Source organism: Microvirga sp. 2MCAF35 (assembly GCF_052115545.1).
Lineage (GTDB): Bacteria > Pseudomonadota > Alphaproteobacteria > Rhizobiales > Beijerinckiaceae > Microvirga.
Genome location: NZ_JBFRGW010000013.1, coordinates 57250 through 101227, shown reverse-complemented (window position 1 = coordinate 101227; position 43978 = coordinate 57250). Strand labels below are relative to the sequence as shown.

The window sequence follows — 43978 nt, the reverse complement described above, 5'->3', positions numbered from 1 at the left end:
TGGGGAAGAACAAACAGGGCCGCGCTTGACCTCGGCTTCCAACAGCCTGCCCGAAAAAGCGGCCTCCTGTCCGTCCGGAGGAGCCTCACAGCCCCTCCGGACAAGCACTCTAAGCCAAATCCATCAATACAAGCCCGGCCATGACGTGGCAGAGGATAGAAACGGAGCGCTCAATTCCCGCGCCCCAAGCTCTCATCCTGAGGGGATTGCCTCAGCAATCCGTCTCGAGATCCCGGACGATGTCTGGGCACGATGTCCGGGCACGAGGGCGCCTCCCGTGCGCTCTGGACGATCCTTCGAGACGCAGCTGCGCTGCTCCTCAGGATGAGGGTGGAGATCGGCAAGAAAGACGTGGGGGCGAGACAAGCCCGGCCATGACGGTGCGGGTGTTCATCCCCTCTCCCAACCGGGAGAGGGAGAGACGCCGTGCGTTTACCGTATCGAGATGGCTGTCACGGGCCCACCATGACGGGAAATACTCACGGGAGAGACATGTGCGAGAGACCATCCCGCGATCCGGCATCGCCTTCTTTTGCACCGGCGATGACGCGCCATTGACAGCCCTTCCGCTCTCCCGCATCCAAACACCATGTCCTCACCATCGACCGTTCGAACCTCCGGCGACTATCACGCCGACCGCCGTTACGAATATGCTCGCGCGGCCTTCGAAGAGCGCGACTTCGAGGCCGCGGCCGATCTCGCCCGGCAGGTGCTCGAACTCGCACCGAACTTTGTGGCCGCCCATGCCATGCTGGGGCGCTCGCTCGCCGAACTCGGAGGGCGGGAGGAAGCGGTGGCAGCCCTGCGTCAGGCTCTCTCCTTGGAGCCCAAGGACGCGCTGGGCGTGCGGCTTGATCTCGCCAGGCTCGGGGCGCTTGCGCCCGACGAGGCGATCACCGACGGCTATGTGCGGGCGCTGTTCGACGATTACGCACCGAAGTTCGACCAGCACCTGACCAAAAGCCTCGCTTATCGCGGCCCGGAACTGATCGCCGACGCGCTGCGCCGGGCCTGTTCCAAGCAAATCCGGGAGCACCGGTTCGGGCAAATCCTCGATCTCGGCTGCGGCACCGGCCTGATGGCGCAGGAACTCGCCGGGTTCTGCGCCGCCATCGAGGGCGTCGATCTCTCGCCGCGCATGCTGGAGAAGGCCGAGAGGACGGAGCTCTACGATGCCTTGCACGAAGGCGAACTCGTTGCTTTCCTGAGCGGGCGCGGGACGGGCGAAGCCGATCTCGTCGTGGCGGCCGACGTGCTCGTCTACATGGCGGCGCTCGATGCGGTTTTCCGGGAGGCGCATCGGGTGTTGAACCCCAAGGGCCTCTTCGCCTTCACCGTTCAGGCCCATGAAGGCGATGGCTATATTCTCGGCGACGATGCCCGATACGCTCACGGCGAGCCTTACCTTCACCGGCTCGCGGACAGCCTAGGGTTCACACCCGTCGTCTTCGAGCCCGTCTCGACCCGGGAGGATCGCGGCGTGCCGGTGCCCGGGTTTCTGGTGGTGCTGCAGCGCTGAAGATTAACCATGCCATACCCTCTGTCCTCATCCTGAGGAGCCGCTGAAAGCGGCATCTCGAAGGATGATCCAGCGTTCTCTGGAACCTCCTTCGAGACGGTCGCTGCGCGACCTCCTCAGGATGAGGTGTGAGTTGTTCGGGCAGGCCTCTCGGAATGACGTCGTGCGTGAAAGAGGTCTACTGCGCCGGCGTCGAGGGATGCGGCGCGCTCTCGTAGCAGCCCATCACCGACTGGTCGAAATCGATCACCGAGCCGGTCATCATGCCGGATTCCGAACTGCACAGGAACGCCACGGCGCGCGCTACTTCCTTCGGTTCCAGCAGGCGCCCGAAGGGCTGCTCCTTCATGGCTTTCTCCAGCCATCCGTCCTGGGCGCCGTGATAAAGCCGAATGATCCGGTCCTCGCCCGGCGTGTTCATCCAGCCGATGTTCAAGGCGTTCACGCGGATGCGCCAGGGCATGAGGCTGAAGGCGGCGTTCTTGGTGAGGGTGGCGAGCGCGCCCTTCGAGCCGCTATAGGCGGTGATGAAGGGCTGGCCGCCATGGGCCGACATGGACAGGATGTTGACCATCGCGCCTTCGATCTTCTCGCGCCGCATAATCTTGGCGGCCTCCTGCATCAGGAAGAAAGGTGCGCGCACATTGACCGCGAACATGCGGTCGAACAGCTCGGGGCTGGTGTCGAAGATCGTGCCGCGGTCGGTGATGCCGGCCGCGTTCACCAGCGCGTCGACGCGCCCGAAGACGCTGTCCGCCCGTGCCGTGACCTGACGCGCCTCGTCGACGCTCTCGAGATCGGCCTGCACGAATTCCGTATGGCACCCTTGCCCTGAAATTTCGCGCGCAACGGCGTGCCCGCGCTCGGCGTTGCGGCCGCAGATCACGAGCCCCTTGGCGCCACGTTCGGCGAAGGTGCGGGCGATGGCCTCACCGAGCCCCTGCGTACCTCCCGTGACGACGGCGACGGCGTTCTGAAATTGGAAGTCGTCCGACATGGCGTTTTGCCTTTTCATTCTCGTTGTTGGCGTCGTCCAAGCTGAAATGATCCGACGGGAGTTGGCAAGCTGTCATTGAGAGGCGTTCACACCAAGGTCTGGCTCGCCAATCAATGTAAGTTTATTTCTTAAACTCGGGAAGTCTCTGGCGAAAGGCCCGGCGCACCTTATGTTCAGGATCCATGTCGCAAGCCTCCCTTCTCCCGAAAATCTTCCGTAACTGGTTCAAGAGCCGAGGCTGGGCGCCGCGCGAGCACCAGCTCGACCTTCTCGCCAAGGCCCGGCAGGGGCGTTCCGTTCTGCTCGTAGCGCCCACCGGGGCGGGCAAGACGCTCGCGGGGTTCCTGCCGAGCCTGGTGGAACTGGCCGAGAGGGGACCGGGCCGGGGCACGGCCAAGGACAGGCGGGGGCTGCACACCCTCTACATCTCGCCGCTCAAGGCCCTCGCCACCGACATCGCCCGCAATCTCGAAAACCCCGTGGAGGAGATGGGGCTGCCCATCCGCATCGAGACGCGGACGGGCGATACGCCCTCCCACAAGCGGGCGCGGCAGATCGAGCGACCGCCGGACATCCTGCTGACCACGCCGGAGCAACTGGCGCTCCTGCTCGCCCATGCGGAGGCGCGGGAGTTCTTCAAGGGCCTGCGTCGCGTGGTGCTGGACGAGCTGCATTCCCTCGTCACCTCGAAGCGCGGCGACCTGCTGTCGCTGGGCTTGGCAAGGCTCATGGCCATCGCCCCGGAGGCGACCACCGTGGGCCTGTCGGCGACGGTGCGCGAGCCGGACGATCTGAGAAGGTATCTGGTGGCGCAGCGCTCCACCTCCCCCTTGAGGGGGGAGGTCGCACCGCAGGTGTGGGAGGGGGTGGGAGGCGCGACCTCATTGGCGTTGGAGCTGCCACCCCACCCCGGAGCGCTCACGCGCTCCGACCCTCCCCCACCAAAGTCGGATGTTTCCGACTTTGGAAAACAAGGGCGGATCTCGGGAATACCCGAGATCCGAGGGGAGGGTGAAGAAGCGCTCGCCGACCTCGTCGTGGTCCAGGGCGGCGCGCAGCCTGATATCCGCATGCTCGAACTCGACGAGCGCCTGCCGCTTGCCGGCCACACGGCCTCGCTGTCGATGCCGGCCATCTACGACCTGATCCGCGCGCACAAGACCACGCTCGTCTTCGTCAACACGCGCCTGCAGGCGGAATACACGTTCCAGGAACTCTGGAAGCTCAACGACGACAACCTCGCCATCGCACTCCACCATGGCTCGCTCGACGTGTCGCAGCGCCGCCGCGTGGAAGAGGCGATGGCGGCGGGGAAATTGAAAGCCGTCGTGTGCACCGCGACTCTCGATCTCGGCATCGACTGGGGCGATGTGGACCTGGTGGTGAATGTGGGCGCGCCGAAGGGGGCGTCGCGCATCATGCAGCGCATCGGCCGCTCGAACCATCGCATGGACGAGCCGTCGGAAGCCTATCTGGTGCCGGCGAACCGCTTCGAGATTCTCGAATGCCGCGCGGCGCTCGATGCCGTGCACGAAGCGGCGCAGGATACGCCGGATGCGCGCATCGGCGCGCTCGACGTGCTCTGCCAGCACATCCTCGGCATGGCCTGCGCCGAGCCGTTCAAGCTTGATGAACTCTACGAGGAGGTGCGGTCCGCCGCGCCGTATGCGGGTTTGACCTGGGAGGATTTCGAGGCCTGCGTGGCCTTCGTCGCGACAGGAGGTTACGCCCTTCGTGCATACGAACGCTTCGCCAAGATCGTGAAGGGCAAGGATGATCTGTGGCGCGTGCGCGATGCGAAGGTCGCGCAGCAATACCGGCTGAATGTCGGCACCATCGTCGAATCCAGCATGATCAAGGTGCGGCTCGGCAAGAGCACGCGCTCGCGTCCGGGGACGGTGCTGCCGCGCGGGCGAATTCTCGGCGAGATCGAGGAGTACTTCGCCGAGACGCTCACACCGGGCGATACGTTCCTGTTCGCCGGCGAGGTGCTGCGCTTCGAGGGCATATCCGAGGACGAGGTGCTCGTGACGCGGGCCGGCTCCGGCACCGATCCGATGATCCCGTCCTACGAGGGCGGCAAGTTTCCACTCTCGACCTTTCTCGCCGCGCGCGTGCGGGCGATCCTGGCCGATCCGTTCGAATGGGACCGCCTGCCGCAACAGATGACGGAATGGCTCCTGCAGCAGCGCCGCCGTTCCATCGTGCCCGGGCCGCGCGACCTGCTGGTCGAGACCTTTCCGCGCGGCAACCGCTTCTACATGACCTGCTTTCCCTTCGAGGGACGGCTCGCTCACCAGACCCTCGGCATGCTTCTGACCCGCCGCCTGGAACGGGCGAAGCTCAAGCCGCTCGGATTCGTGGCCAACGATTACGGCATCGCGATCTATGCCTCGGGCGACATCGCGGCCCGCGCCGGGCGCGACCCGACCTTCCTGGACGATCTCTTTTCGGAGGACATGCTCGGCGACGACCTGGAGGATTGGCTCGCCGAGTCGGCCCTCATGAAGCGCACCTTCCGCCAATGCGCCGTGATCGCCGGGCTCATCGAGCGCCGCTTTCCGGGCGAGAAGAAGACCGGCCGGCAGGTCACCATCTCGACCGATCTCGTCTACGACGTGCTGCGCAAGCACGAGCCCGATCACGTGCTGCTGCGCGCCGCGCGGGCGGATGCGGCAACGGGACTCCTCGACGTGAGACGCCTCGGCATGATGTTAGAGCGCATCCGGGGGCGAATCATCCACAAGCCGCTCGACCGGGTTTCTCCCTTGAGCGTGTCCGTCATGCTGGAGATCGGCCGCGAGCGCGTCTATAGCGACAATGCGGACGAAATTCTGGCCGAGGCGGAAGCGGCGCTTCTCGACGAGGCTTTGGCGTGACGGCATTGCTTAAGAACAAACAGACAACGCACGAGATCGAGCTTTCCGGGCAGCCGGCGCTCCTCGACCTGACGGGGGCGATGTATCTGCCGGACCAGGATACGCTGCTCGTGGCCGATCTCCATTTCGAGAAGGGTTCGTCGTTCGCCCGGCGCGGCATGATGCTGCCGCCCTACGACACCCGCGAGACGCTGGTCGCGCTCTCCGACGCGGTGTTCCGCTTCGACCCGAAGACCGTGATTGCGCTCGGCGACAGCTTCCACGACATCGGCGGGCCGGACCGGCTCGGGACTGAGGAACGCACGACGCTCGGCGACGTGCAGAAGGGGCGCGCGTGGATCTGGGTCACGGGCAATCACGACCGCATCCTGCCCGACAGCATCGGCGGGCAGGTGGTCGAGGAGATGGCGCTCGGATCCCTGACTCTCCGCCATGAGCCGGCCTCGGGAGAGCAGGCGGAAATCGCCGGCCACCTGCATCCGGTCGGCAAAGTGGTGATGCGCGGCCGCGCCACCCGTCGGCGCTGCTTTCTGACCGACGGCAAGCGCTGCGTCATGCCGGCGCTCGGCGCCTATGCGGGCGGGCTGAACGCCTGCGATACCGCCTTCAAGCCGCTCTTCCCACAGGGCTTCACCGCGCATCTCATCGGCACCGAGCGCATCTTCGCCATCGCCCGGGCGATGCTCTGCCGGGATTGAGCTGAGCAGTTGTCGTCTTTTGCTGTCATGGCCGGGCTTGTCCCGGCCATCTTGATGAGGGAAAGCGCCGCAGCACCCCACCTGTCATCCCCGGCGGCCGCAGGCCGGGAAGGGGATCCACTGACACGCCCGGAGCTATGGATTCCCTTCCCCTCCGCTGATGCTCTGGCCGGGAATGACACCGTAGAGCCTCAATTCATCACGATCACCGGCACAAGGCCGGTGATGACGTGAGGGAGCTGATACTTAACCCACAGACCTGCGCTATCCGTTGACGTCCTTCCTGAATGACAGGAGTTATTCCGCCGTCTTCACCACGGGCGCCTCGGAGAACCGCGCCTGCCGTGGTGCGAGCTCGTGGCCCTGTGCTTGAGTGAGAAGGCCGTAAAGCTCCGGCCGCCGACCTCTGATCCAGCGCCGGCCTGTGGCGAGCGGCAAGAGACCGAGGTCGAGATCGGCCACCACGAGGGCGTCCTGCGCCTTCCAGGTCTCGTCGATGATGCGGCCGTAGCAGTCGATGATCATGGCGTTGCCGGTGCGCACCTCGCCGTCATCCTCGCCGACCCCATTGGAAAAGAGCAGGAAATAGCCGTTGTCGTGGGCGCGGGCGGGCAGCCACCGCAGCAGCCATTCGCGCCCTTTCGGCCCGCGGAACTCGGCTTCGATCGCCTCAGGATCGCGATGGCGGTTGTCCCATAGGGCAGGGTCGATGAGGCCCATGGCCTGGGGGCTGCGCGAATGGCAGCCGCCGGTCTGATGCGGCGCCATGACGATGTCGGCGCCCAGAAGGGCGGTGGCGCGGGCGTTCTCCACGAGGTTGTTGTCCCAGCAGATGAGAACGCCGACCTTCACGCCGAAGGGAGTGTCGAAGACCGTGTAGCTGTCGCCGCTGGCGATGTCGTCGCTCTCGAAGGCATGGAGCTTGCGGTGGCGGTGAACCTGTCCGTCGGGCAGGCAGACCACGTAGGTGTTGAACAGGCGCCCGTCGTCTCCGCGCTCGATCAGTCCGACGCCGATGGCCATGTCGTGGTGCTTCGAGAGTTCGAGGATGGCTTGCGTGGAAGGACCCGACGGCACGGGCTCCGCAAGCTGCTCCAGCCTCTCGCGTCCCAGGTTGCGAACGTGCCAGTACCCGGTGAGGCACATCTCCGGAAAGGCCAGGATCTTGACCTGCGCCTCGGCGGCTTCCCAGGCGAAGCGCTCCACCACCGACATGTTGTAGCTCTTGTCGTCCGCCTTGTGATGGAACTGAACCGTTCCGCACCGGAGCATCATGGTGCACCCCCTCGTTCTTGCCGTCGGCAGGATTGCCTGCCTGTCCTGCGGCGTAAAGGGGGATGCGCGGCTTTCAATCCCGCCGGAAGATCGTGCTGGCGAGCCAGCCGAAGAAGAGCGCGATCACGGCCGTCGTCAGGCCGTAGGCCAGGGACCAGTCGCGGGCGATGACGCCGACCTGTTCCTCGAAGCCGGTCTTGACGAGCTCGAAATGAGTCTGCGTGCGGGCCAGGATCACGGTGTCGGCAAAGAGCGTCACGTCGACGTCGTAATTGCCCGGCGGGGCCGTTGCCGGCAGCGCAATGGCGGCGCGGAAGATCTCTGGCGTCAGGAACGTGACGCCGCGCCCGTCTTCCAGATAGAGGCCTTCCTCGGATTTAAGCCGGTACAGCGCATCCCGGAACGGCTGATCCGCGCCGCTGCGCGCGAGGGTGAAATCACCGGAATTGATGACGGCGCTCAGACCGATCTTCTGGCGCTGGCGCAGCTGATCGCTCGTGATCTCCGCGATGGGCTGGGAGCTGAGGACGTTCAGGTAGGACGGAGCGGTCGGAAACTTCTGCTGATCCTGATTGATCCAGACGGGTCCGAGCCGCTCCTTCTCGCGAACGGTGAGGAACTGGCGTGGGCCGCGAACGGTCACGACGATGTCGTAGCCCGTCGCCCTGGCAATCGTCTGCGCGTCCCGCTCGATGGCACCGAACACGGCGATCTGCGTGCCCGTATAGTTCGAGTTGATCAGGACCCGGTGGTTCGACAGCGAGGTGATCAGGGTTTCCGCGTGGGCGCAGACCATCGTGCCGAGAAGGATCAGGAGGGCGCCGGCGAGCCTCACGTGCGCACCTCCTGCACCGTGATGGAGAACGGCTCCTCCGGCTTCATCACGAGTTCCAGGCCGAAGCGCAGGCCGACCGCCAGCAGCAGGATGGCCAGCAGGAAGCGGAACAGCTCCGCCCGCAGGTGGCGGCCCATGCGCGCGCCGAACTGCGCGCCGAACACGCCGCCGACGATGAGCAGGATCGCCAGGACCATGTCGACGGCCTGGTTCGTGACCGCATGGAGGATGAGAGCCACGAGGGTGGTGCAGACGATCTGGAACTGGGACGTGCCCACGACCACGTTGGTCGGCACCCGGAAGATGTAGAGCAGGGCAGGCACCACGATGAAGCCGCCGCCGATGCCCAGCAGCGCACCGGCAAAGCCGATGAACAGCGACAGCCCGACGATCGGGATGATGCTCACATAGAGCTTGGACCGGTAGAAGCGCATGCGCAGGGGCCAGCCGAGATAGGGCGCATGCTCGCCGGCCCTACGCCGCGGGCGCACCGCGCCGCCCTTCCGGCGGCTCCAGAATTCCCTGATGCTCTCCTTGAGCATCAGGCTGCCCACGATGGTGAACAGCGTCACGTAGGAAACGACGATGACGAGATCGAGCTGGCCGGCCCGCCGCGCCGCCGCGAAGAACCACACGCCCAGGACCGAGCCGACGAATCCTCCCGCGACCAGGATGGCGCCGAGCTTGTGGTCGAGGGCATTGCGGCGCAGCGCGCCGAGCACGCTCGTGGTGGAGGAGGCGACGATCTGCGCCGATTGGGTCGCCACCGCGACCGCCGGGGGAATGCCGAGGAAGATCAGGAGCGGCGTCATCAGGAAGCCGCCGCCGATCCCGAAAAGACCTGAAATGAAGCCTACCGCCGCACCCATCCCCAGGATGAGAAGAACGCTCACAGGCATCTCGGCGATCGGCAAATAGATTTGCACCCCGGTTCCCCCACTGGCCGGTGCAGCCATGTCGTTGTTACAGCATCATGCAGGCGATGTAATGCTCTTGTTCTGAATGGAAGATGACAAAGCCCGCTTGCGTCAACTCCGGTTGCCCGCGGTTCGATCCAGAGCGGCGGCCTGGCCCGGGGCGACGACCGGCGGCTTGTTCGCGACAGGGTCGGCGGCCCTCGGGCGCCAGAGTTCGAGGGCCGCCTTGGCGGCCTTGATCTCGGCCTGGCTCAGGAGCACGGCGATCTCTTCGCGCTTCTGCGCGGCTTCCGGGTCGCCCTGGTCCGCCGCGATGGAGAACCATTGGTAGGCCTTCGAGCGATCCGGCTTTGCCCCGATGCCGCGGGCGAGCAGGATGCCCAGATTGTACTGGCTGTCCCGCAGGCCGTATTCCGCAGCCTCCGCGTACCAGCGAAGGGCGGCGGCGTAATCCGGCTTGCCGTTCTTGCCCGAGGCGAGAACGGTGGCGAGGTTGTGCATGGCGCGGATGTTGCCGCCCAGGGCCGCGCGCTCGTACCAGAAGGCCGCCTGCTTGAGATCGAGCGGAACGCCCTCTCCCTTCTCATGCATCATGGCGAGCCGCTCCTGGGCCGGAGGCAAGCCCGCCTGGGAAACACGCTCGAAGAGACGGGCGGCAGTTCTCATGTCCTGGACCATGCCGCGTCCTTCCGCGGCCCGGGACGCGATCTCGTAGAGCGCCGCCGCATCGCCGGACAGAGCCGCGTGCTGCAGCGATGCCGGCGTATCGACCGGAATGCCGTCGATGGTCGCGGGATCGACGAGAAATTGCCCGGCCGGCAGGGGACTCGCGGGAATGGATCCCGTGGCGAGGCTGGACGACTGGAAGAGATTCGCTTCGTCGGCCGGAGAGGTTTTGCCGGCCTCGTCGGCGCGCTTTTCCGGCACGGGTTGCGCCGTCTCCTGCACGCTCGCCGGCGTCAGCGAGATGTCCTGCAGATTCTGGGTGACAGACAGAATCTGGTAGGTGCCGGCGGCCAGGATCAGGAAGGCGAGTCCGAAGAGGAGCGGACGGCGGCGGCTGTCGAGGGTCCGGCGCAGACGCTCGAAGAAGGACGACGGAGGAGACAGGGGCTCGTCGGATTCCGGCTCTTCCGCATCGGCGAGTTCCGCCTCCCAGGACGAAGGGGCCGGGATGGACGGCGGCTGTTCCGGGGCCGTGTTCTGGACGGCGCGTCTCGCCGCGGCGATGAAGTTGGCGCGCACGTTCCCGAAATCGGGTTCATGGGCCACGTCCGGAGCCTGCGCCATGGACGATTCCCGAGGCGCGATGTCGAGGCTCGGTGGGGCGGTCTCTTCGATCTGGGTGAGAGTGGCGGCATGGAGCCTGCGCACGGCGGCTTCCAGGCGATCCGCCGGCGGCAAGGGTTCGGCAGCCGGGGCGGACGCCGTTTTGCCGGTGATGGAGACCGTGCTCTCGTTCGGCAGACGGGAGACGAGCGATTCCAGGGCGTCGTGAACGGCGCGCAGGGTTTCCTGGGTCTTCCTGTCGGAGCGGCTGTGCAGCGCCTTCAGCTCGACGAAGCCATGCTTGATCGCATCGAAATCGCCCGTCTCCGGCAGGGAGGGGCGAATGTCGTTCAGCACGGTTCGGGCGGCGCGTTCGGCAATGCCGACCGCCTCTTCCCGAAGATCTTTGAGATGGCCCGTGGCCTCTGTCAGGGCCGCGTGCAGAGCCTCGCCGGGCATCTGCTCGAAGCGCTCGGACAGGGTTCTGATCTGCCGCTCGAGGGAATCGAGACCCGCAGGGTGAGGCGGCGTCCGCTCGAGCTTTTCGCCGATGGTGCGAAGCATCTGCGCCATGTCGGCGGCGTCGGTCTGCCGGCCGAGTTCACGCAGTTCCTGCTCGATGCGGTCGAAGCGGCGCATCAGAGGCTCGTGGGAGGAGTTATCCCGTTCGGCAACGGCTTCGATCCGCGAGGACAGCCGCTCGATCGTCCCGGTCAGCGTATCTGCGGCGCCGACGCGGCCCTCCGATAGGTTCGCCATCCGCTCGGTCAGCAGCGCGAGCTGCTCGCTGATCGGCGCGAGATCGGTCGAGACGGGGTCCGGGCGGCGGACGAGGGCGTCGATACGCCGGCTCAAGGTCTCCAACTGCTCGGGAACCTTGCTCGTCTCCTGCGCGGTGGCGGTGACGTAGAGGGCCGAACAGACATCGTCCAGGGACGTCTTCAGCGCGGTAAAATCGCTCCTGTTCACCTGATGGAGGCGAAGCTCAGAAACCTGGCGGCTGATCGTCCCGATCTCGTCGGAGAGCCGGGCGATCAGCTGCGGTTCGGCCCGATGCGCCAGATCCTGGCGCATGTCGACGATCTGGCCGCTGAGGAAGTCGACGACGGAGCGGTCGATGCCCGTGGCGGCCAATGCATCGATCTTTCCCTTGATATGGTCGATCTCGCGGCCGATGCGCCGGAGCAGGCCTTCGCTCACCTCCTCCGACAGGGACTGGACCTGTTCGTAGAGAACGGTGATCGAGTTGGCGAGGGTGCGCAGATCCTTCGTCGTCGGTCCCTGTTCCAGCTCCTTGCTGATGGAGCCGAGGGCCGCATCGAGAGCCGCGATCTCGTCGTGGGTCGCTAAACTTTCAATGCCGGTGCGCAACCCGTCGATCTCGGTCCGGATGACTTCGACGGCTGAGTCCCAGATCGGCTGGGGCTGTTCGAGATGCGAGGCGAGGCGGGACATGTCCGCCCGCAGGCCGGTCAGCGTCTCCGAAACGGGAGCGAGCGCCTTGAGCGCGGCCTCCATGGGAAATTCGATACGTGGAGGAGCGGCCCGCTCCGAGGTCACCTGCCGTTCGACCGAGTCGATGCGGTTCTTCAGGGAGGATAGGGCGTCGGACAGCACGGCGGCGATACGGTCCTGCTGGTCGGCAGAGCTCCGGGTAGCCTCGTTCAAGCGGATTTCGGCCTGCTCGATCCAGTTGGCCATGGATTCGAGCGCAATCGCCGTCTGCGCGGCCTGGTCCTTGGCCTGGCGCTCCCTCTCCTGGGCCACGGCCGCCATCAGGGCTTCGTAATCCGGTCCGGGTTGGGAGCGAGGCGAAGGAGATACCCGGGGGATTACGCTGTCGAGGTCGCTCCCGGCCTTCCGTTGGGGGAATGCCGGCTTGCCCTGTGCCTGTTCGAGCACGGAGGCGGTCCATTCCTCGAGGCTCATGCCGGCCCGTCTGGCCGCAGCGACGATTAGCTCGCGGGCATTGAGGTCCAGGTCGTCAGGTCTCGAGAAGACGGATCGTCTCATGATGCGGCTCGCGGGGCTACGCGTGAACTGATCCGGCTGGCACGGCCCCGTACCGGTGCTCGCCTGACAGGCCCGGGCCGGAAAGAGGCGAATCACGCCACTCCCAAACCCTTTGCCTGACGTCGCAACTTTTGTCCGTCGTAGTAAAAAACTCGTTAAGGCGAGGGAGTTAGCGGCGACGGTATCAGGGCTTAGTCAAATAACGTTACGTCATCTGCGGCGAGGTCCGCTCTTTGCCTCTGCGGAACACGACCGACGCAATACTCTTGCAAGATAACAAATAAGTGTATTATTATTTCGTTACGAAGGGATAGGTGCGTCGCACGGATTCTCTGACAATATCAAGAATGGGGCATTCCATGAATCAGTTTATAGGCACTCCGACTGCCGGCGAGACCGGAGACGGTGCAAAATTCTATACGATCGGCGATCTCGCGCGTGAGTTCGGAGTGACGCTGCGGACCCTGCGCTTCTATGAAGATCGCGGCCTTCTGTCCCCGCGCCGGGACGGAACGGCCCGCATCTACGATGCCCGGGACCGCGAGCGTCTCTCCGTCATCCTCAAGGGCAAGCAGCTCGGCTTCACCCTCACCGAGATCCGCGCCATGGTAGCCGAAGAGCGGTCGGGCAGCGGGGCCGCCATGAACCTCCAGCTCTCTCTCGATCAGGTCGAGAGCCAGATTCAGCATCTCGAGCAGCAGAAGAAAGAGATCGAAGAAGCGCTCGCCGAACTCCAGGCGCGTCGCGCCGGTCTCGCAGCGGCCGCCTGAACAGCGGCGCCTTCCTCAGGTTTAGTCTTTCAGGGCGTCCATTCGAGAGCAGGTGACATACCTGCTGCCGGGTGGGCGTTGCTGGTTGTCCGGAGTGAGCTTGGCGGAAAGCCACCTTCGGCGCTTCCACCAAAGATTTCCCACCCTACCTCTTTCCAAAACGGCCGTATAGTTTATATGTGAACTATATCTTCGGCCGGTGCGGATCCTTTTGGATATTCTGCACCGGCGTCCGATCTGGGAGAGTCCGAATGCCGGTCTACAAGGCCCCCGTCGAAGACGTCATGTTCCTTTTGAACGACGTGTTCCCGATTGAGCGGTACAACAACCTGCCCGGTTTCGCCGATGCGACGCCCGACATGGTGGAGGCCATCCTCTCTGAGGGCGCCAAGCTGTGCGAGGAGGAGTTCGGGCCCCTGAACCAGTCCGGCGATCAGGAGGGTTGCACCCGCAACCCGGACGGATCGGTGACGACCCCGAAGGGTTTCAAGGCGGCCTATGAAGCCTATGCGTCCGGGGGCTGGATGGGGTTGTCGGTGCCGGAGGAATATGGCGGGCAGGGGCTCCCCTCCGTCCTCAACACCATCATGCAGGAATTCATCTCCTCGGCGAACCTGGCGCTCGGCATGTATCCGGGCCTGACGCAAGGAGCCATCGCGGCGCTCCTTGTGCATGGGACCGAGGAGCAGAAGAAGACCTATCTGCCGAAGATGGTGCAAGGGGCCTGGACCGGCACCATGAACCTCACCGAGCCCCATTGCGGCACGGATCTGGGCCTGCTCAAGACCAAGGCGGTTCCGAACGGCGACGGCTCGTATGCCATCTCCGGCACCAAGATCTTCATCTCCGCCGGCGAGCACGACATGGCGGAGAACATCGTCCATCTGGTGCTCGCCCGCATCGAAGGGGCACCGGCCGGCACCAAGGGAATCTCGCTGTTCGTGGTGCCGAAGTTCCTCGTCAACGAGGACGGCTCGCTCGGCGATCGCAACGGCGTTTCCTGCGGCTCCATCGAGCACAAGATGGGCATCCACGGCAACGCCACCTGCGTGATGAACTACGATGGCGCGAAAGGCTGGCTCGTCGGCGACGCGAATCGCGGCCTCAATGCGATGTTCGTGATGATGAACGAGGCGCGGCTCGCGGTCGGCGTCCAGGGTCTGTCGCAGTCGGAGGTCGCTTATCAGAACGCCGTAGCCTACGCCAAGGATCGTCTGCAGGGCCGCTCGCTCACGGGTGCGAAGTTCCCCGACAAACCGGCCGATCCGATCATCGTGCACCCGGACGTGCGCCGCACGCTTCTCTCGATCAAGGCCTTCAACGAGGCGGCGCGGGCGCTCGTCGTCTGGACGGGCCTCAACAGCGACATCGCGCATCGCTCGTCGGACGATGCGCAGCGCCAGACCGCCGAGGACTACATGGGCCTGATGACGCCCGTGGTGAAAGGCGTGCTCACCGATCTCGGCTTCGACAATGCGGTCAAGGCGCAGCAGATGTTCGGCGGCCACGGCTATATCGAGGAATGGGGTATGTCGCAGTTCGTGCGCGATGCCCGCATCGCCATGATCTACGAGGGCGCCAACGGCATCCAGGCCATGGATCTCGTCGGCCGCAAGCTCGGCAAGGATGGCGGACGGGCCGTCATGGCCTTCTTCAACGAGGTCGGAGCCTTCTGCCAGGAGAATGCCGGCGACGAGAGCCTGAAGACTTACATCGCCCCCCTGCAGCAGGGCCTCGGCCATCTGCAGCAGGCAACCATGTGGTTCATGCAGAACGCCATGGCGAAGCCCGATAATGCAGGTGCCGGCGCCACCGACTACATGCACCTCTTCGGCCTCGTGGCCCTGGGATACATGTGGGCCAGGATGGCCAAGGCCGCGCAGGCCAGGAAGGCGCAAGGCAATGGCGTCGCCGCCAAGATGGATGCGAAGCTGCTCACGGGCCGCTTCTTCATGGAACGCCTGATGCCCGAGACCGGGATGCGCCTCGCGCGCATTTCCGCCGGTTCGGACACGACCATGGCGCTGCCGATGGAAGCCTTCTGACCGAACAAGTGTCATCCCGGCCGGAGCGAAGCGAAGAGCCGGGATCGCATGATGAATGAAACGCTGAATTCTGAAGACGATCCCGGGTCGCGCTTCGCTTGCCCGGGATGACGCACAATAACTTTGGGAGGCCGCCATGGCTGATGCCTTTATCTACGACGCCGTTCGCACGCCACGCGGGCGCGGCAAGCCGGATGGCTCATTGCACGAGGTTCCGGCGGTCGATCTCGCCGTGACGACGCTCGACGCCATCCGCAAGCGCAACGATCTCGATCCGATGCTGGTGGAGGACGTGGTGCTCGGCTGCGTCGATCCTGTCGGCGAGGCAGGCGGCGACATCGCGCGCGCGGCCGCATTGAAGGCGGGCTTCGGCAAGGAAGTGCCAGGCGTCCAGATCAACCGCTTCTGTGCCTCGGGCCTCGACGCGGTGAATTTCGCCGCCGCGCAGGTCATGTCGGGCATGAAGGACATCGCCATCGGCGGCGGCGTCGAATCCATGAGCCGCATCGGCATGGGCGCGTCGGGCGGCGCATGGCCGGTCGATCCGGGCCTCGCCATTCCCACATATTTTCTTCCGCAGGGCATCTCGGCGGATCTGATCGCGACGAAGTATGGCTTCTCGCGCGACGACGTGGACGCCTATGCGGTCGAGTCGCAGAAGCGCGCCGCGAAAGCTTGGGACGAGGGACGCTTCGCCAAATCCGTCGTGCCGGTGAAGGACGTCAACGGCATCACGATCCTGGCCAAGGACGAGCACATGCGGCCGCAGACCGACATGCAGTCGCTCGGCCAGTTGAAAGCCGCCTTCGTGCAGATGGGCGAGATGGGCGGTTTCGACGCGGTCGCCATCGCGGCTCATCCGGACGTTGAAACCGTCAACCATGTGCATCACGCCGGCAATTCGTCGGGCATTGTGGATGGCGCCGCGGCCGTGCTCGTGGGCTCGCAGGAGGGCGGCGCGAAGATGGGCCTGAAGCCCCGCGCGCGCCTCAAGGGTTTCGCCTCCATCGGCTCCGACCTCGCGCTCATGCTCACCGGCCCCATCGACGTGTCGGAACTGGCTTTGCGCAAGGCCGGCATGACAAAGGACGACATCGATCTCTTCGAAATCAATGAAGCCTTCTCGTCCGTGGTGCTGCGCTACATGCAGGCCCTGGATCTCGACCCGGCGAAGGTCAACGTCAATGGTGGTGCCATCGCCATGGGCCATCCGCTTGGCGCCACCGGTGCCATGATCCTGGGCACGGTGCTCGATGAGCTCGAGCGCACGAACAAGCAGACGGCTCTGATCACGCTGTGCGTCGCCGCAGGTATGGGCACGGCTGCGATCATCGAGCGGGTTTAGCCCAAGGCGTTATCCCGGGGCCGCGAAGCGGAACCCGGGATCGTAGGACAAGAAATCGGATCACGATCCCGGATCTTCGCTACGCTTCGTCCGGGATGACGAGAACCCTCTGGGGAGGACGAGATGAACTTCACCAATTTCCGCTTCGAGGTCGATGCTGACGGTGTCGCGCTTGCGACCTGGGACATGCCCGGCCGCTCCATGAACGTGATCACGCCCGAGGTGATGGGCGAGCTGGAACGGATCATCGAGACGGTCGCCGGCGACGAGGCCATCAAGGGCTGCGTCATCACCTCCGGCAAGGAGGCCTTCTCCGGTGGAGCCGACCTCACCATGCTCCAGGGGCTCGGCGCCGAATATGGGCGTCTTGCGAAGGAGAAGGGCGAAGAGACCGCAATGCAGTTCTTCTTCGAGGAATCGCGCAAACTCTCGCTGCTCTACCGCCGCCTCGAAACGAGCGGCAAGCCGTTCGCCGCAGCCATTCATGGCGTGTGTCTCGGCGGGGCTTTCGAGCTGGCGCTCGCCTGCCATTTCCGGGTTCTCTCTGACGCGGACGCCACCCGCGTCGGTCTGCCCGAGGTGAAGGTCGGGCTCTTTCCGGGGGCCGGCGGCACGCAGCGCGTGGCGCGTCTCATGCAGACGGGCGATGCCCTGCAGATGCTGCTCAAGGGCGAGCAGCTCCGTCCGCTCATGGCACGCAACATGGGCCTCGTTCATGCGGTCGCGCCGCGCGATGAGATCGTGCGGGCGGCGAAGGATTGGATCAAGCAAGGCGGCTCCGCCGTCGCACCCTGGGACCAGAAGGGTTACAAGCTACCCTCCAACAAGGTCTATTCCGCCGCCGGCATGCAGATCTGGCCGCCGGCGAACGCCATCTACCGTCGGGAGACGCAGGACAATTACCCGGCGATCCGCGCGATCCTCGAATCCGTCTATCAGGGCCTTCAGCTGCCGATGGATCTGGCGCTCAAGGTGGAATCGCGCTGGTTCGCCAAGATCCTGCGCTCGAAGGAAGCAGCCGCGATGATCCGCACGCTCTTCATCTCCATGCAGGATCTCAACAAGGGTGCCCGCCGCCCCAAGGATGTGCCGCCGACCAGCTTAAAGAAGGTCGGAATCGTCGGCGCGGGCTTCATGGGCGCGAGCGTGGCCTATGTCACGGCCAATGCGGGCCTCGATGTTGTGCTCATCGATCGCGACACGGAAGCCGCCGAAAAGGGCAAGGCGCATTCGCACAAGCTCATGTCGGACCAGATCATGAAGGGCCGCGCCAAGACGGCCGATCGCGATGCGCTGCTGTCCCGCATCACGCCTTCCGCCGATTACAGCGCTCTTGCCGATTGCGATCTCGTCATCGAGGCGGTGTTCGAGGATCCCAAGGTCAAGGCCGAGGTGATCGAGAAGGTGGAGGCGGCGATCCGGCCGGATTGCATCTTCGCGTCCAACACGTCGACCCTGCCGATCTCGGGTCTCGCCAGGCAATCGAAAAGGCCCGGCCAGTTCATCGGCATCCATTTCTTCTCACCCGTCGAGAAGATGATGCTGGTCGAGATCATCATGGGCAAGGAGACGGGCGACAAGGCGCTCGCCACCGCGCTCGATTATGTACGCCTGATCAAGAAGACGCCGATCGTCGTCAACGATTCCCGCGGCTTCTTCGCCAATCGCTGCGTGCTCGCCTACATTCTCGAAGGCCACCTCATGTTCACCGAGGGGCTGCCGGCGGCCATGATCGAGCAGGCGGGCAAGCAGGCGGGCATGCCGGTCGGTCCGCTCTCGCTCAACGACGAGGTCGGCGTCGACCTTGGCCTCAAGATCCTGCGCGCCACGAAGGCGCAGCTGGGCGAGGGGTCGATCATTCCACAGCAGGAAGAGCTGCTCACCACGCTGGTGGAGAAGGAAGGTCGCCTCGGCCGCAAGAACCGTAAAGGCTTCTACGACTATCCGGAAGGCGGGCAGAAGCGCCTCTGGCCGGGCCTGAAAGACCTTCAGGCGAAGCACGTGGAGGCTGAACTGGTCGACATGCAGGAGCTGAAGCAGCGCCTGCTCGTCACGCAGGCCCTGGAGGCTGCGCGCACCTTCGAGGAGGGCGTGATCACCGATCCGCGCGAGGCGGATGTAGGCTCCATCCTGGGCTTCGGCTTCGCACCCTATACGGGAGGTGCGCTCTCCTACATCGACTTCATGGGCGCGAAGGCCTTCGTGGAACTGTGCCGGAGGCTGCAGGCCAAGCACGGCGACCGGTTCGCACCGCCGAAGACCCTGCTCGACATGGCAGCCTCCGGCGACACGTTCTACGGCCGCACCGGAGCGAAGAAGGCGGCTTGAAAGTCAATGCTCCTCGTCATCACCGGCCTTGTGCCGGTGATCCCGATTTGAGAGGCGCCGAGCATTTCCGATCGAGATGGCCGGCACAAGGCCGGCCATGACGTGAAAGAGAGAGAAGTGGAAGCTTGGCCAATGTTCTTTCACGCCACATGACGTAAGATCGGGCAGAACGTTAGGAGCCATTCCATGAAACCGCACTTTGCCATGATGGCGGGCTACAATGCATGGTGCAACGAGCGCATCTATGACGTCGCCGCGCAGCTCTCCGACGCGGATTACCGCGCGGATCGCGGGGCGTTCTTCAAATCGGTCCACGGCACGCTGAACCATCTCCTCGTCACGGACCGGATCTGGCTGAAGCGCTTCACCGGACAGGGCGAGGCGCCGAACCGGCTCGATGCGATCCTGTTCGAGAACTTCGATGACCTTCGGAACGCGCGGCGGAAGGAGGACGAACGGATCGTCGCCTACATCGGCAGCCTGTCCGAGGCCGATCTCGCAGATCGCATCCGCTACAAGACGATCACAAACCCGGCGGAGATCGAGCAGCCGCTCGCACCGGCCCTGGCTCATCTCTTCAATCATCAGACGCACCATCGCGGGCAGGTGCATGGCCTGCTGACGGGCTTCGGCCTCGATGCGCCTTCCCTCGACCTGATCCTGTTCCAGCGCCAGACCGGAATGGGCCTGGCATGAATCTGTGGCTGCGCGTCCTTCACCTGATCATCGCTTCGCTCTTTCGGCCGAGGCTCGATCCGGTGCGAGACGTGTCGCGCCTGACGTACCGAGTCTGGCCGCACGACCTCGACACCTCGCTTCACATGAACAACGGGCGCTACTGGACGCTCATGGATCTCGGCCGTTCCGACATCATGATTCGCTCCGGCCTGTGGCGGCCCATCCTCAGGCATGGCTGGGTGCCGGTGGTGGGGGCGGGGCAGATCCGGTTCCGGCGAGAGCTCAGGCCCTTCCGCCCCTTCACCCTCGAGACGCGCATCCTCACCTGGTCCGACAGCCATGTGGTGATGGAGCACCGGCTGGTCTCGACAGCCCGGGACGGCAGCCGCATCCTCAACGCTATCGCCCTTGTCCGGGCCGGGATCTATGACCGCCAGGAGAGGAGCTTCGTGTCGATGAGCCGCCTGCTCGAAGAGGTCGGCATCCAGGAGAAGGCGCCTGCCGCGTCGGCGGAGGTCCAAGCTTTCCTCATGGCCGAAGAGGCGTTGAAGAGCGCCGCCTGATGGTCCAAGGTGGGGCACCGTTTCAGCTACCGGCGAACCGAACCCATGCCCCGTACCATCGATTACTACTTCTCCCTCGTGAGTCCCTGGGCCTATATCGGCCACGCGCCCTTCATGGAGGTCGCGCAGAAGCACGGGGTCGAAGTCAATTTCAAACCCGTCTTTCTCGGCCGGGTCTTCTCGGAAACCGGGGGCCTGCCGCTCGCCCAGCGTCATCCGGCGCGACAACGCTACCGGATCGTGGAACTGCAGCGCTGGCGCGAGAAGCGCGGCTTGACCTTCAACATCAATCCGAAGCACTGGCCCTTCGACGTGAACCTCGCCGACCGCTTCGTCATCGCGATCACGGCCTCCGGCAGGAGCCCGGATGCCTTTCTGCGCCGGGCCTTCGCGGGCATTTGGGAGCAGGAGCGGGACCTGAGCGATCCGCTGGTCCTGTCCGAACTCGCGGAGCAGGCGGGGCTCGACTCGTCGGCTCTCATGGATGTGGTAACCGGCAGCACCACGGAGGCGATCTATGCCCTCAACCTCGAAAACGCCGTCGCGGGCGATGTTTTCGGTTCGCCGGCCTATGTGCTCGACGGCGAGGTGTTCTGGGGACAGGACCGGCTCGAACTGCTCGACGATGCGCTGAGCTCCGGACGCGCGCCCTATATGCCGAACCCCTGACAGTCCCATGAAAAATGCAACCATCGGCCTTATCGGCGGCATGAGCTGGGAAAGCTCCGCCGAGTATTATCGCATCATCAATCAGGAGATGAATCGGCGCCTCGGCGGCGTGCACTCGGCGCAATGCCTGATGTATTCCGTCGACTTCGAAGACATCAAGCGGCTGCAGCACGAGGGAGATTGGGACAGCCTCGCACAGGCGATGAAGGACGCCGCTCTGCGCCTGGAACGCGGTGGCGCGGACTTCATCGTCCTGTGCACCAACACCATGCACCGTCTCGCCGAAGCGATCCCGTCGGTCGTGAGCATTCCGCTGCTCCACATCGCGGATCCCACGGCCGACAGGATCAAGGCTGCGGGCTTGCAGCGCATCGGCCTCCTCGGCACGGCCTTCACCATGGAGCAGGATTTCTACAAGGGCCGCCTGATTGAGCGCCATGAGCTCGACGTGATCGTGCCGGACGAGGCGGACCGGCGGATCGGGCACGAGATCATCTACAAGGAGCTTGTGCTCGGAACCATCCGGCCGGAATCGCGGCAGGCCTATCGCGAAATCATCGCGCGGTTGATCGAGCGTGGTGCGCAAGGCATCATTCTCGGTTGCACTGAGATCATGCTGCTGGTTTCCGAAGAGGACAGCGCCGTCCCGCTGTTCGACACCACGACGCTCCACGCGGTGGCGGCGGTGGATGAAGCGCTGCGCTCCAGCCGGGAATGACGCCTTAACGTCCTTACACCCTTCGACGTCATGGCCAGGCTTGTGCCGGCCATCCAGATATTGTGAGACGCCGCGCTTTGAGCAATCGAGATCACCGGAACGAGGCCGGTGATGACATGCGGGGGGGTGACCTACTCCGCCGCGACCTTCGTAGCGCGCCACTGCGTCAGCAGGGCTCGCAACGCCGCAGGCTTCAGCGGCTTGTTGAGCACGTGGATGTTCATCGCGGCTGCCGCGTCGCGCACGGCGGGCGTGCGGTCGGCGGTCACGAGGACGGCCGGCGTATCGACCTGCGTCTTCCAGCGAAGGGCCTTGATCAGTTCGAGGCCGTCGGTGTCGTCCAGGTGATAATCGGCGATGATGACTTCGGGCAGGGCCCTGTGCGTTCTCAGGGCCTGGTGGGCGGTCTCCAGATCGGATGCCGTCCAGGTGTCACAGCCCCAGCCCGAGAGAAGCAGGCGCATGCCTTCGAGGATGGCGGGTTCGTTGTCGATCACGAGCACGCGCAGGCCCGACAGCACCGTCGCGGCTGGCTTCGGCGCTTCCGGCGCGGCGGCCGTGGCCGGAAGAGCCGCCACCACCGGCACCTCGACCCGGAACACGGAGCCGCGTCCCACGTCCGAGTTCAGCGTGATCGGATGCTTGAGCACGCGGCCGATGCGCTCGACGATGGAGAGGCCGAGGCCCAAGCCCCGCGCGGCCTTCATGCCCTGATCGAGGCGCTGGAACTCGCGGAACACGATGCGCTGCTTCGAGGCCGGAATGCCGAGGCCCGTGTCCCACACCTCCAGCACGAGATGGCCGCCACGCCGGCGCGCGCCGACGATCACCCGGCCCGACGGCGTGTACTTGATGGCGTTGGAAATCAGGTTCTGCAGCAGGCGCCGCATGAGACGCCGGTCGGAGCGAACGGTCAGCGAGGAGGGCACGAAGGCGAGCTTCAGGCCCTTGTTGCGGGCAACCGGTTCGAACTCGCGCTGGAGCTGGCGGAACAGCTCGTCGATACGGAAGCTCGACCATTGCGGCTTCATGGCGCCCGTATCGAGACGCGAGATGTCGAGGATGGCGGTCAGGATCTCCTCGACCGCATCGAGCGACGCGTCGATGTTCTCGGCCAGCGTCGCGTCGCCGGCTTCGCGATCCCGCTCCACGAGAGAGACCGCGTACAGACGCGCCGCGTTGAGCGGCTGGAGAATGTCGTGCGAGGCGGCGGCGAGAAAGCGGGTCTTCGAGATGTTCGCCTCGTCGGCCTCGGCCTTCGCGCCGCGCAAGGCTTCGTTGAGCCGCGTCAGTTCTTCGGTTCTCTCGCGGACCCGCTGCTCCAGGGTCTCGTTCGCGCGGCGGCTCGCCTCTTCCGCCAGAACGGTTTCGGTCACGTCGGTGTAGGTGGTCACGTGGCCGCCGTCGGGCAGCAGGTTCGAGCGGATCTCGATGACCTTGCCGGAGGGAAAGAGCTTGAGCCGCACCGGCTCCACATCGTGGCGGAAGGAGTGCAGGCGGGCTTCGACGAGCTCGTCGATCCTGCCCGGCCCATAGGATCCGCGCGAGGCATTATAGTGAACGATGCGCTCCATGCTGATGCCCACGTGAACGAAGTTGGGCGGCATGTCGTAGAGATCGATGAAAGCCTGGTTCCAGGCCAGCAGGCGCAGGTCGCTGTCGAGAACGGTGATGCCCTGCTTGGCGTAGTTGAGCGCATGCTGGAGAAGGTCGCGACTGTGCTGGATGGCCGCGGAGGCGTCGTCGAGCAGCTTGAGGGCCGCTTCCGTCGACACGGTGCGACGGCGCAACAGCAGCGACAGCGCGAGGCGGGACGATGCCGTGCCGATGGCGGAGGCCAACAGGTGTTCCGCATAGCGCAGAAGATGGACGTCGGCTTCGGCGCGGGGTTCCAGGTTCTGTCCGCGGCTGTGGGTGAAGCCTTCGAAGGAGCGGGTCGTGCGCTCCTCGCCGAGATAGCGCGCGACGGTGGCGCGCAGTTCGCCAACGGTCACGCTGGCGCGGAATAGACGGAAGCTCGGTGTCGCGGAGGCGGCGGCCTCGCCCAGGAAGACATTGGCCTGAATCTGTTCCATCGCGGTCACCGGCCGCCAGAGCGAGAAGCCGATATAGCAGAGGATGTTGAGCGTCAGGCTCCAGACGACTCCGTGGGTGAGCTGCGGCAGGTCGACACCGAACAGCGACGTGGGCTTCAGAGCCGCGATGCCGAATGGACCCGTGACGACAACGTCGGACCAGAACACGCCATCCCAGACGAGACTTGGAAGGAGAAGCGTATAGGCCCAGGTGAGAAAGCCGACGATCAACCCGATGCTGGCACCGAGAGCCGTGCCGCGGGACCAGATGAGACCGCCGAGAAAGGCCGGTGCGACCTGCGCGATGGCGGCGAAGGACAACAGCCCGATGGCGGCCAGCGCCGCCTCTCCGGAGGCCCGGTAATAGGCATAGCCGAGGAGGATGACGAGGACGATGGAGATGCGCCTCACGCCGATCACGAAATTGCCGGGATCGATGCCCGCGAAGGCGCGCCGCCGCAGGACGATCGGCATGACGAGGTGGTTCGAGATCATCACCGCCACGGCGACGGAGTCGACGATGACCATGGCGGTCGCCGCCGAGAAGCCGCCGAGGAAGGCGAGAACCGCGATGACTCCTGCCTTGTCCGAGAGCGGCAGGGCGAGAAGGATCATGTCGCGATCGACCGCGCCTTCGGGAAATGAGGCAAGGCCCGCAAGGGCGATGGGGATCACGAATAGGTTGATGAGAAGCAGGTAGAGCGGAAACAGCCAGGCGGCACGCTTCAGATCCGCGATGTCGTGGTTCTCGACCACGGTCACATGGAACTGGCGCGGCAGGAGAAGGGCCGCACAGCTGGAGAGCAGGATGAGCGTGATGTAGCTGCCGAACCCCGAGGTCCGGTTCATCAACTCCGCAGTGGTGCCCTGTGCATGGAGCTTCTGCACGATGGCGTCGTAGCCATCGAACATCACGAAGGTGATGTAGCCGCCGACCACCAGGAAGGCGACGAGCTTCACCACCGATTCCAGGGAGATCGCCAGAAGAAGGCCGTTCTGGTGCTCGGTCGCATCCGTGTGGCGGGTGCCGAAGGCGACGGCGAAACCCGCCAGCACGAGGGCGACCACGAGAGCGAGGTCTCCGATGAAGGGAGGCTTCATCAGGTAGGTCTCGTTGGCGGCCGTCAGGAAGACGTCGAGAGAAGACGAGACGGCTTTCAGCTGCAGGGCGATGTAGGGAATGGAGCCCACAAGCGCGATCAGGCTGACGAGGGCCGCGACCCGCTCGCTCTTGCCGTAGCGGGCGGCGACGAAATCGGCGATGGAGGAAATGTTCTGCGTCTTCGCCACCCGCACGACGCGGGCGACCAACGGATAGCCCAGGCCGATCACGAGGATCGGGCCGATATAGATCGCCAGGAAGTCGAACCCGGAATGGCTCGCAAGTCCCACCGATCCGAAGAAGGTCCAGGACGTGCAATAGACCGCGAGAGCAAGGGCCGCGATGGTGGAGCGGGCAGGGCCCTGAATGAAGCGCCGTCCGCCATTGTCGCCCCAATGGGCCACGGTGAACAGAAAGCAGAGATAAACCAGCGCGGACAGCACGACGGCCCAGGTGGCGACCATAGGCTCAACCCTCGAAAGCAAACACGGGATAGCTTTAGCGACTTACGGATATGAACGCCACCACGGGAGGTGTCACAGGCCCCGGTCCCATTCCGGCTCGGGGCCGAAGCGTCCGGCCAGGAACGCCACGAAGGCGCGGACCTTGGCCGGAGCCTGCCGACCCGAAGGCAGGACCGCATGGATGGCGGGTTCGTAGGTCGGATAGGCGGTCAGGACCGGAACGAGGCTGCCGTCGCGCAGGCTGTCGCCGACGATGAAGGTGGGCTGGTAGATCAATCCTTGTCCCGCAACGGCCGCAGCCAGGAGGGCATCGCCGTTATTGGCCCGCAGATTGCCCTGGATCGGCACCGATAACTCGCCGTCGAGCCCGAAGGTCCAGCGGCTCGCCCCGATGGCGCTCGGCAGGGTATAGCCGAGGCAATTGTGCCCGGCGAGATCCTCCAGGCTCCGTGGGGTACCATGGTCCTTCAGGTAGGCCGGCGAGGCGCAGACCATGGTCCGGCAGGCGGCGAGCCGCCGTGCCACGAGGCTCGAATCCTTCAGGCGTCCGATCCGGATCGCCAGATCCCATCCTTCCTCGATGAGGTCGACATAGCGGTCCGCGAGCCCCAGGTCGAAGGACACGGCGGGGTAAAGCCGGCTGAACTCCGCAAGCGCCGGGACGACCTGCCGGAAGCCGAAGGTGAGGGGAACGTTCAGCCGCAGCGTGCCACGAGGCTCGATACGGTCGAGGCTTGCGGAGGCCTCCGCCTCCTCGATCTCGGCGAGGATGCGCTCGCAGGCCGCGAGGTAGGCCCGGCCCTCCTCGGTCAGCACCAGCTTGCGGGTGGACCGGTGCAGCAGCTTGACGCCGAGCCGTTCCTCAATGGCCGCCACGTGCTTCGTCACCATGGTCTGCGAGAGATGGAGAGCCCTTGCCGCCGCCGAAAAGCTGCCGAGCGTGGCGACACGGACGAAGACCTGCATCCCGGTGACGCGATCGAGCATGTGATGACCTCACTCTAAAAGTGTGAAGTGATATTCCAATTACGGTCTTATCACATCAGAGGTTTGAGATCATATGAGAAGCTCATTTAGGAGATCTTCCATGATCGATACCCGTACTGCTCCCTATGCCGCCCTGATCCTGCGCATCACGCTCGGCCTCGTCTTTCTCGCCCATGCCGGCCTCAAGGTCTTCGTGTTCACGCCGGCCGGCGCGGCCCAGTTCTTCGGCAGCCTCGGCCTGCCTCCGGCCCTGGCCTACCTGACCATCGCGGCCGAGACGGCCGGTGGCATCGCCCTTCTCCTGGGCCTTTACACCCGCTGGGTCTCCCTGGCCCTGATCCCGATCCTGCTCGGCGCCATCGCGTTCGTCCACGGCCCGGCAGGCTTCTTCTTCAACAATCCGAATGGCGGCTGGGAATATCTCGCGTTCTGGATCGCGGCGCTCGTGGCGCAGGCTCTCCTGGGCGACGGCGCCCTTGCGGTGCGGACCGGGTCGGCCAAGACTGCCCCCGTGTTGTCCACGCGTTCAGCCTGAGGCACGTCCCATGGTCAAACCCATTCCCCATGATGCTGCCGGAGTTCCGGCGGCACGTCCCATCGATCCCGGCGTCAGGATCGGACATGTTCACCTGAAGGTGGCGGATCTCGATCGGGCGCTCGCCTTCTATTGCGGCGTGCTCGGTTTCGAGCTGATCCAGCGCTACGGCACCCAGGCGGCCTTCGTGTCGGCGGGCGGCTACCATCACCACATCGGCCTGAACACCTGGGAGAGCCGGGGTGGCTCCCCGCCGCCTCCCGGCACGACGGGGCTCTACCATGTGGCGATCCTCTACCCGACGCGGGCAGCTCTTGCCGATGCGCTCTACCGGCTGGCCCAGGCTGGCATTCCCCTGCAGGGTGCGAGCGATCACGGCGTGAGCGAGGCGCTTTACCTGAGCGATCCCGACGGCAACGGCATCGAACTCTATGTCGACCGGCCGGAGGACCAGTGGCCGAGAACCGCCAATGGCGAGCTTGCCATGGTCACGGAGCGCCTCGACCTGCAGGAACTGCTTTCCGCCCGCGAGGCTTGACGAAATTCTCAGGCCGGACAGCTTAAGCTTAGGGGTAAGCAAAGAGGTCCGGTCATGTGGAACGAGTTCAAGCAATTCGCCCTGCGCGGCAATGTAGTCGATCTCGCCATCGGCATCATCATCGGTGTCGCCTTCGGCAGGATCGTGGATTCCCTCGTCGGCGACATTTTCATGCCCATCATCGGGGCCGTGACAGGCGGCCTCGACTTCTCGAACTACTTCACGACCCTGTCGGGCAACGTCACGGCGACGGCGCTCGAGGAGGCCAAGAAGCAGGGCGCCGTGCTCGGTTGGGGCAACTTCATCACGGTCGTCATCAACTTCATTATCATCGCATGGGTCCTCTTCCTTCTGGTCAAGGGCATGAACCGCCTGCGCCGCACGGAGGACGCCAAGACAGGCACGGCCGAGAAGCCGGCTGAAATCCCGGCCGACGTGAAGCTGCTGACGGAAATCCGCGATCTCCTGAAGACGGGCCGGACGATCTGAGGTCGGCTCATAAAGCTACCACCTCCTTGGGATGAGGGCTTTGAGAATGATCACAGGTTTCGATCGGATCCTTCGTCTTTTGTCATGAGACCTATTCCGGACTTGCCTTGAGCGGGCGAACGGGTCATCCCTGTTCGCCGGTCTCCAAGGAAATCTCCCATGAATATGTCCGTGTCGATTCCGTCCGTTCTCAACCTGCGCCCGGAGGCGGAGCAGGCGCCGACGAGCGGGATCGTCGATGTGTTCAGCTATGGCCGGCTGAAGCCCGGCATCATCCCGCTCTGGGTGGGCGAGGGCGACCTGCCGACGCCGTCCTTCATCTGCGAAGCCGCGGCCCAGTCGCTCGCGAAGGGCGAGACCTTCTACACCTATCAGCGCGGCATCCCCGAACTCCGCCAGGCCATCGCCGGCTACCATGAGCGGGTTTATGGCAAGGCCTTCGATCCGGAGCGGTTCTTCGTGACCTCCGGCGGCATGCCGGCGATGCAGATCGCCTTCCGCATGCTGGCCGGCAACGGCGACGAGGTTCTGATCCCCACGCCCGCCTGGCCGAACTTCGCCGGTGCGATCACGATTGCCGGCGCACGTCCCGTCGCCGTGCCGATGACGATCGATGGCAAGGGCTGGCATCTCGACTTCGGACGGCTCGAGAAGGCGATCACGCCGCGCACCCGCGTGCTCGTCATCAACTCGCCGTCCAATCCCACCGGCTGGGTTGCGACCCATGCGGACCTGCGCGCCGCGCTCGACCTCGCCCGGCGGCATGGGCTCTGGATCGTGGCGGACGAGATCTATGGCCGCTTCGTCCACGATCCGGCGCTGACGGTCGACGGGCGCACGCCGTCCTTCCGCGATGTGATGGAGCCGGAGGACAAGGTCATTTTCGTCCAGACGTTCTCGAAGAATTGGGCGATGACCGGCTGGCGCCTCGGCTGGCTGGAGGCCTCGCCCTCCCTCGGGCAGGTGATCGAGAACCTCGTGCAGTACCAGACCTCCGGCACGCCGGTCTTCATCCAGCGCGCGGGCGTGGCGGCCATCGAGCAGGGCGAGGAATTCCTGGCCGACCAGATCGCCAAGGCCCGCTACGGCCGCGAAGTGGTCGGACGCCTTGCGGAAACCGGCCTCGTGGAGCTGCCGCCGCCGAGCGGCGCCTTCTACGCGTTCCTGAAGATCAAGGGCGCGACCAACGCGAAGGACATCGCCTTCCGGCTCATCGACGAGGCCAATGTCGGCCTCGCGCCGGGCTCCGCCTTCGGAGACGCGGGCGAGGGGTACCTGCGTCTCTGCTACCTGCGCAAGCAAGAGGACGTGGAGGAGGCGGTCCGCCGCATCAGCGAAGCGCTGCCGAGGTTGGTGGCCTGAAGAGAGCAGCCCGTCTATGGAGGCGGGATCACACCCTTCTTGAGGATGAAGCAGCCGTAGAAGCGGCGCTCGCCCGTCGCCACGATGGCGTAGGCCTGCTTGGCACGCTCATAGAACGCGAAACGTTCGACCGAGGCCATCGGCCAGCTGTCGCGCCCAGCATCGCGGGCCGCGACCGCATCGATCTCTCTTTGAGCCTCCTGCTGGATGGCCGGAAGGTCCTCGGGATTGCCGACCACCTCCATGCGCTCTGCGGGATGTTCGACGAAGCTGTCGAGGGGCATCAGGGAGAGGACAGCGCGGATGGCTCGCGGCGAGCCGATATTGTCCATGCGGATCACACGGCCGTAGGCGGTCTGGCGCGCGATGGAATCGGCGGGAAAATTGGCATCGCAGATCACGAGATCGTCCCCGTGCCCCATGGCCTGGAGCACATACAATAGATCCGCATTGAGGGCCGGGTCGATTCCGTGCAGCACCGTTTCCTCCATCCGTTGATTGATGCGCATGTGAGCAGGCTTTCGAACGCCATGCAATGTCCAGCTTGGATCGATATGTCTCGGCAGACCTTGGCCGCATGGCATCCGCGCATCCTGGGCATTTGACGTTGGCGCAAACGCCGTCCATTGAGCTGGACTGTGATGCGTCTCGTCCTTGCCCATCTCATCCAGATCCTGGTTGCCGCTCTCGGCGGGCTCGTCTTCTACTGGCTCGGCGTTCCGGCCGCATGGCTGTCCGGTTCCGCCATCGCGGCCACGCTCTGGGGCCTGACCGGCTGGGCCGTGCCCCTGCCGAAGGCGCTGGCCGATGCCGCCATGCTGACCTCCGGCGCCGCCATGGGCGCGGCGGTGACGCCCGCCGCCATCGAGGCCATGGGGCGCTACCCGGGCAGCCTCATCCTGCTGATCCTCGGCGTCGTGGCGATTTCCGCCACATCGAGCGCCTGGCTCGTGCGCATGTCGGGCTGGCGCAAGGCCGATGCGGTGCTGGCCTCCGTCCCTGGTGCGCTGTCCACCGTTCTGGCCGTCGCGGCCGACCGCAAGGCGGAGGTGGCCGCCATCGCCATCGTGCAGAACTTCCGGCTCTTCGTGCTGATCGCCCTGCTGCCGAGCCTTGTCGTGATGACCGGAGGAGGGGGCAACACGGGTGCGCTGGTCGGCGCAGGACTTCCCATCGAGAGCCCGGACGGCATGGCCTTCATCCTGCTCGGCGGACTTGTTCTGGGGACGGTGTTCAAGCGGCTGAAGGTCGCCGCGCCGATCCTGCTCGGCGCCACAATCGTCAGCTCCGTCAGCCACGGCACCGAGTTCGTGACCGGCGTCATCCCCCCGGTGATCGCCACGGGCGGCCTCGTGCTGATCGGGCTCTTCATCGCCGACCGGTTCCGCAATCTCCAGCGCTCGACCCTCCGGCGAGCGCTCGTGTCCGCGCTCGGCTCCTTCACGGTCGGCATGGTGGTGGCCGCCCTCTTCGCCAGCGTGGCCGCCTGGCTCGCCGGGGTCAGCTTCGCCAACGGTCTCGTGGCCTTCGCGCCGGGCGGTCTGGAGGCCATGACCGTGCTGGCCCTGATCCTCGGGCTCGACCCGCTCTATGTGGGCATCCACCACCTCGTCCGTTTCCTGGGGATCGGACTGATCCTGCCGTTCCTCATCGGCTGGCTGCAGCGGGGACAGCCGGAGGCTGCCGAGTAGAGGCAAGCGGATCGCTCGGACCCGAAGGGCCACGCCCCACGATCATCCCCGGCGAGCGACGCGAGAAAAGGAAGAGGTCCACCCATACGCGCTGCGCCTGATCGTGAATTCTCTTCGACTGGGCCGCGCAGCGGACCCCGGGAACCATAACCCCTGACGGTTCTTCATTCTGCCAAGACGGCGTTTATGGATCCTCGCCTGCGCGAGGATGACGGTGCAGCGGTTCCGCACCGCATCCTGCTTGCGACCCCGCTTCCTCAGACGACGAAGAAGTCGAGGTGGGTGAGCTTGAGGTTCTTCGACAGCGTGGCGAACTGGATCGCCTCCTTGACGCCGGTGCCGTCGGCATCGTAGAACAGCGCGCCGGTCTTCTTGTTGTAGATCACCTGATCGTCGCGGTCGTGCGCCTTGGCGCCGATGTAGAACTCGCCCTTCTTGAGCACGCCTGTCTTCTTGATCTTCGAGAACACGCTCTTCTTCAAATGGATCGTGTCGTCGGCCACCACGAAGTCGGTGATCTTGTCGAGGTTCTGCTTCTTGTTGAGCTTGTTTGTCTTCGCCAGCTTGGCGTCGAACATGAAGACGTCCTGACCGGCACCGCCCGTAAGTGTATCTTTCCCTATATAGCCCATGAGAATATTGGCCGTTTCATCGCCAACGAGAGTATCGTGGCCCTGCGCGCCGCTGAGCGTCGACGCGAGTGCGCTACGGCTCATCTGGCCATTGACCAAATCGATCACGTAGGGCGCAACGAGTGTTTGCGCTCCTTCCTGAATCGTTACCGTGGCGGATTTCTGGCCTCTGATGGCATAGATGTGCTGAAAGGACACGCTGCCACCGGCCGGTGTCGCGCTCTCAAATGTCCCATCACCCCACGCGATGCTGACAGCAGAGGCATTGCCGACGAAAAAGCTTGTCTCCAGGAAGCGCCCTTCGATCATTTTCAGGGCGATGTTCGTGAGATAGATGTCCTCGAGGTTGTTGCGGTCGTCGTCCGCAATACGAGCATTGCTTTCGAATATGATCGATCTCCCGTCCGGGCTGAACTGCGCACTACCACTATCGTCCGCGAACGACCCGTCCGATGAGATGCGAGTAAGCGCACCGCTGACGAGATCCTTCAGGTAAATGTCAGTCGCTTCATTCGTGTCGTCGCTGGTCAGGCGGGCATCGCTTTCGAACATCACCTGCTTGCCGTCTGGACTGAATTGCGCCCTTCCGCTGGCTCCTCGCGATATATCCCCTCCTGACAGAAGCATCTTCGCGCCGCTCGCCAAGTCGACGAGATAGATATCAGTGTCGTTGTCAGTATCGTCGCTGGTCAGGCGGGCATTGCTTTCGAAGACCACCTGTTTGCCATCCGGACTGAATTGCGCTCTTCCGCTGTCTCCTTCCGATAGGCCACCTCCTGACAGAAGCGTCTTCGCGCCGCTGGCGAGGTCTACAAGATAGAGGTCTGTGGACGCGGTATCAGTGTCGTCGGCGGTGAGCTTGGCTTTCGTCCTGACGAGAACCGATCTCCCGTCCGGGCTGAATCGAGCGGCATCGCTATCGCCTGTCTGCATGGCGCCGGCAGTCAGGCAAATGACATTGCCGCTACCGTCTCGCAGATAAACGTCATTATTGGAGTTCGTATCGCTTGCTGCGAATCGGCCATTGGTGACGAAGACGACAGACTGTCCGTCCGGGCTGAATTGAGCATCGATCATGTGAACGACCGATGGACCGGATTCAAGCTGATCCGGCGTCAGGCGGACCATGTCCCCTCCAATGACTTTGAGGTACAGGTCGTTGGTGGTGTTGTTATCGTCCTGCGTCAGTTTGGCAGAGCTGAAAACCAGGACGGATCTCCCGTCAGGGCTCAACCCCCAATCGACAGAGCCTTCCCCTGGCTGTCCGCTCGATAGCAATGCGAGATTGCCTTGAGAGTCACGCAGGTAGACATCCAGCGATTGGTTGACATCGTCAGTCGTCAACGGAATATCGCTTGTGAGAAGAATATACTCCCCATTCGGGCTGAACGCGCCCGGAGACGTGTACCCGGTTGTCGTTCCACGCGCTGAAAGGTTGGTCAACGTGCCGTGAACGAGATCCTTCATGTAAACATCCGGAGCATTGTCAAGGTCGTCCGATGTCAGGCGCGCTGTGCTCGTGAAGATCATGAATTTCCCATCCGGGCTCAGCACGGGGTTGTAGCTGGCTCCGCCCGTTCCGCTGGGGGAAAGACGCGTGGTGGTGTCACGGACAGTGATCACACGGACGGACTGAACGGTCAGAGATGGCGACATGACATGGCCTTTTTGTAACGAGATATAATTACAATTACTGACGCTGTTTGTCGATAGCCGGCACCGGGATGCCGGCGGATCCCAGGCCTTGGGAACTTGGAAAAGCGGGTCCGTTTTTCTCCACCGCGGCCGTGCGGACGAGCACGATGCCCTACGGCTTCTCGCCCCTTAACCGCTCGACCGCCTCCATGCGCGGCTTGGCGGTCTCCCACAGGTGCTTGGTGACCGCCGCGAGGAGCGCTTCGGTCAGAAGGAGAAGGCCCGCCGAGGAATCCCAGTTCGACGGCGCCACGATATGGGCCGGCAGGACGTGGCGGGCGACGCGGGCGATGGGCGAGAGCCAGGGATCGGTCAGAAGAACGACGGTCGCCCCCTGCTTCGCGGCCGTCTCGCAAAGGGCCGTCACGTCCTCCTGGTAACGGCGGATGTCGAAGGCGACGATCACGTCCTTCTTGCCGATCTCGATCATCCGGTCGCGCCAGAGGACTGGCTGCCCTTCGATGAAGTTCACACGGCTGCGCACGATGCGCAGATGGCTTTCGGCGTAGCGCGCCAGTGCCCCGGTGAAGCGTCCGCCCGTGAAATGGATCCGCCGGCGCGGGTCGCCGAGCAGGGCGACGACCGCGTCGAACTCGGCCGGGGCGATGTTCTCCACCGTGGCTCGCAAATTCCCGATCACCGCTTCGGCAAAGGAGGCCAGGGCAGGGGCGCCTTGACCCTTGTCGGAGGGGCTCGCCTTGGCCAGCGGGGAGAGCAGCTGGGCTTCCAATTCCTCGCGCAGGTGCTTCTGGAACTCCGGAAAACCGCTGAAGCCCAGGCGGATGACGAAGCGTAATGCCGATGGAGCGGAAATCCCGGCCCGGGACGCGAACCCGGCCACCGTATCGAGGCCCGCAAAGGGATAATGGCTGAGCAGCAGATGGGCGGCCTTCTTCTCGCTGGGCGTGAATCCGTCCATGTCGAGGCGGATGCGTTCGGCCAGGCTGGGCGGAATGGCGCTGTCAGTTTTCATGTTCCAAAGTTTCAATTCCCCACCTTGACGGTTGCCGAAAGCTGTACCAAAAATTTCATAGAATAAAAATCACCAAGAAACGTACCAAGCGTTCAAACGAGGGTGACGACCTGCATCCAGCAGGCAACGGAGGGCCGCATGGCGCATGCGAGTCGGACGGCAGTCGGTCAGGAATCCGCCGCGCAGGCGGCGGCGCCGGTTGCCGTCATCGAGAACCCGCAAGGAGACTCGCGGATCCTGTTCATCTGCGAACATGCCTCCAACCACCTGCCGGCCCGCTATGGCACCCTGGGGCTGGGGCCTGCCGAACTGGAAAGCCATATCGCCTGGGATCCCGGGGCGCTCGGCGTGGCCAAGGAACTGGCGCGCCTGCTCGATGCGCCGCTCATCCACGCCACCGTCTCGCGCCTCGTCCTCGATCTCAATCGGGAGCCGTCGGCGCCGGACTCGATCTGGACGCTCAGCGAGCACACCACGATCCCTGGCAATCTCGATCTCACCGAGACGGAACGGGCGATCCGCGTGCGCGAGGTCTACGATGCGTTTCACGGTGCGATCGAGACTTTCGCGGACGCCCGCAAGGCGGCAGGACAGCTGGACGCCGTCGTCTCCATCCATTCGTTCACGCCGGTCTACCGGAATGTCCCGCGGCCCTGGCAGATCGGCCTGATCTTCAATCGTGACGAGCGCTATGCGCGCAGCGTCGAGGCCGGGTTGAAGCAGGATCCGGCGCTCGTCGTCGGCATGAACGAACCCTATTCACCGGCGGATCGGGTGTTCCACACCCTCGAACGCCACGCCGAGAGGCGCGGCCTTCCTCCGCTGATGATCGAAATCCGCAACGACCTGATTCGCACACAAGACGAACAGGCGTCGTGGGCTCGCCGTCTGGCGCCGCTTTTGAGGGAGGGGGCACGGACGCTCTAGCGCATCGTGCGGAAAAGTGGATCCGGTTTTCCGCAGAGAACGATGCGCCGCTTGAGAAGAAGAGCATCGGATGGATCCCAAAAGTGCAAATCCACTTTTGGGTCCGATGCTCTGATGACGGGGGCGGCGCAGAGCGTGCCGTGACCCGAAAGGCAGAACTTCTTGGAGGATCAACTCGATGTCAGTCGGACAAGGAAGTACAGGAGTGCACGCTCCGCCGGCCGGAGCACAGAGCGCCGCCGGCATTACCTATACCACGGTGGATGAAAGCTATTTCGAGGCGCGGCGCCTGAAGCGCCATGCCCGCGTCTGGTCGCTCTGGGCGCTCGGCGTCGGGGCGGTGATCTCGGGCCATTATTCCGGATGGAACCTGGGCCTCACCAACGGTTTCGGCGCGATGTTCTTCGCGACCATCATCATCGCCATCATGTATCTGGGCCTCACCTTCTCGCTCGCCGAGATGTCGCCGGCCCTGCCCCATACGGGCGGCGCCTACTCGTTCGCGCGCACCTCCATGGGGCCCTGGGCGGGCTACATCACGGGCATCGCGGAGAACATCGAGTTCGTGCTCACCCCGGCCGTGATCGTGTTCTTCATCAGCTCGTACCTGTCGGCGATCTTCGATACGTCGCCGGCCTTCCAGCCGGTCTACTGGGTCCTATGCTACGCCCTGTTCGTCGGCCTCAACATCATCGGCGTCGAGCTCTCGTTCAAGGTCACCGTCGGGGTGACGCTTGCGGCGCTCGCGGTGCTCGCCTTCTTCTACGTGTCGGTGCTGCTCTCCGGCCAGTTCGATTTCTCGCGCTGGGCGCTGAACATCGGTCCTGACGGAGCGGAGCTGCCAAACGGCAACGGCCCGTTCCTGCCCATGGGCGTGGGCAGCATCCTGTCGTCCTTGCCCTTCGCGGTCTGGCTCTTTCTCGCCATCGAGCAGCTGCCGCTCGCGGCCGAGGAATCGCACGATCCGCAGAAGGACATGCCCAAGGGCATCATCGCCGGCATCTTGACCCTGATCGCTTCCGCGTTCCTCGTGCTCTTCCTGAACACGGGGATCGCACCCGGCGCCGCAGGCTTGGGCAAGTCCGGCGAGCCGCTGCTCGACGGCTTCCGCACCTTGTTCGGGACGGACATCGCCAAGATTCTGGCGGCGGTCGCGGTGATCGGGCTGATTGCCTCGTTCCACACCATCATCTTCGCCTTCGGGCGGCAGATCTACTCGCTCTCGCGGGCTGGGTACTTCCCGAGCTTCCTGTCGGTCACACACGGCGAGCGAAAGACGCCGCACGTGGCGCTGATCGCGGGTGCGGTGCTCGGCCTCCTGGTGATGCTGATCATCTGGTTCGCCCGTGGTGCCGAGGCGGGTGCCACCGTCATCGGCGGCACGCTGCTCAACATGGCGGTCGCCGGCGCGATGCTGGCCTACTTCATGCAGGGCATGTCCTACATTGTCCTGAAGAGGAAGTTCCCAAGCCTGCACCGGCCTTACCGGAGCCCCTTCGGCATCGCAGGCGCTGTCATCTGCATGGTCATCGCAGCGGTGACGCTCTACTTCCAGCTCACCGACTCGGTGTTCCAGACGGCCGTCATCGGCGTGGCCATCTACTATGCCGTGATGATGGCCTACTTCCTGATCATCGGGCGCCACAAGCTCATCCTCTCGCCGGAGGAAGAGTTCGCTCTCACCAAGGGCGAGGCGGAATACAAGACGTACTAGCGCATCGTGCGGAAAAGTGGATCCGGTTTTCCGCACGATGCGCCGCTTAAGGGATTGAGCATCGGATCAATCCCGAAAGTGCAAGTCCGCTTTTGGGTCCGATGCTCGAACGAACCCAGGGGAGCGCGGCAGCCGCGCTCCCTCCCTTCCTGCTCAAGGTATTTCGTATGGACGCTCCCAAGATCAAGAATGCCGCCGAGGCCGCCGAATATGTCCGCAGCCGCGATCTGCCCTTCGTGAAGGTCGGGGTCGTCGACGTCGACGGCATCATGCGCGGCAAGTACATGGCCCGCGACAAGTTCGAATCCGCTCTCGAGAAGGGCTTCGGCTTCTGCGACGTGGTTCTGGGCTGGGACTCCAACGATCAGCTCTACGACAACACGAAGCTCACCGGCTGGCACACTGCTTATCCGGATGCGTCGGTGCGGATCCTGCCGGAAACGATGCGGCTCATCCCCTTCGAGAACGACCTGCCGTTCTTTCTCGCCGAGTTCGACGGCTATGCGGAGGCCGCCTGTCCGCGCGGCGTGCTGCGCCGCGTGCTGAAGAAGGCGGAGGACATGGGCTTTGCCGTCTCGGCCGCAGCCGAGTTCGAGTTCTTCCTGTTCGAGGAAACCCCACATTCCGTGCGGGAAAAGAACTATCGCGATCTGAAGAACATCACGCCGGGCTTCTTCGGTTATTCGGTGCTGCGCTCAGGTGTTCATGCGGATTTCTATCACGAGCTTCTCGACCTTGCGAACAGGATGGATTTCGAGATCGAGGGCCTGCATACCGAGACCGGCCCGGGCGTTCTGGAAGCCGCGATCCGCGTCGACGACGCGTTGAAGGCGGCCGACAAGGCGGCCCTGTTCAAGACCTATACCAAGATCCTCGCGCAGCGTCGCGGCTGGATGGCCACCTTCATGGCGAAATGGTCGCGCGACTGGCCCGGTCAGTCCGGCCATCTGCACGCCTCCCTGCGCGATCTTCGAACCGGCAAGGGCGCGTTCTACGATGCAAACGCCAAGCACAACATGTCGGAGACCATGCGCTGGTTCGTCGGCGGTCAGCAGCAGCTGATGCCCGAAATCCTCGCCATGGTGGCCTGCACGGTGAACAGCTACACGCGGCTCATTCCCGGGTTCTGGGCGCCGACCGATTCCGCCTGGGGCGTGGAGAACCGCACCACGGCTCTGCGCGTCATTCCGGGTTCCGAGAAATCGCAGCGCGTGGAGTATCGGGTCGCCGCTGCCGACATCAACCCGTATATCGCGCTCGCGGCCGCCATCGGCTCTGGCCTGTGGGGCATCGAGAACCGGACCGACCCCGGCGAGCCGATCGCGGGCAATGCCTATGCGGTGGAGCACCCGAAGGAGCGAGCCCTGCCGCGTTCCCTGGGTGAGGCCGCCGAGCGCCTGAAGGGCTCGCAGGCGGCCCGCCAGCTCTTCGGCGATACCTTCGTCGATCATTACGCGGCCACCCGCGAATGGGAGGAGAGGGAAGCCCGCAAGGCCATTACGGATTGGCAGCTCGCCCGTTACTTCGAGATCATCTAAAAGACTTAATCAGACACAAGCACAGGAGAAGGCCATGGTCCTCACGAGCCATGGTCTTTCGGACATCATATCATGGCTGATACCGATATCGTCTGCATTTCCCCCATCGACGGGAGCGAGCTCGTCCGCCGCCCCATCATGACCGAGGCCGCCATCGACGCGGCGATCACGGCTGCCCGTGATGCGCAGAAGGCGTGGCGCAACGTGCCGGTGCCTGAGCGCGCCGCCAAGGTCTTCGCCTTCCTCGATGCGCTGCTCGCCATGAACCAGGAAGTGGTGCCGGAAATCGCCCAGCAGATGGGCCGTCCGGTGCGCTATGGCGGCGAGTTCCGCGGGGTCGAGGAGCGCGCGCGCTATATGATCTCGATTGCGGAAAAGAGCCTGCAGTCCATTCCGGCCGATGACGAGAAGGCGGGCTTCCGGCGCATGATCAAGCGCGAGCCCGTAGGCCTCGTTCTCGTCATCGCGCCCTGGAACTATCCCTACCTCACGGCGATCAACACCATCGTGCCGGCGCTCATGGCCGGCAATGCGATGCTGCTGAAGCACGCGTCGCAGACGGTGCTCGCCGGCGAGCGCTTCCAGATGGCCATGGACCGCGCCGGCCTGCCAAAGGGGCTGTTCCAGAACCTGTATCTCAGCCACGACCAGACGAGCCGCATCCTCGGCGGCCGCCTCGTCGACCACTGCAACTTCACCGGATCAGTCGGCGGCGGTCGCGCCATCGAGCGCGCTGCGGCCGGCACCTTCACGTCGCTGGGCCTCGAGCTCGGCGGCAAGGATCCGGCTTATGTGCGCGAGGATGCGAATATCGATCACGCCATCGAGAACCTCGTCGATGGTGCGTTCTTCAATTCCGGCCAGTGCTGCTGCGGCATCGAGCGAATCTATGTCCACGAAAAGCATTACGACCGCTTCGTCGAAGGGGCTGTCGACCTCGTGAATAAATACGTGCTCGGCAACCCGCTGGAGGAGGCGACCACGCTCGGACCAATGGCGCATAAGCGCTTTGCCGATCTCGTGCGCGGGCAGAATGCCGAAGCCGTGGCGAAAGGCGCGAAGGCGCATATCGACGCGAAGAAGTTCCTGGCCGATGGCGGCAATACGGCCTATCTCGCCCCGCAGGTGCTCACCCATGTGGATCATTCCATGAGCGTGATGCGCGAGGAAAGCTTCGGCCCGACCGTCGGCATCATGAAGGTGAAGGGCGACGAGGAGGCGATCCGCCTGATGAACGACTCGCCTTACGGTCTCTCCGCTGCGATCTGGACCTCCGACGTGGATGCCGCCGAAGCCATCGGCGAAAAGCTCGAGACCGGCACCGTCTTCATGAACCGCTGCGACTACCTCGATCCCGCGCTCGCCTGGACGGGCGTGAAGGATACCGGCCGGGGCGCGAGCCTGTCGCGTCTGGCCTACGAGTCGCTGACTCGCCCGAAATCCTACCACCTCCGTCAGATCTGATTGAAAGCATCATGACCACGTCTCCCCGCTCCAACTGGAACTACCCCACAGCCGTGCGCTTCGGCGCAGGCCGCATCGCGGAACTGGCCGAGGCCTGCAAGGCCGTCGGCATGTCGGCGCCGCTCATCGTGACGGATCCCTTCCTGGCGACGCAGCCGATGACGAAGGCTGCGCTCGACCAGCTGATCTCTGCCGGTCTCAGGGCCGCGATCTTCTCGGACATCAAGCCGAACCCGGTCGAGACCAATGTCTACAAGGGGCTCGAGGTTCTGCGATCCGGCAAGCATGACGGCGTCGTGGCCTTCGGCGGCGGCTCGGCGCTCGATGCCGGCAAGGTCATCGCCTTCATGGCCGGCCAGACCCGGCCAATGTGGGATTTCGAGGATATCGGCGATTGGTGGACCCGCGCGGACCCAAAAGGAATCCAGCCGATCATCGCCGTGCCGACCACGGCGGGCACGGGCTCCGAGGTGGGACGCGCCGGCGTGATCACCCAGGAGGCGACGCACACCAAGAAGGTGATCTTCCATCCGCTCATGATGCCGAAGATCGTGATCTGCGATCCGGAGCTCACGGTGGGCATGCCGCCGCACATCACGGCCGGCACGGGCCTCGATGCGCTGGCGCATTGCATCGAAGCCTATTGTGCGCCGGGTTATCATCCGATGGCGGACGGCATCGCGGTCGAGGGCATCCGCCTCGTGAAGGAATACCTGCCCCGTGCCTATAAGGACGGCAGGGACATCGAGGCGCGCGCACAGATGATGTCGGCGGCCGCCATGGGGGCGACGGCGTTCCAGAAGGGCTTAGGCGCGATCCATGCGCTTTCGCACCCGACCGGTGCACTGTACGATACGCATCACGGCCTGACCAATGCGGTCTTCATGCCCTATGTGCTGGTCTATAACCGCAAGGCCATCGAGGAGCGGATCGAGCGTCTCGCCGCCTATATCGGCCTTCAGCCATCATTCCAGGCCTTCCTCGACTGGGTGCTGCAGCTGCGCAAGGATCTCGGCGTGCCGCATACGCTGGAAGGCCTGAAGGTCGATGCCGCCCGTTTCGACGAGATGTCGGAAATGGCGCCGAACGATCCCACCGCAGGCGGAAATCCGGTCCCGATCACCAAGGAGAGTTCCCGCAGGCTCTTCGAGGATGCGCTGGCCGGACGCCTCTGATCGTCGCGTCCTAATAACAAAGGCACCGCTGTGACGAACAGCGGTGCCTTTTGATCTGGTCGGGCTTCCGTTGGTTAAGCCGCAGCCTTCAGAGGCGTCTTGCGTTCGGCACGGAGCGACTTGAGGGCTTCCGTCCAGCGGAAGAGTTCGTCCAGCATCGCGGCTGCCGAGGTCTTGTAGATGTCGGGCGCATTGAGAGTGCCGTTCTCGTCCAGGTTCTGGAACACCATCGGCATGGGCACGCCTTCCGGAATCGGCATCATCTTCAAGGTCGTGACGATCTGCTTCGCGGCCTGGACCGAGCGCAGGCCGCCCGAGATGCCGCCATAGCTGACGAAGCCGGCAGGGGCGTAGTTCCACTCGCGGGACAGGTAGTTGAGCGCGTTCACGAGAGCCGGAGGCGGAGCATAGTTGTACTCCGGCGTCACGAACACGAAGGCATCGGCGGAGCCGACGCTCGCGGCCCAAGCCTTGGTATGAGCGTGATGGTAGTTCTGCTTCATCGGGTGCTCGGGCTCGTCGAAGACCGGTAGGTTGAACGACGCCAAGTCGACCAGAACCGGCTCAAACTTGCCGTGCTCGGCGGTATACTCGCTGAACCATTGGGCGACGCTTGGACCGATCCGGCCGGGACGGGTGCTGCCGATGATGATGTGAAGCTTGGGCTTCATGACATGTCCTTGGTTTGCATTCGAAGGCCGGAACCCTTAAGTTCCGGTTTGTAACCGAGGCTCATTAAGTAACTTCCGGAGCATCGCGCAAGGAGGCACTTCCATGTCACCCAGTCACATTCATGTGCCCACCGATTGCGGGACCGTGACCGAGATCCTGTCGCGCGTCGGCGACAAGTGGAGCGTCCAGGTGGTGGTCCAGCTCGGTGAGGGACCTAGGAGATTCAATGAGTTACGCCGGATCGTCAGCGGAATCTCGCAGCGGATGCTCACCCTGACCTTGCGCGGATTGGAGCGTGACGGGCTCGTGACGCGCACCGTCTACCCGACGATTCCGCCCCGGGTGGATTACCAGCTCACAGGTCTGGGTTGCTCCCTGCTCAAGACTGTCAGGGGCCTGGGCGAGTGGGCGATCGCAAATCGGCAGGAAATTCTGGCGGCACGGCGCCGCTTCGATGCCGACGAGCCCGGTTCGGAAACGAAGGACAATCTTCGGCAGTCGGACGCGGCCTAAGACGCTTGTGGCGCAGCCCTGTGCTCCAGGATCTCCCAAAGGGCTCGGTCGTGAAAGGTCACGATGGCCCCGTCGGCGCCGATCTCCCACATCTCGTCGGCGCTGAGGCCCGTCAGGACACCGAAGGAAAACAGGCCCGCCGCCTTGGCGGCCCTCATGCCCGACGGGGAATCCTCGAATGCGATGGCCTCATCGGCCTGGATGCCGAGCTGCTCGATCGCCGTGAGATAGGGTAGGGGATCAGGTTTGCCGCGCTCGACCTGATCGATCGTAATCTCAATCTTGAATCGCCCGGCCAGCCCCAGCACCTCCAGCATGTGATCCGCGTTGAGACGGGGTGCATTGGTGACGAGAGCGATCTTGATGCCGCGTGCCTCCGCCCAGTCCAGCAGGTCAAGAAGGCCCTCCAGCGGCCGGAGATTCTGGGCCATGCGGCGGAACGTGGCCTCTTTCTCTTCCGCATAGACTTCCTGTTGCTCGGCCGGGAGATGGGGCAGGAGCGTCGCGAAGATCGCCTCGTTGGTGCGCCCGATGATCTTGGAGCGATAGACCTCCTCGGTGATCGAGACGCCCTGGTCCTTCAGGACTTCGGCAAAGGCTTCCAGATGCACGGGATCGCTGTGCACCAATGTTCCATCCATATCGAAGATCAGTGCTTTGAGCATGGGAACGTCTCTCAAGAATGTCGGGCCTCGGGGCCAAGGAATAGACCGCTTCACTCTGGAAGGCACCCCGTTGGAATTGCAGCCCAGCTCTATAGATAATCGAAGACCAATGAAACTGTATAAAGCGTGATCCCACCGATGGTTCGCATCCTTTCCTGCCTCATCGACGAGATGTTCCGATGCAGGTGATCGACAGGCTCCGGCTTCTCTATGAGGGCGACACGGCTCAGGCGCATCAGTTCCGTTACGGTCTTCTGATCTTTGACGTGGTAACGATCCTGTTCATCGTCGTCACGTCCTTCCTGCCGCGCTCCCCGGCCTTCGAGTGGATGGACGTGATCATCGGCCTGATCGTTCTGGCCGATTTTGGAGCCCAGATCGTCATCAGCCGGACGCCCTGGCGGGACTTGGCCCATCCGACGACACTGGCGGACGTCGCGGCCATCGTGTCCTTTCTCGCCCCTGTCGTCGGAGAGGGCATCGGGTTCCTGCGGATTCTGCGCACGGTTCGCCTGCTGAGAACCTATCAGCTTCTCGCCCGCCTGCGGTCTGACAGCGTCTTCTTCCGGCGCAACGAAGATCTCATCATCGCTTCCGTCAATCTCGGCGTCTTCATCTTCGTCATGACCGGTTTCGTCTACGAGACGCAGCGCTGGACGAACACGAATATCGGCAACTACATCGATGCGCTGTATTTCACCATTGCGGCGCTGACCACCACCGGCTTCGGCGACATCACGCTGACGGGGACGCTGGGGCACCTGATTTCCGTCGTCATCATGATCTTCGGCGTCACGCTTTTCCTGCGTCTCGTGCAGGTCCTGCTACGTCCCGACAAGGTGCGCTTTCCGTGCCCCGTCTGCGCCCTGCAACGGCACGACAGGGATGCCGTTCACTGCAAGGCCTGCGGCACGGTCCTGAACATTCCGGACGAAGGGGCGATCTGAAGGCGTTACGCGTTCGGAATGATGGCGACGCCGCGCTGGGTCTCGAACGAAATCGACACCGGAGTTCCCGGAACGATCGGTTCCTTGCGCCCGTATTGAACCACGAACAGGTTTCCGATGGCGCTGTCCACCTCGTATTCCACCTGGGTGCCGAGATAGGAGGCCTTCCGCACCGTGCCGGCCAGTGCGCCGGACGTGGCCGCCGTCTCGTCGAGGAAGATGGCATCGGGACGCACGGCGAGCTTGACGGTGCCTTGGCGGGCATTCCTGTGTGGGAGCTGGAGGCTCACATTGCCGATATT

At 64.2% G+C, this 43978-nt stretch carries 36 protein-coding genes (1 of these 36 cut by a window edge); 23 read left to right on the top strand and 13 right to left on the bottom strand.

What is annotated here, in order from left to right; all coding sequences use genetic code 11:
- Positions 1–589 precede the first annotated feature (589 nt).
- Positions 590–1519 carry a methyltransferase domain-containing protein gene (locus AB4097_RS09255; RefSeq protein ID WP_442038712.1) on the top strand — a complete coding sequence of 310 codons (930 nt, stop codon included), beginning with the start codon at positions 590–592 and terminating at the stop codon, positions 1517–1519.
- Between the two features lie 178 nt (positions 1520–1697).
- On the opposite strand, the gene AB4097_RS09250 is transcribed toward AB4097_RS09255, so the two are convergent.
- Positions 1698–2516, bottom strand: a complete 819-nt coding sequence (locus tag AB4097_RS09250) for an SDR family oxidoreductase (RefSeq protein ID WP_442038710.1) — start codon at positions 2514–2516, stop codon at positions 1698–1700.
- Positions 2517–2698: 182 nt separating this feature from the next.
- Between AB4097_RS09250 and AB4097_RS09245 the strand changes: the two genes are divergently transcribed.
- Both AB4097_RS09245 and pdeM read left to right on the top strand, forming a co-directional pair.
- Entirely contained in the window at positions 2699–5395 is a 2697-nt protein-coding gene (locus AB4097_RS09245; protein ID WP_442038708.1) for a ligase-associated DNA damage response DEXH box helicase, read from the top strand.
- Complete coding sequence (gene pdeM, locus AB4097_RS09240; RefSeq protein WP_442038706.1) at positions 5392–6093, top strand: ligase-associated DNA damage response endonuclease PdeM; 702 nt, start codon at positions 5392–5394, stop codon at positions 6091–6093. Before AB4097_RS09245 ends, pdeM begins: the two co-directional genes overlap by 4 nt.
- A 297-nt stretch (positions 6094–6390) precedes the next feature.
- Here the strand turns inward: pdeM and AB4097_RS09235 are convergent, their stop codons facing one another.
- From AB4097_RS09235 to AB4097_RS09220, 4 genes are all read right to left on the bottom strand, one after another.
- Entirely contained in the window at positions 6391–7368 is a 978-nt protein-coding gene (locus tag AB4097_RS09235; RefSeq protein WP_442038704.1) for a nitrilase family protein, read from the bottom strand.
- A gap of 73 nt (positions 7369–7441) precedes the next feature.
- Complete coding sequence (locus tag AB4097_RS09230; protein WP_442038702.1) at positions 7442–8203, bottom strand: TIGR02186 family protein; 762 nt, start codon at positions 8201–8203, stop codon at positions 7442–7444.
- Entirely contained in the window at positions 8200–9129 is a 930-nt protein-coding gene (locus AB4097_RS09225; RefSeq protein WP_442038700.1) for a sulfite exporter TauE/SafE family protein, read from the bottom strand. Before AB4097_RS09225 ends, AB4097_RS09230 begins: the two co-directional genes overlap by 4 nt.
- 102 nt (positions 9130–9231) lie before the next feature.
- Positions 9232–12402: a hypothetical protein gene (locus tag AB4097_RS09220; RefSeq protein WP_442038698.1), complete on the bottom strand. Its 3171-nt coding sequence runs from the start codon at positions 12400–12402 to the stop codon at positions 9232–9234.
- A 359-nt stretch (positions 12403–12761) separates the two neighbouring features.
- Here AB4097_RS09220 and AB4097_RS09215 point away from each other — a divergent pair, with 359 nt between their 5' ends.
- The 8 genes from AB4097_RS09215 to AB4097_RS09180 all read left to right on the top strand — a co-directional run bounded on the left by AB4097_RS09215 (position 12762) and on the right by AB4097_RS09180 (position 21518).
- The gene (locus tag AB4097_RS09215; RefSeq protein ID WP_442038696.1) at positions 12762–13172 is read left to right on the top strand and encodes a MerR family transcriptional regulator; all 411 of its coding nucleotides are present in this window, start codon (positions 12762–12764) and stop codon (positions 13170–13172) included.
- Between the two features lie 251 nt (positions 13173–13423).
- A complete protein-coding gene (locus AB4097_RS09210) occupies positions 13424–15217 on the top strand; it encodes an acyl-CoA dehydrogenase C-terminal domain-containing protein (protein WP_442038694.1) in 1794 nt (597 codons plus the stop codon).
- Positions 15218–15353: 136 nt separating this feature from the next.
- Positions 15354–16562, top strand: coding sequence for an acetyl-CoA C-acetyltransferase (locus tag AB4097_RS09205; protein WP_442038692.1), 1209 nt, complete (start codon positions 15354–15356; stop codon positions 16560–16562).
- Between the two features lie 123 nt (positions 16563–16685).
- On the top strand, positions 16686–18890 hold the full coding sequence (locus tag AB4097_RS09200) for an FAD-dependent oxidoreductase (RefSeq protein ID WP_442038690.1): 2205 nt from the start codon (positions 16686–16688) through the stop codon (positions 18888–18890).
- Positions 18891–19076: 186 nt separating this feature from the next.
- Entirely contained in the window at positions 19077–19586 is a 510-nt protein-coding gene (locus tag AB4097_RS09195) for a DinB family protein (protein ID WP_442038688.1), read from the top strand.
- Positions 19583–20131, top strand: a complete 549-nt coding sequence (locus tag AB4097_RS09190; RefSeq protein WP_442038686.1) for a thioesterase family protein — start codon at positions 19583–19585, stop codon at positions 20129–20131. The genes AB4097_RS09195 and AB4097_RS09190 overlap by 4 nt, the downstream gene beginning before the upstream one ends.
- 45 nt (positions 20132–20176) lie before the next feature.
- Positions 20177–20800, top strand: a complete 624-nt coding sequence (locus AB4097_RS09185; RefSeq protein WP_442038684.1) for a 2-hydroxychromene-2-carboxylate isomerase — start codon at positions 20177–20179, stop codon at positions 20798–20800.
- Between the two features lie 7 nt (positions 20801–20807).
- Positions 20808–21518 carry an aspartate/glutamate racemase family protein gene (locus tag AB4097_RS09180; protein ID WP_442038682.1) on the top strand — a complete coding sequence of 237 codons (711 nt, stop codon included), beginning with the start codon at positions 20808–20810 and terminating at the stop codon, positions 21516–21518.
- Positions 21519–21649: 131 nt separating this feature from the next.
- On the opposite strand, the gene AB4097_RS09175 is transcribed toward AB4097_RS09180, so the two are convergent.
- The gene (locus tag AB4097_RS09175) at positions 21650–25159 is read right to left on the bottom strand and encodes a NahK/ErcS family hybrid sensor histidine kinase/response regulator (RefSeq protein ID WP_442038680.1); all 3510 of its coding nucleotides are present in this window, start codon (positions 25157–25159) and stop codon (positions 21650–21652) included.
- A 72-nt stretch (positions 25160–25231) separates the two neighbouring features.
- Positions 25232–26146, bottom strand: a complete 915-nt coding sequence (locus AB4097_RS09170) for a LysR family transcriptional regulator (RefSeq protein WP_442038678.1) — start codon at positions 26144–26146, stop codon at positions 25232–25234.
- Between the two features lie 100 nt (positions 26147–26246).
- Between AB4097_RS09170 and AB4097_RS09165 the strand changes: the two genes are divergently transcribed.
- The 4 genes from AB4097_RS09165 (at position 26247) to AB4097_RS09150 (ending at position 29070) form a co-directional block, all read left to right on the top strand.
- Complete coding sequence (locus AB4097_RS09165; RefSeq protein WP_442038676.1) at positions 26247–26681, top strand: DoxX family protein; 435 nt, start codon at positions 26247–26249, stop codon at positions 26679–26681.
- Between the two features lie 10 nt (positions 26682–26691).
- Positions 26692–27219, top strand: a complete 528-nt coding sequence (locus AB4097_RS09160; protein ID WP_442038674.1) for a VOC family protein — start codon at positions 26692–26694, stop codon at positions 27217–27219.
- Positions 27220–27273: 54 nt separating this feature from the next.
- Entirely contained in the window at positions 27274–27708 is a 435-nt protein-coding gene (mscL, locus tag AB4097_RS09155; protein ID WP_442038673.1) for a large conductance mechanosensitive channel protein MscL, read from the top strand.
- Between the two features lie 159 nt (positions 27709–27867).
- Positions 27868–29070, top strand: a complete 1203-nt coding sequence (locus AB4097_RS09150; RefSeq protein WP_442038671.1) for a pyridoxal phosphate-dependent aminotransferase — start codon at positions 27868–27870, stop codon at positions 29068–29070.
- Positions 29071–29084: 14 nt separating this feature from the next.
- On the opposite strand, the gene AB4097_RS09145 is transcribed toward AB4097_RS09150, so the two are convergent.
- Positions 29085–29549 (bottom strand): RbsD/FucU family protein, encoded by a 465-nt coding sequence (locus AB4097_RS09145; protein ID WP_442038716.1) that lies wholly within the window; start codon positions 29547–29549, stop codon positions 29085–29087.
- A 162-nt stretch (positions 29550–29711) separates the two neighbouring features.
- Between AB4097_RS09145 and AB4097_RS09140 the strand changes: the two genes are divergently transcribed.
- Positions 29712–30761, top strand: coding sequence for an AbrB family transcriptional regulator (locus tag AB4097_RS09140; RefSeq protein ID WP_442038669.1), 1050 nt, complete (start codon positions 29712–29714; stop codon positions 30759–30761).
- A 257-nt stretch (positions 30762–31018) separates the two neighbouring features.
- Here AB4097_RS09140 and AB4097_RS09135 read toward each other — a convergent pair whose 3' ends face one another.
- Together AB4097_RS09135 and AB4097_RS09130 are read right to left on the bottom strand one after the other, a co-directional pair.
- Positions 31019–33049 carry a hypothetical protein gene (locus AB4097_RS09135; RefSeq protein ID WP_442038667.1) on the bottom strand — a complete coding sequence of 677 codons (2031 nt, stop codon included), beginning with the start codon at positions 33047–33049 and terminating at the stop codon, positions 31019–31021.
- Between the two features lie 151 nt (positions 33050–33200).
- A complete protein-coding gene (locus AB4097_RS09130; protein ID WP_442038665.1) occupies positions 33201–34061 on the bottom strand; it encodes a MurR/RpiR family transcriptional regulator in 861 nt (286 codons plus the stop codon).
- A 138-nt stretch (positions 34062–34199) separates the two neighbouring features.
- Between AB4097_RS09130 and AB4097_RS09125 the strand changes: the two genes are divergently transcribed.
- The 5 genes from AB4097_RS09125 (at position 34200) to AB4097_RS09105 (ending at position 40879) form a co-directional block, all read left to right on the top strand.
- Positions 34200–34988: an N-formylglutamate amidohydrolase gene (locus AB4097_RS09125; protein WP_442038663.1), complete on the top strand. Its 789-nt coding sequence runs from the start codon at positions 34200–34202 to the stop codon at positions 34986–34988.
- Between the two features lie 178 nt (positions 34989–35166).
- Positions 35167–36702 (top strand): amino acid permease, encoded by a 1536-nt coding sequence (locus AB4097_RS09120; RefSeq protein ID WP_442038661.1) that lies wholly within the window; start codon positions 35167–35169, stop codon positions 36700–36702.
- A gap of 167 nt (positions 36703–36869) precedes the next feature.
- Entirely contained in the window at positions 36870–38240 is a 1371-nt protein-coding gene (locus tag AB4097_RS09115; RefSeq protein ID WP_442038659.1) for a glutamine synthetase family protein, read from the top strand.
- 72 nt (positions 38241–38312) lie between these two features.
- Positions 38313–39704, top strand: a complete 1392-nt coding sequence (locus tag AB4097_RS09110) for an aldehyde dehydrogenase family protein (protein ID WP_442038657.1) — start codon at positions 38313–38315, stop codon at positions 39702–39704.
- Positions 39705–39715: 11 nt separating this feature from the next.
- Positions 39716–40879, top strand: coding sequence for an iron-containing alcohol dehydrogenase (locus AB4097_RS09105; RefSeq protein ID WP_442038655.1), 1164 nt, complete (start codon positions 39716–39718; stop codon positions 40877–40879).
- 74 nt (positions 40880–40953) lie between these two features.
- On the opposite strand, the gene AB4097_RS09100 is transcribed toward AB4097_RS09105, so the two are convergent.
- Positions 40954–41550 carry an NADPH-dependent FMN reductase gene (locus AB4097_RS09100; RefSeq protein WP_442038653.1) on the bottom strand — a complete coding sequence of 199 codons (597 nt, stop codon included), beginning with the start codon at positions 41548–41550 and terminating at the stop codon, positions 40954–40956.
- Between the two features lie 103 nt (positions 41551–41653).
- Between AB4097_RS09100 and AB4097_RS09095 the strand changes: the two genes are divergently transcribed.
- A complete protein-coding gene (locus AB4097_RS09095; protein WP_442038652.1) occupies positions 41654–42064 on the top strand; it encodes a winged helix-turn-helix transcriptional regulator in 411 nt (136 codons plus the stop codon).
- Here the strand turns inward: AB4097_RS09095 and AB4097_RS09090 are convergent.
- Positions 42061–42729, bottom strand: a complete 669-nt coding sequence (locus AB4097_RS09090) for an HAD family hydrolase (protein WP_442038650.1) — start codon at positions 42727–42729, stop codon at positions 42061–42063. The two genes, AB4097_RS09095 and AB4097_RS09090, sit on opposite strands and share 4 nt — an antisense overlap.
- Before the next feature lie 179 nt (positions 42730–42908).
- On the opposite strand from AB4097_RS09090, the gene AB4097_RS09085 reads away from it, so the two are divergent.
- Positions 42909–43676 (top strand): ion transporter, encoded by a 768-nt coding sequence (locus AB4097_RS09085; protein WP_442038648.1) that lies wholly within the window; start codon positions 42909–42911, stop codon positions 43674–43676.
- A gap of 5 nt (positions 43677–43681) precedes the next feature.
- Here the strand turns inward: AB4097_RS09085 and AB4097_RS09080 are convergent, their stop codons facing one another.
- Positions 43682–43978, bottom strand: the 3' portion of a protein-coding gene (locus AB4097_RS09080) for an ABC transporter ATP-binding protein (protein ID WP_442038714.1). Its footprint extends 810 nt past the window's final position; 297 of the gene's 1107 nt are visible here — the last part of the coding sequence; the start codon falls outside the window, past its right edge — the gene reads right to left on this strand; its stop codon occupies positions 43682–43684.

What these genes read in the sequence shown, in the direction of transcription:
- AB4097_RS09200 (WP_442038690.1), top strand. Translation starts at nt 16,686, where the DNA reads ATGAACTTCACCAATTTCCGCTTCGAGGTCGATGCTGACGGTGTCGCG.
- AB4097_RS09170 (WP_442038678.1), bottom strand. Translation starts at nt 26,146, where the DNA reads ATGCTCGATCGCGTCACCGGGATGCAGGTCTTCGTCCGTGTCGCCACG.
- AB4097_RS09190 (WP_442038686.1), top strand. Translation starts at nt 19,583, where the DNA reads ATGAATCTGTGGCTGCGCGTCCTTCACCTGATCATCGCTTCGCTCTTT.
- AB4097_RS09095 (WP_442038652.1), top strand. Translation starts at nt 41,654, where the DNA reads ATGTCACCCAGTCACATTCATGTGCCCACCGATTGCGGGACCGTGACC.
- AB4097_RS09210 (WP_442038694.1), top strand. Translation starts at nt 13,424, where the DNA reads ATGCCGGTCTACAAGGCCCCCGTCGAAGACGTCATGTTCCTTTTGAAC.
- mscL (WP_442038673.1), top strand. Translation starts at nt 27,274, where the DNA reads ATGTGGAACGAGTTCAAGCAATTCGCCCTGCGCGGCAATGTAGTCGAT.
- AB4097_RS09130 (WP_442038665.1), bottom strand. Translation starts at nt 34,061, where the DNA reads ATGAAAACTGACAGCGCCATTCCGCCCAGCCTGGCCGAACGCATCCGC.
- AB4097_RS09110 (WP_442038657.1), top strand. Translation starts at nt 38,313, where the DNA reads ATGGCTGATACCGATATCGTCTGCATTTCCCCCATCGACGGGAGCGAG.
- AB4097_RS09235 (WP_442038704.1), bottom strand. Translation starts at nt 7,368, where the DNA reads ATGATGCTCCGGTGCGGAACGGTTCAGTTCCATCACAAGGCGGACGAC.
- AB4097_RS09220 (WP_442038698.1), bottom strand. Translation starts at nt 12,402, where the DNA reads ATGAGACGATCCGTCTTCTCGAGACCTGACGACCTGGACCTCAATGCC.
- AB4097_RS09090 (WP_442038650.1), bottom strand. Translation starts at nt 42,729, where the DNA reads ATGCTCAAAGCACTGATCTTCGATATGGATGGAACATTGGTGCACAGC.
- AB4097_RS09185 (WP_442038684.1), top strand. Translation starts at nt 20,177, where the DNA reads ATGCCCCGTACCATCGATTACTACTTCTCCCTCGTGAGTCCCTGGGCC.
- AB4097_RS09205 (WP_442038692.1), top strand. Translation starts at nt 15,354, where the DNA reads ATGGCTGATGCCTTTATCTACGACGCCGTTCGCACGCCACGCGGGCGC.
- AB4097_RS09160 (WP_442038674.1), top strand. Translation starts at nt 26,692, where the DNA reads ATGGTCAAACCCATTCCCCATGATGCTGCCGGAGTTCCGGCGGCACGT.
- AB4097_RS09100 (WP_442038653.1), bottom strand. Translation starts at nt 41,550, where the DNA reads ATGAAGCCCAAGCTTCACATCATCATCGGCAGCACCCGTCCCGGCCGG.
- AB4097_RS09115 (WP_442038659.1), top strand. Translation starts at nt 36,870, where the DNA reads ATGGACGCTCCCAAGATCAAGAATGCCGCCGAGGCCGCCGAATATGTC.
- AB4097_RS09215 (WP_442038696.1), top strand. Translation starts at nt 12,762, where the DNA reads ATGAATCAGTTTATAGGCACTCCGACTGCCGGCGAGACCGGAGACGGT.
- AB4097_RS09105 (WP_442038655.1), top strand. Translation starts at nt 39,716, where the DNA reads ATGACCACGTCTCCCCGCTCCAACTGGAACTACCCCACAGCCGTGCGC.
- AB4097_RS09180 (WP_442038682.1), top strand. Translation starts at nt 20,808, where the DNA reads ATGAAAAATGCAACCATCGGCCTTATCGGCGGCATGAGCTGGGAAAGC.
- AB4097_RS09195 (WP_442038688.1), top strand. Translation starts at nt 19,077, where the DNA reads ATGAAACCGCACTTTGCCATGATGGCGGGCTACAATGCATGGTGCAAC.
- AB4097_RS09255 (WP_442038712.1), top strand. Translation starts at nt 590, where the DNA reads ATGTCCTCACCATCGACCGTTCGAACCTCCGGCGACTATCACGCCGAC.
- AB4097_RS09165 (WP_442038676.1), top strand. Translation starts at nt 26,247, where the DNA reads ATGATCGATACCCGTACTGCTCCCTATGCCGCCCTGATCCTGCGCATC.
- AB4097_RS09085 (WP_442038648.1), top strand. Translation starts at nt 42,909, where the DNA reads ATGCAGGTGATCGACAGGCTCCGGCTTCTCTATGAGGGCGACACGGCT.
- AB4097_RS09120 (WP_442038661.1), top strand. Translation starts at nt 35,167, where the DNA reads ATGTCAGTCGGACAAGGAAGTACAGGAGTGCACGCTCCGCCGGCCGGA.
- AB4097_RS09125 (WP_442038663.1), top strand. Translation starts at nt 34,200, where the DNA reads ATGGCGCATGCGAGTCGGACGGCAGTCGGTCAGGAATCCGCCGCGCAG.
- AB4097_RS09135 (WP_442038667.1), bottom strand. Translation starts at nt 33,049, where the DNA reads ATGTCGCCATCTCTGACCGTTCAGTCCGTCCGTGTGATCACTGTCCGT.
- AB4097_RS09175 (WP_442038680.1), bottom strand. Translation starts at nt 25,159, where the DNA reads ATGGTCGCCACCTGGGCCGTCGTGCTGTCCGCGCTGGTTTATCTCTGC.
- AB4097_RS09245 (WP_442038708.1), top strand. Translation starts at nt 2,699, where the DNA reads ATGTCGCAAGCCTCCCTTCTCCCGAAAATCTTCCGTAACTGGTTCAAG.
- AB4097_RS09150 (WP_442038671.1), top strand. Translation starts at nt 27,868, where the DNA reads ATGAATATGTCCGTGTCGATTCCGTCCGTTCTCAACCTGCGCCCGGAG.
- AB4097_RS09250 (WP_442038710.1), bottom strand. Translation starts at nt 2,516, where the DNA reads ATGTCGGACGACTTCCAATTTCAGAACGCCGTCGCCGTCGTCACGGGA.
- AB4097_RS09140 (WP_442038669.1), top strand. Translation starts at nt 29,712, where the DNA reads ATGCGTCTCGTCCTTGCCCATCTCATCCAGATCCTGGTTGCCGCTCTC.